The following is a 54877-nucleotide window of genomic DNA, read 5'->3' as shown; positions in this document are numbered from 1 at the left end:
CCCGGCCGATCTCGCCCACCCCGATGATGCCGATGCGCCTCACTGTGTCTTCCTCCACAGCAGCGCGATCGCCAGGAGGCCTGCCAGGCAGGGGGCCATCCCGGCCCAGCCCAGTGTCGGCGGCAGACCTGTAGCGCCGGAGGTGTCCTTGGTGAGCAGCACGGTCAGCCCCGAGCTTGTGCCCAGCGCGAACATCACGGTCGTGGCGGGGCGGGCCCACCGCTTGCCTGCCGTGACGGCCCAGATCGTCCCGAGCCAGGCGAGGACGCCCAGCGCTCCGATGGCGGACAGCAGGACCAGGTAGGTGCTGACGGCCGAGTCGACCTGCGTCCGGGCGTAGGCGGGATAGCCAGCCTGGATGTGGTCGGCCAGCAGGTGGGAGGTGGCTCGGTCGGCGTACGGGACGATCGTCGCGAGGACAGCGAGCGCAAGGCCCGCATACATCGCTCCGAGCGCCCCTCGTGCATAGGGTCGCTTCGTCATCAGGGTGCTTCTCTCTTCCTCGGTCGATCAGGGCGATGCCGTGGTCGCCGCATCGAGCCCCCTGAGCCCAGGTGCCGGGGACGGCGGCGTCGATGCCGCCCAGGTCGGTCACGTCAGGCGCAGGTCGAGGGCGGCCAGGTTGTCGCGCAGGTGCGGGCGGCGGGAACTGCCGGGGAGCAATCGTCATGTGGATCGGATGAGTTCGGCTATTGCTTCTGTTGGTCCGCGTCGAGTAGTTCGGTGAGACGGCGAACCGCGAAGGAGACCAGCGGCTGCACCGGGATCAGTCGACATGGGGCGTCGCCGACCAGGACCTCCTCGATGCCGGCCTGCTCCTCGAATTCGCGGCCGATGGCGGGAAAGTATCTCCCGTTGTCGTTGCCGACGTCGAGCGTCTCGACCCACACCCGCTCGCCGTCGAGGTCCCGTGGGAAGCGACGGACCTTCAAGCGCGGGTTGGGGGTAAGTGTTTCGGCGTAGTGCAGGAAGGTGTTGCGGTCGTGGCCGACCCCCACAAGGAGGATGTGGCCCCCGAGGTCGTTCAGACGGCCGAACGGCGACGTGCGGCCGACCGCGAATCCGAGCGTCTGACGGCGAACGATGTCGGCTGCCTGAGCGCCGATGGCGGCGACGGACGCCTGCGGATGCGAGCTACGCACGCTCTCGGGCAAGGAACGCAGGAGTTCGGGGACGGCGCCCATGCCGGTGGATGGCAGGTCGGGATGGAAGGTGGGTACGGCCGCGCGCCGTTCGATCACCGCGGCGTCGGGGATACCGACGTGATCGTGGTCGGGATCGGTGACCTGCCAGGTGAAGGTGGGAGTAACGAGCGTTCCGGCCGGGCCGAGTACGGTGCGCAGACTGCCGATCACGGTGGCGGCTCCGCCGTCGACGCGGCCGATGCTGGACAGAGACGAGTGCACGATCACGGACATGCCCTCCTGGACCCCGGCCTTGCGCCATCCCTCCACCAGGTCGGTGCTGGTCAGCCCGTCGGCTCGCAACTCGGTCATTCGCATGCTTGAGGATCTCCGCCTTCAGGGTGCATCGTTCCGCCGTCACTTCGCCAGGGCCGCACGGAGGAACGCGAGGATCTCCGCCCGGGCGGCCTCGGCCTGTGGTTCCACCCCTGGCAAGGTGAGGAACGCGTGCCGCGCTCCCGGGTACTCGGTGATTCGCACGGAGGTCCCGGCCGCCCGTAGTCGCTCGGCGTAGCGGCGGCCGTGATCGGCGACCGCGTCCTGGGTCGGAACCACGAGCAGCGCGGGGGCGAGTCCGCTCAGGTCGTCCGCGTACAGCGGCGAGAATGCGCGGGCGTCGGTTCCCGGCGGGACGGCGAGCCGTTGCAGGAGCCGCAGTTGCGGCATGGCACGGGTCGGGCTGTATGCGTACTCGGCGATGGAGGGGTAGTCGTACATCGTCCCGGTCACGTCGACTGCCGGGTTCACCAGCACCTGCGCCTTGAGCCGCAGGCCGGTCTCCCGGGCCCGGATGGCCGTCAGGGCGCTGATCAGCGCGCCGAAGCTCTCGCCGAAGACGGCCGTGCGCGTCGGCTCGATGCCCCATTGCGCGGCGTGCCGCATCACATGCTGGAGCACGTCCCAGCCGTCGTCGGCGGCGTTCGCGAGCGGGCTGTCCGGGGCGACGAGGCGGTGTTCGACCGAGACGACGAGCGCGGGCAGCCGCGCGGCGAGGTGGCTGTTGGTCCAGTCGCACTGCACCGCCGTGCCCACGAAACTGCCTCCGTGAACATGAACCACGAGTGGCAGGTCGGTCCGGGCGGCGGCCTCGCCGTCGCCCGTCGCCACCGGCCGGTAGACCCGGACCGGGAGGTCGCGGCCCGGCAGCGCGACGTTCTGCCACTCGATCGCGGCCCCGGGGTCCGGCTCCCCGAGGATCGCCCGCGCCGCGCTGGACGCCCGCCAGCCGTTCTCGGCAGCGCGGTAGGCGATCAGTTGCTCGGTCGTTATCGCCGAGAAGTCCGGCTCCGGCGGCCGCTTCACCGCAGTGGTCTCGCTCATGTCTCCTTCTCTCTTCCTTTCCCGGCCGGGCCTCTCGGCCAGCATGCGCCCTATTATGCACGCACCGCGTGCAACATCAAGTGCATAGGATAGGCTCAGCCCTGACGAGAGGGGCGAGATGGCAGGTCGAAGGCGTTGGTCGACGGAGGAGATCCTGGATGCGGCGGCGGAGCTGCTGCGCACGAGCGACTCCGAGTCGTTCAGCGTGCGCAAGCTCGCCGCGACGCTCGGGACCGACTCCTCCAGCCTCTACCGGCACTTCCGCAACAAGACGGAGCTGCTGCGCGCAGTCACCGACCGGATCCTCGTGGCCGCGATGGACGGCTACCGCCCCGAGGGCAACTGGAAGCAGCGCATCACCGCCACAGCCCTGCGCCTGCGAGATGCCTTCGGCCGGCACCCCCAACTCGCCGCGATCTGGGGACGCTACGCGTCGGGCGGCACCGGTTCCCGGCTGTTCATGGAGGAGGTGCTACAAGCCCTGCGGGCCTCGGGCCTGCCCGATGAGGAGATTCCGCCCCGCTACCACCGGATCGCGATCCTCCTCGCCGCGCTGATCGCCTCCGAGGCCGGCATCGGCACCCTCACCCCCGGCGAGTACGAACAGGGCATGGAGCAGTTCCGCGTCGCGGTCCTCGGCGCCGATCCCGACCGCTTCCCCGCCCTGGCCCACTTCGCCCGCGAGATCCGCCCCCTCGGGGCCGACCGCCACGCCGCATTCGAAGAGATCCTCGCCGCCCAGCTCGCCCGGATCGAGGCTGCAATTCTCTGACGCGCCCTCTCCGCCTCCTGGTCGGCTTGGGACATGTTCAGGAGCAGAGGGCCGACGAGTTGCGGTTACGCCTGACACGATTGTCGCGATACCGGGATCGGAAGGTTGCACCGAGGGGGCAGATCATGCTGCGGGTTCACCTCACCAGCGAGGACGTCAAGCGCACCCAGCTGGTCGTCCTGGGTCCCCTCACCGAGGCGCAGCTCAGCTTGAGAGTGCTGCAGCGACGGGATCGGCCCGGGCTGTTCGGGCAGTGGCGAGCTCACGCGTCGAGGACGTTCGCACCGCAGTGGGCGGCGCTCGCCACGTTCCTGGCCACTCCCGAGGCCGGCATGGTCGACCTCTTCACCGTCGTCGGCGCGAGCCAGAGCTCAGAGGAAGGCCTCAACCGGATCCGCGAGTCCGCGACGGCGTTGCGAGCGGAAATCGGGTTGGTCCGCACGCTGCGCCCGCGACGGCCCGTTGTGCCCGCCATGGTGGACCGGCTGCTCAGCGGGGACCGCGAGGCGGTCGATGAACTCATCGTCGCCCTGCGGGAGATCTATCGCTCGAACGTCGCCCCGTACTGGGACGCCATCAACACCCACCTGCAGGTGCGGCGGACCGTCGACACCGCCCGGGCGGCTGAAGCCGGACTGGAAGGCCTGCTGCAGCATTTGCACCCTTCTCTCCGCTGGTGTCCTCCCGTGCTGGAGGTCGCCGGCTATCACCCGTTCATCGACGACGGAGACTTCCACCTGCGGGGCCGGGGGCTGCTGCTGGCGCCCTCCGTGTTCTGCACGACACCGCTCATCTTCACCGCGATCGACTCGTCACAACCCTCGCTGCTGATCTATCCGGCGGCACTCGATCCTGTCACCCTCGCGCGCATCTGGACCTCGGGCACCATCCAGCGGTCGCTCAACGCGCTGCTGGGCAACACCCGCAGCGCGGTCTTGGAGACCATCGCCGATCGCCCCATGTCCACGACCGACCTCGCCGGCCACCTGGGATTGTCCGTCTCCGGGGCCAGCCATCACGCCAAGGTGCTGCGGGAGGCGGGACTGATCGCCACTCTGCGGGACGGCAACAGAGTTCTGCATGTCATCACCCCTCTTGGCACCACGCTGGGAAACAAGCCCCTCTGATCGCAGCGCCTTGCCCTGGCGATGGGGCGCGTTCACGCCCCCGAAGCGCCCTGGCACCCGTTGCGGAACAACCTCCAGAACGCCAGCGCCGCCTCCCGCGTCGGGACCTGCTCCTGTGCGGCCACCCAGTGGGCGACGACGCCGACGAGCGCGCCGGCCAGGTAGGCGGCGTGCATCGGCACCGGTACGTCGTCCCACCCCGCGGGCCGCCGCCCGCCGGCGAAGCGGCCGGCCAGTTCGGCGGTCAGGCGTTCGCGCATGCGGGCGCCGAAGCGGGCGCTGCCGTGCGGTCCGAGCATGCGCGCGTACATGGTGGCGTTGGCGGCCACGTGCTCGAACAACTCCTCCAGCGGATCAGGCGCCCGGTCGCGGGGAGCGTCGAGGGGGCACAGGGCGGCCGCCCTGGCGACCGCGGCGACGGCGTCCTCCATGGCATCGGTGACCAGCGAGTCCACGTCGGGATAGTGCAGGTAGACGGTCGCCCGGTTCACCTCGGCGCGCTTGGCCAGCGCCGACATGGTGATGGTGGCGAGCTCCTGCTGCGCGGCCAGCTCGAGCACGGCCGCCTTGAGCCGGGCGCGGGTCCGTTGCGCGCGTGGATCATCCGAATGCACAGCACCAACTATACGACATCCATCGCCTATGCGACACATGTTGACTATTCAACACATGTCGCATACTTTGTGCGCTATGCGAATCGAGATCTGGGCTGATGTCGTCTGCGGTTGGGCCCACATCGGCAAGCGGCGGCTGGAGAAGGCGCTGACCTCCTGGGAGGGAGAGCCGGTGGAGGTGGTCTGGCGGCCGTACCAGATCGACCCGTCCGCGCCCGCGCAGGCGGTGCCCATGGCCGAGATGTTGCGCGACCCGATCGCCGACGAGGCGCTGCGCGCCTGCTCGCCCGGCCTGTCGCCGGCGGAGAACCGGGCGCGGGTGGCCGACGTGGCCGCCGCCGAGGGGCTGGGGGCGCAGTGGGGCTCCGGCTGGCGGGCCCCCACGCTGGAGGCGCACCGGCTGATCGCGCTGGCGTACGAGAAGGGCGGCGCGGAGCTGCAGGAGCGGGTGGTGGAGCGGGTGCTGCGCGCGCACTTCGTCGAGGTCCTGGACGTCAGCGACGTCGCCGTCCTGACCGCGATCGCGACGGACGCGGGCCTCACCGGAGAGGCGGGCTACGCCGATCCCGACCCCGCGCGCCAGACGCTGCCCGGCGCGGAGCTGACCCGGGAGCTGCTGCTCATCGGGAAGGCCAAGGGTGTACGCACCTCGCCGACGATCGTCGTGGGCGACCTCGCGCTGGAGGGCGCGCAGTCGCCGGAGGCGATCAGGGAGTTCCTGCGGGACGCGAGCCTGCGCACGCCTCGCCACCTGCCCGACGAGGTGCGGCGGTTGCGCTGGGCCGAGTCCCTGCTCGACCAGCGCGACCCCCTCGGCGCGCTGACGCTGCTGCGGCCCCTGCTGGCGGAGCACGGCGGCGACCGGGGGGTGCGGACGCTGGCGGCGCGGGCCTATTTCGCGTCGGCCCAGCTCAACCGGGCCCGTACGGCGCTGGAGTCCCTGGTGGCCCAGTCCCCGGACGACTCCTACGCCCGCCACCTCCTGGGCCGCACGCTCCAGCGCCAGGGCAGGCAGCAGGAGGCCGCCTCCCACCTCACCCTGGCCGCCACCATGACCCCGGACTACGCGGGTTAGGTGTACGTGGCGCGTCCTCGATGAACCAGCGGAGGCCGCGATCGTCCCGGCGAACACCGTGTACCGGGGTGAGGAGTGAGCGTTCGCACTTCGTCAGGAGGTCAGGAGCCATGCCCATGGTCTCGGCCAGCGGCTGGGTCGGGCGGCCGATGACCCGGGCCGGATCGCCTGGTAGCGCACGGGTGTCGCCGGCCTGAGCGCCGGTGGCACCGAAGACGTCAGGAGCAGGTGACGGTGAGCTTGCCGAGCGTTCCGGCGCCGAAGGCGGCGAACGCCTCCGGGGCCTGCTCCAGCGGGTAGGTGGCGGTGACCGGGACGCGCAGCGCGCCCGAGGCGGCCTGCTCGGCCAGGACGGTCAGGGTCTGCGGGTTCGGGTCGGCCATGATCGTGTGAACGGTGCCGTCGAGACCCTCGACGGCATCCGGGGTCAGACCCAGGGTGGAGGCGAGGCGGCCGCCCTCGCGCAGCAGCCCTGCCAGCTCAACGCCGTCGCCCGCCAGGTGCAGCACCGCGTCCACGCCTTCCGGGGCGAGCGTGCGGACCTGGGCCGGCCGGTCGCCGCTGAAGTCCACGGAGTTCAGCGTTACAGCACGCATGAGCTGCACCCTTCGAAGTGGAACGGGCTACCCGATTTGTCGTGCCCAGCGTAACGACAGAAACGGGAAGGTTGTTCCACTTCGACGGCGGAAGACGGTGCGGGCGACCGGGTGGGGCCCACAGGGCGATGGCATGTGCGGGTGCGGCGTCAGGGCGGGGAAAGGTCAGCGTCGCCCACGCCGGCGGCCAGGTGGCCGCCTTCTTCGGTCGCGGTCAGACCAGGGCGATATGCCGCTCGGTGGCCGGGGTGAGGAAGGGGTGAAGGCGTTCGGCTTCTTCCAGCACCGCGGTGGTGTCCGCCGTGGACAAGGGCCGGAACGGGGACACGAGCAGCGTGGTGCCTTTCAGGCTCCAGGTGCCGTGGACGAAGCCGTCGATGAGAAAGGTGGGGTGCACCATGGCCCGGCCCAGCATGACGCGCCTGCGGTCCTGGTCGTCGATGACCCGGGTCCGGTCGGCCAGCAGGTCCCGGCCGGTGCCGGCGATCTCGGACAGCTCCAGCCCGGCGGTCGCCTGGGCGAAGTAGGGCGCCCGTACGGTGCGGTCCAGGACGGGCTGAACCACCGGTCGCAACCAGCGGAAGTCGTCGGCACTGACCAGGTGCTGGGTGCTGCGCAGCACGGTGGAGCGCACCACGCTCCGGTCGCTCAGCAGCGACGCCAGGTGCTCATGGGAGAAGCCGGCGATCCGAGCCCAGAGCCCGACGTAGGGCCAGTTGGGCTCCTGCCCTTGCATCGCGACCAGATGTTCCACCACCTCGAGCGCCGGCCGGGACGTGCGGCTGATCAGCATCTGACGCTCCAGCAGCGTCCGGTTGAGGGCACGCAGGGATACGACGGGCACAGGGGCTCCTTGGGGGACGTCGCAGGGGCAGGGACCCCTGCCCCTGCTGGTTCAGCGGTTGGAGTGGGCCGCGATCCGCACGGACACGTTGCCCTTGTAGTCGCCCTTCAGCAACGACACGAGTGCCTGCGGCGCTCCTGCCAAGCCGCTGTCCACGACCGTGTGGGGGAAGACGAACCGGCCCTGTGCCAGCCAGGCGCTGAAGTGCTCGGTCCACGCCGAGATCTGCTCCGGCGTGTGATAGGTGGAGAACGGCAGCACCTGGACGCCCTTGGCGGCGGCCGCCGCCGAGTCGGCTCCGGGGAATCTGTCCGCGCCACCGCGGATCTGGGCCGACAGCGCGCCGCACAGGGCGAACCGGGCACCCGGTGCGGCCGCCTCGATCGCGGCCTCCAACTGCTCGCCGCCGACGTTGTCGAAGAACACGGTGATGCCTTCGGGGGCGAGCTCGTTCAGCTGATCGGCGATGGGGCCGTCGTGGTAGTCGAAAGCGGCGTCGAAGCCGAGCTCGTCGACCAGATAGGCGACCTTCTCCTTGCTCCCCGCGCTGCCGATCACCTTCGCGGCGCCGCGGCACCTGGCGATCTGGCCGGCCAGCGACCCGACCCCGCCTGCCGCGCCGGACACGAACACCACGTCGCCCTCGCCGGCCTTGGCGATCTCGGCCATGCCGTAGTAGGCGGTGGGGCCCTGGCTCAGGTGGTGCACCGGGCTCGGGAACTGGTCACGCCCGACTCTCTGGTAGGAGCCGGCGGGACCGGCCGAGTAGTCACACCAGCCCGCCATCGTCTTGACCAGATCCCCGACGGCCAGGTCGCCGCTGCGGGAACGGACGACCGTGCCGACCGCACCGCCCCCGATCCGCCGGCCGACGCTCCACGGCGGGATCGGCAGCTGCGAATCCGCTCGCATCATCTCCAGGTACGCCACCGACAGCCCCAGGTAGTCGGTGCGGACCAGCACCTCGCCCGCGCCGAGCTCGGGCAGCGCCACGTCGGCGACCTCGAAGTTGTCCAGGCCGAGCTCGCCCGTCAGATGCTGGGCCAGACGGACTTCACGGGCGGTGTCCGCCGTCATCGTTTCGCTCATGAGAAGAACCTAGAATCAATAGCGGCCACTTTCTGACCTCAATTGGAGGGAGTTTGGCGTCATGGCGAACACCAGCGCGCGCATGCTGAGACTGCTGTCCCTGCTGCAGCACCACCGCTACTGGCCCGGCGGGGAGCTCGCCGACCGGCTGGAGGTCAGCGCGCGCACGCTCCGGCGCGACGTCGATCGGCTGCGCGAGATGGGGCTACCCGGTGGAGGCCAGCCGTGGCGTGGCAGGCGGCTACCAACTGCGCCCCGGCGCCTCCATGCCGCCCTTGCTGATCGACGACGATGAGGCGGTGGCGATCGCGGTCGGCCTGCGCAGCGCCGCGGCGGGTGTCGTGTCCGGTATCGAGGAGACCTCGCTGCGAGCCCTGACCAAGCTGGTCCAGGTGATGCCGCCCAGGCTGCGCCGGCGCGTCGACGCGCTGCAGAAGTACACGGTCGCGGCGATGCTGGAAGCCCCGACCGTGCGCGCCGACGCCCTGGCCCTCATCGCTCAGGCCTGCCGCGACGACGAGCGTCTCCGATTCGGCTACACCCGCCATGACGGCGCCGACGCCATCCGGCTGGTCGAGCCACACCGGCTGGTGGCACTCGGCTACCGCTGGTACCTCATCGCCTGGGACACCGACCGCCACGACTGGCGCGTCTTCAGGGTCGACCGGCTCACCGATCCGACCGTCACCGGAGCCCGCTTCCGGCCACGTGAGCTCCCGGGCGGCGACCCGGCCCGGTACGTCCGCGACCAGATCAGCACGGTGCCGACCCGCTACGAGGTGGAGGTCATCGTCCATGCCGGCGCCGCCGTCGTCGAGCGGGCCGCCGGGCGCTGGGCAACGGTGGAACCCCTCACCGAGACGAGTTGCCGGCTGCTGATGAACGTCCACACCCTCGCCGACCCGGCCATGATCCTCGCGAGCGTCGGAACGGACTTCGAGGTGATCGGACCACCCGAACTACGCGACTACCTGCAGGCGGTCGGCCGGCTCTTCCTCACCGCGAGCACCACGCAGAGCTCCGCGCTCTTGAGTGGAGTGACGCGTGTCACGTCGCGTGATGTCACGTCCCAGCGATCGGCGGTGTCCTGAGGGCATGACCGAACAGAACACACCCCACAAGATCGTCGTCATCGGCGGCGGCTACGCCGGAACGCTCGCGGCCAACCGTCTGCGGATGCGCGCCGACGCCGACATCACGCTGGTCAATCCGCGCCCGGAGTTCGTCGAACGCATCCGGCTGCACCAGTTCGCGGCCCGTACCGGCGACGCCACGATCGACTACGGCACGCTGCTCGGCGAGGGCATCCATCTGGTCGTCGACAGCGCCACGAGCATCGAGACCGCCACCCGCACCGTGCGGCTGGCGTCGGGCCGCGCGCTGGACTACGACTACGTCATCTACGCGGTCGGCAGCATCGCGGCGACGCCGCCGCACCGTCGGGCCGGCCGCTGCGGATGAGCGGTTACGCCGCCGGGCCGCTCGGGGCGCAGGCGGCCGACACCGTGCTGAGCCGCATCGCGGGCACCGAGCCGGCGGTGATCGACCTGGCCTTCACGGGAGCGTGCGTCAGTCTCGGCCGGCGCGCCGGCATACGACAGATCGCCCGCAAGGACGACACCCCGGTGAACGTCTACGTCGGCGGCCGCATGGGCGCGGCGATCAAGGAGGTGACCTGCAAGTTCGTGGTGTCGAAGCGGATCCGCCGGGAGGCCCGCGAGCCGGGTTCGATGGGCTGGCCGAAGGGCGGCCCGCGTCCCGGGCAGCCGGAATCCGCCGCGCGGGTGGTCACCTCCCCGTGAGCACCGACGAGCATGCCGAGCGCTTCACCCTGTTACGGCCGCTGCTGTTCACGATCGTCTACGAGATACTCGGCTCGGTGACCGAGTCCGACGACGTGCTGCAGAACAGCTATCTGCGGTGGTCCGAAGTGGACCTCGCGACGGTGCGGGACACCAAGTCGTATCTGGCCCAGCTGGTGACCCGTCAGGCGCTCAACACCTTGCGGGCGAGCGCGCGCCGTCGCGAGGACTACGTCGGCTCGTGGCTGCCCGAGCCGCTGCTGCTCGCCGAGCACGACGCCTCGGCCGATGTGCTGCTCGCCGAGTCCGTGTCGATGGCGATGCTCGTGCTGCTCGAAACACTCACCCCCGATGAGCGTGCGGTGTTCGTGCTGCGCGAGGTGTTCGGCTTCGATTACCACGACATCGCCACAGCGGTGGGCAAGTCCGCGGCGACGGTGCGCCAGGTGGCGCACCGTGCCCGCGAGCACGTGCGGGCGCGGCGCAAGCGCTTCGAGCCCGTCGACGCCGCGACGACCGCGCGGATCACCGAGCGGTTCATGACCGCCACGGCCGGCGGTGACCTGGAGGGGCTGCTCGCGCTGCTCGCGCCGGACGTCACCTGGACCGCCGACAGCGGCGGCAAGGCCACCGCGGCACGCCGGCCGGTGGTGGGGGCGGAGAAGGTGGCGGCGGTCCTCATGAGCCTGTTCCGCGTGGGGCGGCTGGCTGACCTGCGGATCGAGATGGTCAACTGCAACAACACGCCCGCGCTGGTCCTCGGCGGCGAACGCCTGGAAGGCGTCTTCCTGATCGAGATCGCCGATGGCAAGATCACCAACTTCTACGCCATTCGCAACCCGGACAAACTGCTCGCGGTGGCGGCTCCGCGTCAGATCAGCCGGTAGGAGAAGCCGACCGGCCGCAACGAAGCAGGTCGCGATCGCGCATGAACCATGACCATGACCGACACGCAGGTGGTGATCGCCGGGGCGGGGCCGACGGGGCTGATGCTCGCGTGCGAGCTGCGCCTCGCCGGGGTCGATGTGCTCCTGCTCGAACGCCTCCCGGCCCCTCGAACGGTGGAATCGCGGGCCGGTGGGCTGCACATCCGCACGATGGAGACGCTCGATCAGCGGGGCCTCATCGACCGGATCCTCGATCGCGGACGGCGGAGGCAGGGCGTGCACTTCGCCGCCTTCCGGCTCGACGTGTCCGATGTGGCGACGCGGCATCCGTACGTTCTCGTCATCGTGCAGTCCGAGGTGGAACGGCTGCTGGCGGAGCGCGCGGGCTCGCCGGCATCGCCTTCCCCGGCACGCCGGCCACGATGACCGCGCTGCTCGGCGACGTCGAGCTCGCCGAGCCGCCCGCGGACGACATCTTCCAGGAGCGGCGCGAGCACGGCAGCTTCTCGGTGTCGTCGTTCGGCCCGGACTGGTACCGGGTGCTGACCAACGAGTTCGATCACGTCACCGACCGGACCGAACCGGTGTCCCTGGAGACCCTCCGCAAGGCCCTGCTCAAGATCGCTGGGACGCGTCGTCCGCGGCCAGGCCCCGGACCTGTTGCTCGACACCTACCAGGCCGAACGCCACCCGGTCGCCGCCCGCGTCCTGCAGAACACCCGCGCCCAGACCGCACTCTGGCGGGTGGACGATCACACCTCCGCCCTGCGCGAGATGCTGGGCGATCTCATCGGCATCGATGAGGTACGGCTGCGCCTGGCCGGTGCGATCACGGCGACCGACATCAGGTATCCGATGGAGGGGACGGACGACCTCCTCGGCCGGATCTGGACGCTCTCCGGACCGCCCTCACGACATGGCTCGGCCCAGCCGCTCCGCACGCCGCCGCCGAGCGGGTCAGGACGGTGTCGTGACCGGGGGGCGACTCGCCAGAACGCGTGGGCTGAGCCTGCGCCTCGGTGCGGCCGAGTCGTCGAGCGGCGGCCCGCTGTGAAGGGCTACTTCGCAGGGAGGCCGACCGCGTTGGCCGCGTCCGCCTCGAAGTACTCCGTCGTGGCGAAGGCGCCGATGTGCTCCTCGAAGAGGCTCCGGACGCCGTCGATCGAGTCATGGATGATGACGTTCACCGCCTTGGTCCCGTCGGTGCTCGCCACCGCCAGCGTCCACTTGGCACCCTTGGGAAGCCGGCCGTACGCCTTCTTGAGGGAATCCCAGAAACCGTCGTTGTCGGAAATCGTGGAAACAGCCATGACGTGCATCGTGGCATCCTCCTCATTGGCTCTCGGATGTACTCGGCAATTGCTGTGGAGATACTGTGCGGCGCCATTCTTGAAGTCGTAGATCGCGACCGTCTGAGGGTCTTCGAGCGGATCGTCCGAAGGCATCAAGAAGTGGGTCTCGCTGATCGGGAGCAGTTCGTAGTCGAGCTGTTCCGGTTTGTTGAGGAGGTGCGCCTCCATGGGATTCAGGGTGAATCTGAGGTGGAGCTTCCCGCGTTCGGCCGCCACTTCGTAGCGGGTGCCCGGGCGCTCGTAGGAACCTTCGTACCTGGACAGATCGAGGACCAGGGCCGGGTCGGGCTTCGGCAGGGCGGGGATCGTGACCGCGCCGAGGTCGGCCAGGATCTCGTTGAACACCTTCCGGTAGAAGCTGTCGCGCGGCCCGGCGTTCGCCAGCAGGGAGACGGCGATGTTCGATTCCGGCAGGATCCGCAGGCGGGCGCTCTGGCTGACCGCGCTGCCGTCGTGGGCGTAGACGGTTTGGCCGTGCCAATCGCACACGATGAGGCCGAGCGCCCATTCCGGCCCGAACATGTACGGGTCGGGTAAGGGGACCCGCGACTCCGTCATCTCGCGAATGATGCCGGGTGAGGCGATTCTGGTCCCGTTCGGCGCCTTTCCTTCGTTGAGGAAGACGGACGCCATCGTGAGCAGTTCCCGGGCTGTCGTGCTGACGTTGCCTCCGGGACCGAAGGAGCGTGGCAGGTGACTCAGCGGTGAGAGGAAGGGTCCCTCTTCGAGGGATCGGATCAGGTATCCGGTCGCGGCCCGATCCTGGTCCACGTGCTCGCGCCGGCTGCTCGTCGAAGTCAGTCCCAAGGGGTCGAACAGGCGATCCTTCATGATGTCGTCCCACCGCCTGCCGTCGATCACCTCCATGACGCGGGCGAGGATCGCGTAGCCCAGGGCGGCGCTGTAGCCGTGAGTGTGGCCCAAGGGGTGGACCTGGCGTGCGCCGGCGATGTTCGCCACCATGCGCTCGTACACGTCGTCGTCCTCCCCCGGGTCTCCGAAGCTCTCCTCGATGCCGTTGGTGTGGTTGAGGAGATGGCGGGGTGTGACCTTGGCGCTGACGTCGGGGTCGGCGACCCGGAAAGCAGGAAGGTAGGTCCGCACCGGCTCGTCCAGGGCGACTTTCCCCTCGTCGACGAGCCGCATGAAGGCGAGGGCGGTCCATGTCTTGGACACGGAGCCGCACTGGTAGATGGTGTCGGTCGTCGCGGGCTCCCGCGTGGAGACGTTCTTGACGCCGACCGCGAAGTCGGTGATCTCCCCGTCGCTGAGGACGCCGATCGCGGCACTCGGAATCCGGTACTCCGCGAGCAGCTCGGAGACGCGGCCTCGTATCCGGGTCACATCCAACGCTCTTGCCATAAGGGGTTTCCTCGTCCTGTTCGATTCTTTCCGAGCAAGAAAAGGCTACGTTGCATTTCAATTATCGTCAACGTTACACCCAGCTCTTAGTGTGCATTCACGCCTATCGTTGCAACAGAATTGTCGGTAAATGCAATTCACGCTGACCATTCGTTGCAATGTACTGTGGGTGAACGCACCCGCGGACCCGCGCCGACAGGAGGGCGAGCCGATGCCCGGAGACAGGCTGACCCACGAGGATCGCCGGCAGATCGCGATCTGGCTGGCCGAAGGGCTGGGATACGCCGAGATCGCCCGGCGGCTGGGCCGGCCCACGTCCACGATCAGCCGCGAGGTGGCACGCAACAGCGCGCCCGGCGGCTACCTGGCCGACCGCGCCCAGCAGGCCGCCGGGCAGCGCGCCCGCCGCCGCAGACCGGTTCAGGCCACGGAGCAACCAGCCGACGAGCGGCCGGCCGAGTCCGTGCGCGGTTTCGTGGAGCAGTTCGCGGCGCTGCTGGTCGGGACCGGCCTCCCCCGGATGCCCGCTCGCGTGTTCGTCTGCCTGCTCACCTCCGACGCCGGGAGCCTGGCATCCGCCGAGCTCGTCCGCCGGCTACAGGTCAGCCCGGCGTCGGTGTCCAAGGCCATCGGCTACCTTGAGTCGATCGAGCTGGTCAGGCGCACCCAGGAGTCCGGCCGCCGCGAGCGCTACGTCATCGACGACGACCTCTGGCTCCGGGCGTTCAAGGCCGACACCGGGGCGCACGCCGACGTCGCGGCGGCCGCGCGGCACGGGATCGAGATCTTCGGCGCGGGCACGCCCGCCGGCACCCGGCTGGGCCAGATGGCTCAGTTCTTCGCCTGGATCAGCGAGCAGATGAACGACAGCGGCCTCACCGACGCCGTGGTGCGCGACGCGCTGACGGTGCTGGCCGCGCTGGTGTACGCCGCTCGGCCACTCACCGTGGACGAACTCGCCACGGCACTCGGCTGGCCCGTCCGGCGGGCGGACGACGCCCTGGACGCGATCAGCCGTCGGCAGATCCTCTCCGATCCGCTCACCGTGGAGCAGGCCGGGCGCGGGGCGTACACGATCACCCCGCGACCTGACCGCCTGAGCTCCGCGCAACGCGCCGCGTTGACCGTCAGCGACCCGGGCGACTCGAAATGACCGAGCCGGGTAGACCCCGCAACCGCGCGCCCGCCGGACGGCGTCGCACGTCCGCGATCTGGCCCGGCTGCGGTCAGGAGGCTTCCGGACGCGGGTCCAGGGTGGGCGGTTCGCCGGGCAGGGCGCCGGGGTCGGGGTTGCGCAGGCCGTCCAGGACGACCTGGAGGTTGCGCTCCCACTGGCGGACGCCCGCCTGGAGGCCCAGGGTGTGGGGTCCGGTGGAGGACGCGGCGACCATGAGGAACGCCACGTCCTCCCAGGTCACGTCCGTACGCATCGCGCCGGCCTGCTGGGCTCGCTCCACCAGGAGCTGGATGCGGTCGCGCAGCTCGGCTCGGGAGTGGTCCAGGAGGTCGCCGAGACGCTTGTTGACGTCGCACAACTCGTTGCGAAGGTGCATGTAGGACAGGGCGAACCTCTCGAAACCCGCCCAGGGGTCCGGATCGGCCATCCCCTCGTCGCCCTCGGCGACGATCTCCCCCAGCACCTCGCCGAGGACCGCCTCGAGCAGGGCCTCCAGGGAGCCGGCCCGGCGGTAGAACGTGCCGATGCCCACACCGGCGCGGCGCGCGATCTCGTGGGCGGTGATCTCGCCCCCATCGGCGGCGGCCTGACGGGCGGCGACGACGAGGCGTTCCACGTTGCGCCGGGCGTCGGCGCGCGGAAGCCGGCCCGACCCGTCGTCCAGGAGCCGGTCCACCGCGGGTACTGCCGTCGTCATTCGGCCAGCCTAGCAATAAGTGGACTGACCTGGTCCGATTTAAGTGGACAGATCACGTCCGGTTGCGCTAGCGTCCCGATCCGGACGCACCTCGTCCACTTATTTCGGATTGACGGAGGTCGATCATGTCCAAGGTTCCGTCCGGCCCCATGAAGATCACGGCGCTGGCCGCCGGGTTCGTCATGGCGAGCCTGGACACCACGGTGATGCAGGTCGCCGGGGCCACGATCCAGCAACGCCTGCACGCCTCCCTGTCGCAGCTCACCTGGGCCGTGGACGGCTACGTCCTCACCTTCGCCGCCCTGCTGATGCTGGCCGGCGGCCTGGCGAACCGGGTGGGCGCGCGACGGATCTACATGTGGGGCATGGCGATCTTCGGTGTCGCGTCGCTGGCCGCCGCGCTGGCACCGGGCATCGAGCTGCTGATCGCGGCGCGGCTCCTCCAGGGAGTCGGTGCGGCGATGTTCATGCCGAGTTCGCTCGCGCTGCTGATGCGGGCCTTCCCGGACGCGCGCGAACGCACCAAGGTGCTGGGCGTCTGGTCGGCGATCGTCTCCTCGTCCATGGCGCTGGGCCCGACGATCGGCGGCATCATGGTCGGCGCGTTCGGCTGGCCGAGCATCTTCCTGATCAACCTGCCGGTCGGCATCGCGGGCATGCTCCTCACCCGCCGGTACATCGCCAGGGCAGAGGGGGACGCCCAGCCGCTGGCGGCCCCCGGGTACGCCGCCGTCATCGTCCTGCTGGCGGGCATCAGCTTCGCGCTGATCGAGGGACCGCAGCTCGGCTGGACCGCGGCCCCGGTGATCGGCGCCATCGCCGCCGCAACACTGGCCACCGTCCTGCTCATCGGCCGCGAGCGCCGGACGGACAACCAGGTGATCCCCTGGACGCTGTTCCGCGCCGCCCGCTTCGCCGGCGCCAACGCCGTGGGCTTCCTGTTCAACGCCGCGTTCTACGGCACGCTCTTCACGATCGGCCTGTACGTTCAGCACGCCCGCGGCGCGAGCCCGCTCCAAGCCGGGCTGCAGATCCTTCCCCTCACCGTCTTCATCCCGTTCAGCAACATCGCCTTCGCCCGCATCTCCGGGCGCGTCGCGACCGGCCCGCTCCTCGCCGTCTCCTTCCTGGTCGCGGGGGCCGCCTCACTGGCCCTGGTCACCCTCTCGCCCTCGACCCCGTACTGGATGCTGGCCGTCGCCCTCAGCCTGACCGGCGTCGCGGGCGGCCTCATCGCCCCCGCCTTGACGGCGGCCATGATGAACGCGGCGGACACCCGGCACGCCAACACCGCCGCTTCGGTCCTCAACGCCAACAGGCAGATCGGCTCCCTCATCGGCATCGCCATCGTCGGCGCCGTCCTGGCCGTCACCCCTGACCGGACCGCCGGAGTGGCACTCTCCTTCCTCCTCATCGGTGCCGCCTACATCGCCGGGGCCCTGATCACCTGGCGCCTCATCCACCTGCCCGAACGCCGCGAGTCGCCGCCCCGGCCCGGCCGGCGCCGGCGCCTCACCGCACACGTGGCGCGCTCGAAATCGGGGTGCGGCGAGCCCGCGGTTCGGGTGAAGATGGCTGCGCCTGGCTCTGGGAGCCGGCACCCCCGGAAGAGGAGAGTGCCATGAGCGCCATCGGATCCGCAGACCCGGAGGTCCGGGTGACCACGGGAAGGCTGCGCGGGCGGGTGGAGGATGGCGTGACCGTCTTCCGCGGTGTGCCGTTCGCGCGCCCGCCGGTAGGCGCGCTGCGGCTGGCCGCACCGGTGCCGCCCGAGCCGTGGGACGGGGTGCGCGAGGCCGGCGCGTTCGGTCCGCCGCCGCCGCAGTCCACGTTGCTGGGCGCGTCCAGCGCGTCCAGCGCGTCCGGCGCGGACGGCGACTGGCTGACCGTCAATGTCTGGTCCCCCGACCTGGGCGCCGCCCGGCTACCGGTGATGGTGTGGATCCATGGCGGGGGTTACATGTACGGATGGTCCGGCGACCCGGTCTTCGACGGCCGGGTGCTCGCCCGGGACGGCGTCATCGTGGTCACCTTCAACTACCGGGTCTCCGCCGAGGGCTTCGGGCACTTTCCGGGGGCACCGGCCAACCGCGGTTTACTGGACCAGGTGGCCGCTCTGCGCTGGGTGCGCGACAACATCGCGGCCTTCGGCGGGGATCCGGACCGGGTCACCGTCTTCGGGGAGTCCGCCGGAGCCGGGAGCATCGCGGCGCTGATGGTGATGCCCCAAGCCGCCGGTCTGTTCCGCAGGGCGATCGCGCAGAGCGTGCCCAGCCTGTTCTTCTCCGCTGAGCTCGCCGCCGACATCGCCGCCGCCGTGGCCGGCGAGCTGGGCCTGCCCCCGCTCGCGGGTGAAGTCGCCCGCCTGTCGCCGGAGCGGCTGATCGACGCCGGGGACGCGGTGGCGGAAAAGTCGGGTGGCTGCCCGCAGTGGGGCCTGGCCGCGTACGTCCGGTCGCCGTTCGCGCCGGTCGTGGACGGCGAGGTGCTGCCCGCGGTGCCGTGGCGGTCGCCGGCGGACGGGGCCGCGTGCGAGGTGGAGCTGATCGCAGGGCACACCCGCGACGAATATCGGCTGTTCATGGCCATCAGCGGCGACACCGGCCAGATCACCGCCGAGCGGGCGGCCACCGCGCTGCGGGAGCTGGCCCCGGACCCGGACGCCTACCGGGCCGCCTACCCGGAGGCCGGCGAGGAGCGGCTGTACGAACTGGTGCACTCCGACTGGATGTTCCGGATGCCTTCGGTCCGGCTGGCCGAGGCCCACCAGAGGCGCGGCCGGTCCTACCTGTACGAGCTGACCTGGCCGGCCCCCGGCTTCGGCGGCGACGCTCTCGGCGCCTGCCACGGGCTCGGCCTGCCACTGACGTTCGGCAACCTGACCGCTGGGGCGGCGGCAGGACTGCTGCTCGGGCAGGAGCCGCCACCAGCCGCGGCCGAGCTGTCGGCCCGGGTCCGCGCGGCCTGGATCGCCTTCGCCACGACCGGGGATCCGGGCTGGCCGGCGTACGAGCCGAACAACAGGTATACCTGGGTCATCGACACCGAGCCGGGCATAACGGCGTATCCGGAAGAGATCTCCCGTGAGTTGTGGACCGGGCACGCCTTCGGCCCCCTCACGTTGCGGGCTGGGCGTCGAAGTCCGGATCCTCGGGCCGCGTCGGGTAGGTGACCGGTCAGGTCTTCTTGGGCTCCGGCTTGCCGGCCGGCGCCTCCTGCACCTGATCGGCGGGCGGGGCCTCGACCGTCACGGTCGCACCGAAGTCGATGATGTCCATGACGAGGCGCCTGCCGTCATGGAAGGTGACCTCCAGGCGCCGGACCCGGCCCTGGTCGTCCACGTCGACGTCGCCGGTGATCGCCTCCAGCGTGAACGCGAACCGCCGGCCGGTCCAGCCCGGCCCCGTGGCGGAGCCGCTCTCCCTGACATCAGTGGCCGAGCGGAGCCGTTCCAGGGCCGCCTGTGGGTCCAGTGGAGCGAGCTTGACCAGGGCGACGGCCGGCGGCGCGGCCGCTATCTCCGCGTCGTTGCGCGGAGACACCACCCACTTCTCGTCGCCCGGGTCCTTGCCGTACATCAGGTCGCCGATGAAGCGGGTCTCGGCGCCGTCCCCGATCCTGGTGATGACGCCCACCCGCTGGGCCGGGTCGAAGGCGCCCTCGAAGGTCTTCGGGCCGGACACGGTGTGGATGCGGTAACTCTCCTGGCCGGTGTTCTCCACTGCGGCGACCACCTGGGCCTGGGCCGAGGACTGGGCGCTGGGCAGCACCACCGCCGCGGCCACGGCCATCGCGACCGCGGCGACAACGCCCAGAGACGCCATCGGCCGGGGCATCCTGAAGCGTCCCGGCGACACGATCGGCAGCGGGATCCTGCGGCGACGCGGCGGCGCCGGCAGGAGGTCGATCCCCGCCGGCCGGCCCTCGGTCGCCTTGACGAGCAATGCGCGGAGTTCGTCTTCGGTCATGTACGGCTCCACGTCCCGGTGTTCCACCTCGGTCATGTTCGGCTCCTCGTCTCGGTGTCTCACCGGATCCCACTCCCTTCCTCCTCGATTCGGTTGACCAGCGCGGCCGGCGGGATCAGCCGCCGCATCGCCCGCAGGCCGCGATGCGTGTGGGTCTTGACCGAGCCCACCGAGCAGCCCATCAGGCCGGCGACCTCCGACTCCGGCAGGTCCGCGAAGAACCGCAGCACCAGGGCCGTACGCTGCCTGACCGGCAGTTTCGCCAGCGCCTTGCGTACGTCTTCGGCCACGGCACCCGCCTCGCCCACGTCACCCGGATCGAGCTGATCGGGTAGTTCGGCGCGCGGGATCTCCCGCCGCCACCGCGCCCGCCACCATGATCGATAGGTGTTCACGAGGATGCGCCGCAGGTAGGCGTCCGGCTCGCTGCTGGTGTCCAGCCGCGGCCACACGCGATATAACCGGCCCAGGCAGGACTGCACCAGGTCCTCGGCGGTGTGCCAGTTCCCGGTGAGCAGGACCGCCGTTCTCAGGTGATGGTCGCCCCGCCGGCGTACGAAATCCACGAACTCCGCGTCCATCCGGCCTCCTCTCGTCGGTGACAGCCACCCCTGTCACTCCCCGAGACCGGCGCCCGGTTGACCGGGACGCGCGATCGCCTCACCTCGGACCGCGGCTCGGCGTACATCGCGGCCCGCTCCATGGAACCCTCTTATGCCCGACGGGCGCTTGCGGTTACTCACCGCTGCTTGCGGCTGGCGGTTGCTGTGCCGTTCGGCACCTTCGGCCGCCGGTGAGTGGGCCGGACGGCACCTGTGGCCGGTTTGCGGGGGCACGTGTGGTCGGTCCGGTGAGCTTGATGTGGATCGTCGTGTCGCTGTCGCTGCTGGTTTGCGTGACGGTGGTGGCGGCGGCGTTGCGCGCTCGGCGGCGCGGGTCGCGTGTGCCCGACCGGCGTGCGCAGGCGCGGCCGGTTCACTGGCCGTCACGCTGGCTCACGTCATCGGCGCCGTACGGCCAGAGCCGGTGCCGCCGCGCTGGGGTTGATCGAGAGCCTGGCACTCATGACACTGACCGGCGTCGCGTACGTCGCGGGCTGAGGTGTGCACGGCGTTGATCGCTGCCAGGATCTGGTAGCGACCCGGGGTCACCCCGGAGGCCAGGCGCCCGCGTACCAGCCGGTGACCCTCGGCGATCAGCGTCGCGTCCCAGGCTCCACGGTCCTGCTCGTCTTCGGGGCACCCCTCGCGGGCGGCCGCTCACCCCTGCTACGAACACCTCCGCCCGAATTTCTTCAGAGGTACGCGGGTAACGCCCGTCCCGGGATGTCACCAGCGATCAGACCGGGTTTTAGTCGGTCAGGGCGGGCATCGCGCTCGGACGCAGGACCATGAGCGAGCCTTCCAAGGTCGCCACCATGGCGAAGGGAAACCGGTCGACCTCAAGACAGAGCGCGACGTCATCAGGATGGACTCCTTGACGCACCCCCTCCGCCAGCTCGGTGGCGGCGCGCGACTCGGCAGCGCGGCGGACGAACTCGGCGGCATCCGTCCCAGCCTCGGTGACCCTCCGAGCGATGTATTGAGCACACGCCAGATCTTCATCGGCCTGCCCATCCTCGCCGGTGACCACGAACGTGACGCTGTCACTCTTGTGCGTCCGCAAGAGCCGGGCCGTTGCCTCCGCCACCACGAAGCCGGCGCACAACACCAGCGGCGCGTCCTTGACCGCGAGGGCGCCGACCGTCCCTGCCGTGGTCTTCTGCACAACGGTCCGTCCGCCAAGGTCAAGAGAGCGCAGCAGGCCCGGCGAGTTGACGGCGTCGAACCCGGGCGCGGCCGGACCGTCTTTGATCGCCACCCAATCCGGGTGACGTGCCTTGAGCGCCAGGGCTTCGTCCAGCGACTCAGCGAGAACGATCTTTTCCGCCCCCTGGGCGAAAGCCCAGGCGGCCACGGTGAAAGCACGCATGACGTCGACTACGACCGCCACGGACGGGGCTTCGCCCAGATCAGTGATGCCAAGAAAACGGGTTTCCATTCCGGTCATAATGGCGCATACATGCCTGAGACGCCCAGACAGTGATAGGCATCACATCATTCGACCCCTCGGGGCAGGGCAGGGCGGTCAAGGACTGGGGGGTCGTGCCGCACTCCTCGGCCGAGAAATGGACGGATCTGGCCGAGGCCGCCCGTTCCAACGCCGCGAACTCTCCGAACCCAACGTGGCCCAGTACGTGATGACCAGCCACGACAGAGGAGACACCCCAGCCCCATGGCCATGCCTCGGGAACGTCCTGATGGAGCTGCCTCCCGACGTCGTCGCCCGATGGGCACCCGGCGGCTCCGTCATCGAGTACGTCACCCCCACGCAGACCCGCATCACCCTCGGCGCATGGTCCTGGGCCGGGATCGCCGGCCTGCTCGCCACCTTCGACGCCGACATCACCATCGTCGAGCCGGGCGAACTGAAAGACGCCTGCCGCACCCTCAGGCGGACCGGGGAACTGCGTACTGGTGGGCCGGGTAGGTCAGGTAGCCCGCATCACCGCCCTGGTAGTACGTGACCTCGTCGACGGGGGCGATCGGGAGTCCGCCGCGCAGCCGCTCGACCAGGTCGGGGTTGGCGATGAAGGCACGGCCGAAGCTGATGAGGTCGGCACCCAGCGAGAGCCAGTGGTCGGCGTCGTCCCGTCCGGTCTGCTTGGGCCCCATCGGAACCACGGGGTTGATGACGAGGGCGCCCGGCCACGCCCGGCGCAGGGTGAGGAGCACCTCTTCGTCGGCGGTGGCTTCGAGGTGCACGTATGCCACGTCGAGGCGGGCCAGTTCGGTCAGCAGCGCGGTGTACAGCTCGCGGACGTCGTTCTCCTCGACTCCCCAGAACGTTCCGCCCGGTGAGAGCCGGATGCCGGTCCTGGCCCCGCCGACGGCCTCGACGGTGGCGGTGACGGCCTCGACGGCGAACCTGATCCGGTTCGCGATCGGGCCTCCGTAGCGGTCCGTGCGCAGGTTAGCGTTGGACGAGAGGAACTGCGAGATCAGGTAGCCGTTGGCGCCGTGCAGTTCCACTCCGTCGAAGCCCGCGTCGATGGCGCGGCGGGCGGCCTGGGCGTACGCCTGGGTGTGCTCGGGCACTTCGGCGGTGTCCAGGGCGCGTGGCATCGGGGCGGCCTGAGGCCCGGTCGGGGTGAACACCTCGCCGACGGCGGGGACAGCCGAGGGCCCGACCGGCTGCATGCCGGTGGTGTCGGGATGCGAGACCCGGCCACCGTGCATGAGCTGGGCGAAGATCCGTCCGCCGTTGGCGTGGACGGCCGCGGTGGCGGTCCGCCATGCCGCGACCTGCTCGTCGGTGTGCAGTCCCGGCGTACCCGGGTTGGACTGCCCGATCGCGCTCGGCTGCACGCCCTCGCTGACGATCAGTCCGGCCGTGGCCCGCTGGGCGTAGTAGGTCGCCATCGACGGCGTCGCCAGACCGCCGGCGGCGGCCCGGACCCGGGTCATCGGGGCCATGACCACCCGGTTGGGCAAGGTCAGGCCGCCGAGCCGATAGCTGGTGAAAAGGGCCGTCATGTCAGATCTCCTTCGCGGTCCGCAACGCCCGGACGTCGGGCATGGCAGCCACGCTAAGACCTGACACTGACGTCAGAGGCAAGCTATTGTGACGGGGAACATAGTGGAGGGACAAGTCGTGCGGATCGGGGAGCTCGCGTCACGGGCCGGAGTCAGCGTCCGGTCCGTGCGCTACTACGAGGAGCAGGGGCTGCTCACCAGCACCCGCAGTGCCAGCGGGCAGCGGCATTACACCGACGATGAGGTCGAGCGGGTCGCGTTCATCCAGCGGCTGTACGCCGCGGGCCTGTCCAGCCGCACCATCGCCGATCTGCTGCCCTGCGTCGACGCGCCCAGCGAGGCGAACTCCGACTCCGCGATGGAGCGGATGGCGCTGGAACGCGACCGGCTCTCCACGCACATCGCCGACCTCGTACGGACCAGGGACGCACTCGACGGGCTGATGGCCACGGCCCGGAAGCACCGGGAACATCTGGGGACGGCCGCGGCCGGCTGACCAGGGGCCGGGCCGCGTACTGCTAGTGACCGATCTTGTCCAACTCGGCGAGTTCCTCGTCGGAGAGCGAGAGTCCGGCGCCGGCGACGTTCTCGCGCAGGTGCGCCACCGACGAGGTGCCGGGAATGAGCAGGATGTTCGGCGACCGCCGCAGCAGCCAGGCCAGGGCGACCGACATCGGGGTCGTATCCAGCCGGGTGGCCACGGCGGAAAGCGCCGTGGACTGCAGCGGGGTGAAGCCGCCGAGCGGGAAGAAGGGCACGTAGGCGATGCCCTGGTCGGCGAGATCGTCGATCAGCTCGTCGTCCTGGCGGTAGGCGAGGTTGTACATGTTCTGCACGCATACGATCGGCGCGATCGCCTGCGCCTCGGCGACCTGTTCCGCCGTCGCGTTGCTCACGCCGAGGTGCCGGATCAGGCCCTGCTGCTGGAGTTCGACGAGGGTCTCGAAGGGCTCGGCGAGCGAGCCGGGCCGGGGGCCCTGGGCGTCGCCGAGCCGGAGGTTGACCACGTCGAGCGCATCGAGGCCGAGGTCCTCAAGGTTCTCGCGGACGGCGCGGCGCAGGTCCTCGGGCTGCCGGGCAGAGGGCCAGCCGCCCTGCTGATCGCGGACCGCGCCGACCTTGGTCACGATGTGCAGCGATGCGGGATAGGGGTGCAGCGCTTCACGGATCAGCTGGTTGGTGACGCGTGGTCCGTACGCGCCGGCGGTGTCGATGTGGGTCATCCCGAGGGCGGCGGCCTCGCGCAGGACGGCGAGCGCGCCGTCGTGATCGGCGGGCGGGCCCATGACCCCGGGGCCGGCGAGCTGCATGGCGCCGTAGCCGAAGCGGGTGACGGTCAGATCGCCCAGGGCCAAGGTGCCGCCGGGGAGTGACGCGGAAGGTGTGTTCATGCCTGTGTCTTTCCTGAGCCGGATACTGCGGAGGGCTGCTTGTCACGTGGTGCGCCGTTCCTCAACGGCACCCCTTGTCCGTGCCGGCCACCGGCGCGGACTTCGCTTCGCCCATGCCGTCGATGTTCGCTCACGGACGAGCGGCGCAGCCAATACCGACACGGTGCCCTGTCATACCCGGCAGGTATCACCGGGGTATGCTGCGGCCGTGGACACCTTGGAGACCCGCGAGCTGAGATACTTCGTCGCCGTCGCCGAGGAGCTGCACTTCGGCCGCGCCGCCGAGCGTCTCGCCATGGCCCAGCCACCGCTGTCCCGGGCGATCCAGCAGCTCGAGCGGCGCCTCGGCGTGCGCCTGCTGGAACGTAACCGCCGCGGCGTCGCCCTGACCGGTGCCGGAGAGATGCTGCTGCACGAGGGCCGCGCAGCCCTCGACGCGACCACCGCCGCCGCTCGCCGCACCCGCCGCGCCGGTGGCGCCGACCGCCCGAGCGGTCCCCGCAACCGCCTGGTGCTGGCGGTGAAGGCCGCCGCGTCCCACGAACTGCTGCACAAGCTCCTCGACGCCTACGCGGCCGAGCCCGACGCCGCGGAGATCGAGGTGCTGCCGAGCGGCCTGTGCGAGCAGGGCGAGATGCTGCGCGATGGCCGCGCCGATGTGGCGATCATGCACGCGCCGTTCAACTCCCTCACCGGGTTCGACAGCGAGGAACTGATGACCGAGGGGCAGATCGCCATCCTGCCCGCCGGGCACCCCCTCGCCGCGCACAGGACTCTGTCCCTGGCCGACGTCAGCGACATCCCCGACCTTCCACTTGCCCGCTGGTCCAGCGACGGCACGTACCCACCCGGCCCGGGTCCCGAGATCCACGACCAGACACAGCTGGCCCAGCTGATCGCCCTCGGACGCACCGTGGCCGTCTTCCCCGACTCCGCCCGCGCCTGGCTATGGGCCGAGCACACCGCCGTCCCCCTGACCGACGCACCCCCCGTCGTCACCCATATCGCCTGGCCCGCGCACAGCCGCTCCCTCGCCCTCGCGGGGCTGATCCGCACGGCCACACGGCTCTGACCCTCGTGCCTTCCATCGCCGCCGCCACCCTGATGACACCGCCCGTTCCGCTCCCCACTCCAGGAAGGCCGTCCGCCCGACCCGCTCACACACGAAGCAGTCCAGGCTCAGTTCCAGCCTGCGCTCCCACTGAAGATGAGTGAAGTGACTATTGTCGGCCGGCCCGAGCTGATCTCGACGCCTCGCTGGTCATGGTGAACGTCCTGATGCTTCAAGACGTCCTTGCCGAGCCCGGGTGGGCGGCTCTACTGCGCGTCCTGGCGCTACTGGGGAGCCGCGCCCGGCGCGCGGTCCACGCGTTCGAGCTTGGTCCAGCCCGTCCAGCCTCGCTGCTGCAGCAGTTCGATCAGCCGACGCGCCGGTGGCACCGTGGCGAACGCCAGCGTGTCCATCAGCTTGACGAGCGGCAGCTCGATATCGGTGTCGTCGACATAGTCCTCGCCCCGCTCGTCGGCCATCCACGTGATGTAGGCGGCCAGCTTGTCGGCCAGCTCCACCAGGCGAGGGTCGTCGTCGGCTCGATTGAGAGCCTGGCTCAGGGTGAGGTAGAAGTCGACGAATTGCGGGTCGTCGATCTGCTCCCGCTTGCGTGCCATCCACTCCGAGACCCGCTCGGGTGCGTGCGCGGCCAGGGGGATCCAGCCGTCGCGCTCGGCCTGGACGATCCGCTCGTCGACCCCGAGCATCCGCAGCCGGTCGAGATACCCGACCACCTCCGGCGGCAGGACCAGGTGGTCACCAGCGGCGAGGCGGGCGATCCGCTCGCGATGCCGCTGCCGCTCACGGATCTCCGCCCGCAGCCTCCTGTCGATGTCCGCGATCGCCGCGGCGAACTCCTCCTCGCCGGCCCGCAGCAGATCTCGCACCCGCGCCAGCGGGACCCCGGCCTCGGCGAGGGTCCGGATCTTGATCAGCTCGACCACGGCGGCGGCGTCGTATCTGCGGTAGCCGGAGTGGTCCCGCTCCGGCTCCGGCAGCAACCCCTTGGCGTGGTAGTGCCGCACCGCACGGACCGTCACTCCGGCGTACGACGCCAGCTCGCCGATGGTCAGCATCAGAGCAGTCTCCAGGAGACTCTCAAGAGGCCGCCTCTGCCTTGCGGATGATCTGGGCGATTTGTAGGGCGTGGGTGAAGACCAGTTGGTGGTCGGCGTCGAGCCAGGTGGTGGCGATGTGCGGGTGCTCGCGGACAAGCCGCTCGACGCCGGCACGCCAGTTCTGGTTGAAATGAGGCGCGGGTCCTTCGCCACTGTCGCCGGCCATCGAGGTCGACATGATCATGGTGATGGGCCGGTCGATCTTCTTGTACCGGTCGAGGATCCCGGACCGGATCACATCGATCTCGAGGTTGAGATCGAGAATCTCCTGGGCGGTGAGCAGCACCTGACGCGCGGTGCCCCGCTTGGCCTCCTGTTGTGTCGCCATGTCCTCCCACATGGCGCGGAACTGCGGCAGGACGGCCTCGGTGATGAACGGTTCGGGCACCGGGTTCGCCCCGTCGATGAGAACGAGCCCGGCGATGGTGTCAGGATGCTCCGAGGCGTAGTGCACGGCCAGGTCAGCGCCCAGCGAGTAGCCCACCAGCACAGGCGCCGCAGGCAGGCCGCGCTTTCCCAGCTCCGCCATCACCGCGTCCAGATCGCTGAGGAACGCCTCGAAGGAGTACCGGTCGGCGGCCGAGGCGAGGCCATGGCCCCGCAGGTCGAAGGTCACCACGTCGTGATCGCGCCGCAGCAGCTCGGTCAGCTCGCGCAGGTCGGCCTGGGTCGCGTTCAGGCCAGGGCACAGGACCAGCGGTCGTCCCCGGCCCTCGCGAGACACCGGAATCGTGACGCCGTCGTGGTGGATGGTGAAGTGCCGCATCGTCCTGTCGCCTCTCTCCGCCCGCTCTCCATCATTGTTGTGCTCGTCGTACGGTTCGGCGACCTCGATCGCACTGGTTTCCGTGGTCATGCCACCATGCTGAAAGCTTGACCCTGCGTCAGGGTCAAGCGGCGCGGCCGGCCGCCGCCGACCTTCTTGGCGCCGACCCACCGTCCTCACCGCCGCGAAGGCTCGTGGCGTCCGACTCGGCCGCCCGCCGCGATGTCTCCCGAGCAGGTCCGGCATGCCCGCGCTTTGCTCACTCAGCCCCACGCCGGCGTGTCCTCGATTACCCGCCCACACTCGCCTGGTCAGTCCTGATCACCTGCCTGGACAAGCCGCGTCCGTAAATCTTGTTACCAGGGTGTTCGACTGGTGAGAAGATCGGGGGTGCTCCGAATAGCGAACGCAGTACTCGCAAAACTGCCTGAACCGCTGCGCGCACTTGCGCTGAAGCACCGTGAACTGCTGAAGTTCACGGTGGTGGGTGGAACCGCGTTCTTAGTGGACAACACGGTGTTCTATGGGCTGAAGCTGACCATTTTGGAACCGAAGCCGGTCACCGCGAAGATCATCGCGGTGCTCGTGGCGACGATCGTGTCCTACGTGTTGAATCGCGAATGGTCGTTCCGGACCAGGGGCGGCCGCGAGCGCCGTCACGAGGCGGCGCTGTTCTTCCTGGTCAGTGGCGTCGGCCTGGTGCTCAGCTCCGCGCCGCTATGGATCTCCCGGTACGCATTTCACCTGGAGACCCCGGATGTGAGCCTGGTGACCCAGGAGATCGCCGACTTCATGAGCGCGCAGATCATCGGCACGCTGATCGCCATGGTCTTCCGCTTCTGGGCGCTTCGGAAATGGGTCTTCCCCGATGAGAAGGCTCAGTCCGGCGGTGTGCGACTGGCTCCCACTCCCGATTCCGCGGACGAGGCGGCTTGATGGCAGCGAATCCGGAAGCCGTTTCGGCGGCGGTTGGACTGCTTCAGGCCGCTGCTGCGCCCCACGAGCCCGGCCCCGCGGTCGACCGCCGAGCCGATGGCGAACCAAGGTCCCGTAAGCCCGACATCACGGAGCGTCATCAACGCTTCTGATCGCGCGGATCGCTGATGGATTCCTGATAGATGTCCGCGTAGGTGCGTGAGTCTTTCACCAGGTCGTCGCAGAAAGCCGCGACGTCGTTGCCGATGAGCTCCAGGACCCCCTTGCCGGCCGCCACGCCCTCCTCGAAGAAATCGAGGATCCCCGAGAGCAGGGACCCGTCAGCCAGCCCGACCGGCCCGACCTTGAAGAAATACCTCTGAATCTCCTTGTAGACGATCTGGTAGTCCCGTGGGAGCGCCTTGACCCGGGCCATGTGCGCCCGCCACTGCTTCTTGCCCTCGATGATGTCCTGGATACCCACGTCAACCTCCTAGCTGGCCCAATTTCCTTGCGACGTTCCTGTTCAACTGCTCGCGCCACCGGTCGCGAAAATTCCGGGCTCCTTCTCCGCCGGCCAGTGCCGCGCAGAAGCCCTCGATGTCGTCACCCAGCACCTCGTGAATGCTCTGCCCCTCGGACGCCGTCTCTTCGAGCAGCCCCAGAGCGCCGTCGAGAATCGGCACCAGGTTGCGGCCAGTGAAATCCGCGTAGGGAGAAAGATGAGCCTGGACCTTCCCCCACGCCGCCTGGTAGTCGGCCGGCAATGCCTGGGCCCGGACTTCGAACGTCTTCCATTCCCTGGTGAGATCGCTGCCTGTGATGGTCTCCCAGAAGTTCATTCCCCGCCCCCCTTGAGCTTGTCGATCCGTGATGAGACGTACTCCCATTTCGCCCAGAACGTCGCGCGTACTTCGCGCCCCGCGTCATTGAGCGCATAGAACTTGCGCGGCGGGCCTAGCCCGGACGGTCGTTTCGTGACCTGGACGAGCCCGTTCTTCTCCAGTCGCAGCAGGATGGTGTAAACCGTCCCCTCGACGACGTCGGCGAAGCCGAGTTCGTTCAGCCGACGCGTGATGGCGTACCCGTAGGTCTCCTCGTTGCCGATGATCTCTAGCACACAGCCCTCGAGGGTGCCCTTCAGCATCTCCGTCAGGTCGTCCATCCCGGTCCTCCTGGCTGCACTAGTACTCCGTAGCACCGAGTACCACTATACGGTATCACGTAGTAGTGGAGCTGCCCAGCACGTGGCGAGCAACCGGAGCGGTCAATCCCCCGCCCGGCGAGCCGTGCCGACGCGGCGGTCGCCGATCAAGACGGTCCGACCGCATGCCCTACCTACAGCACCAGGTGCTGGCGACCCGATCGCTGTGACAGCACGGTCACGTGATGTGTGCGCCACACAAGTGGCTCCACCGGTGAGATCCGACGCACATCTGCGTACGGGCGCTGCCCCAGTGTCACGTCATTGGGCAGCGGACAACAATCGGCGTACTGTGCCCGCGAGATCGCCTGCCACACGGCGGCGGCGGCGGCGGAAAACCGTAGGGCACTCGACGGCCACATCAGTGATGATCACGAGTGTGGGATATGACGAATTGGTCGCCGAGGCGCTCGCGTTCTCGCTCCAAGGCTGGGACTTCGCCTCTCTTCACGGCCGCGTGGTCGAGGATCCGCTGCCGTGGAGCTACGAGCGTCTCCTGGGCGCGCGTCTGCCTGATGCGGCGTCGCTGCTGGATCTAGGCACGGGAGGCGGCGAGTTCCTGTCCGGGCTGGCGCCGCTGCCGCCCCGTACCGCCGCCACCGAGGGGTACCCGCCCAACCTGCCGCTCGCCCGTCGGCGCCTGGAGCCGCTCGGCATCGAGGTCAAGGCGGTCGGTGCGGACGACGTGCTGCCGTTCCCCGACGACTCGTTCGCTCTGGTGGTCAGCCGGCATGAGTCCTACGACCCGTACGAGGTCCGCCGCGTCTTGACGGGTGCCGGCGTCTTCGTCACCCAGCAGGTAGGTGGCCGCAACCTCGAAGAGCTCAATGAGGCACTGGGTGCGCCTCCGCTCGCCTATCGCGACTGGGATCTCGCCGGCGTGACCGCCGCCCTGACCGAGGCGGGGCTCACCGTGACATGGAGCCAGGAGGCGAGGGTGCGAACGGCATTCCACGACGTCGGCGCGCTCGTGCTGTTCCTGCGGATCGTCTCCTGGCAGGTGCCGGACTTCGATGTGGTCCGCTATGCCCACCGCCTGCGTGTTTTGCACGAGGAGATGGAACGCGGTCACGCGCTGATGGCTTACGCCCACCGCTTCGTCCTGCTGGCCACATTCGACGGGTCGACGGGCGGCGGTCAGCCGCGGCTACTCCCCCGCCAGTCCGCCGGGTGGCCCGGAGGAGTCTCACCTCCGGGCCACCCGGCCCGTTAGTCCTGGGCTGTCACGGTGAAGGTGAACCCGGCGCTCGTCGGACGGCGCAGCGGAATGCCGGACTTGATCCGGCGCAGCACCTCGTTCCTGCTGAGGCCGAGCCCCTGCGCGATGAGCCGTTCCGGGCGCACCGGCACCGGATCGTCGAAGACGACGTCCACCTGGACCGGCCACGCCTCGCCGAGCCCTACCGGCGGGGTGTCCAGACGCCAGGCCCCCTTCCAGTCCAGGGTGAAGCGGTTGCGCCGGGCGAGCAGCGGATCCAGCAGCCTGGACGCCACCAGCTCCGGATCGTTGGCGTGGTAGCCGTCGAGCTCGGCAGGGTCGAATGATCTGACCGGCGCTCGCTCGTACACGGTGAGCTTGCGCGTCCGATCGCAGAACACGCAGCGGACCAGCAGCCACACATCCAGCAGCTTGCGATTGGCGTTGACGCGGAACCTGCCCTCGCCGGTGGTGGCCGACTCCGAGTGACAGTCCGCGCACCGCAACGACAGCAGGGGCAACCTGGTCCGGCGAACGACCCAGGGCAGCACAATATGAGGTTGTGAAGACATGATCTCTCTAGACCTGACACGAGGCCGATTACGCGCGGCCGCGAACGCTTTATGACCGGGCGCGCACGGGCAGCCCGGCAGAGCCGACGGGAGGGTCGGCTTGAGAGTGAGCGGAAGAAGGTGTCAGGTCTACAGAGCAGGCGGGGTCACGCGGTGTTGTCCTCTGTTCTCACAGCGACGGGCCGCAGGCAACTTACGGGAACGCGAAAGGAAAGGGCAAACGGTTTATCAGTGGTGACGTCCAGGGCGTTTCCGGGATCGGAGAGGCCAGATACGGGATGCGCGCTGGGCGGCGGCTACGCGCGTTATTCATTCCGATTCTCCGTTGGGCATAGGGTAGGCGGCATGGGGCTGCGACTTGTTCAGGTGAACTACAAAGCTCGAGATGACTCGGCGCTGGGCCGGTTCTGGGCGGAGGCGCTCGGCTGGGGTGTTTCCAGCGAGGGACCCGGTGTGACCAACGTTGAGCCCGTGGGCTTCGTCTGGCCGGACCCCACCGCCGTCTGCATCGATGTCGTCACCGTTCCGGACCCCGAAACGGTGAAATACCGCGTGCACCTCGATCTCGCCACCACCTCTGCGGCCCATCACGCGGAGTGGGTCGCGCGCCTGAAGGAGCTCGGGGCGACGCCCGCCGATGTGGGCCAGGGCGACGTCCCGTGGACGGTTCTGGCCGACCCGGAGGGCAACGTGTTCTGCGTCCTGGAGCCCCGGGAGATCTACCGGGACACGGGGCCGATCGCCGCGGTGGTGGTCGACTGCGCGGACCCCCGGGCCATGGCCCGGTTCTGGGGCGAGGCGGTGGACTGGACGCTGCACGAGGTGACCGACGATCACGCGAGGCTGCGCTCCGCCAAGGGTGTCGGGCCGTATCTTGAGTTCATCCGCACCCCCGACGTGAAGACCGTGCGGAACCGCGTCCATCTCGACCTGCTGCCGTACCGCGGTGAAGATCAAGCGGCGGAGGTGGCCCGGCTGCAGACCCTCGGCGCGACGCTCGCCGACGTCGGCCAGGGCGACGTCTCGTGGATCGTCCTCGCCGACCCGGAGGGCAACGAGTTCTGCGTTCTCGGTCCGGCCTGACGCGGAGCCTCCCGCACACGTCGCGGCGCCCGAGCCGCCGTCATCCGGTGTGGCGGGTGGCTAGAGCCGCTGCCCGGTCTTGGGGTCGTACCGGACCTGAACGGCCACGACCTGGTCGGTCGGAAGAACTTCGATCCACTGGTCGAACACCTGATAGGGCGCGGCGGGGCGGAAGCCGCCCTCCAGCGGGTCGAAGCCGGTTCTTCGCTGGCGCGGACGTTGCGCATGTTCTGATTGGCGCCTGCTGGAGGCTGTTCGCGAGCAGGCGCAGGACCTTTCGTCTTCGTCGAATACGGGTTCAAGGGGGCACCGCGCGGGCCGCGGTTCCTCATCGCGGTCTGAGCGCCGCGGGTGGCCCTCGGCACGCCGCCGCAGGTCGTCGTGTTCTACTCGCCGCCGACCAGAGCGGCCGGCGAAGCCGTACAAGGGCGTCTTCATCTCGGAAGGCAGCAGGGCCGACAGCCGGGCGACCTGGGTGCACTTCTCCGATGCGGCGCTGCGGCCGAGCCCTTACGATCCGCACCACACGGTGCCCGCCATCGCCTTCGGGCACGCCGCGCGGTTCCCGCTGCCCTGAGATGACATCCTGCGCGAGCAGGACGACCCGGCGCCGTCGAGTCAGGCGTTCGTGCGTGACAGGTGGCCGGGGAGATCGGTGAGCCGTTCGATGCGGAGCACCGTCGCGTCTGCCGTCGACGACGGTCCCCCGGTGATGAAGTCGACGCCGCGGTCCAGCCAGATGCCGGTGAGCCCGGCGAGGGTGGCCGCGTGCACGTCGCTTTCCAGCATGTCGCCCACGTTGACCGCCTGCGCGGGGTCCGTCCGCATCCACCGGCAGGCGGTGGCGTAGGCGACGGGCTTGGCCACACCGAGCTCGGTCGGGGTCAGGACGGCTTCGAAGTATTCCAGGAGGCCGAAGCGGGCGAGCTTGGCGCGCTGCTGCTCGGGGTCCCCGTTGGTGAGAACGGCCAGACGCGGTCCTCGGGGCAGCCGTTTCAGGCTCTCCAGGCAGGGCTGGACATCGGGATAGCACTGCCAGGACTTCTCGAACACGGTGAGGTAGCGCTCGGCGATCCAGGCGTCCAGCAGGCCGGAGCTTTCCGGAACCGGCTCGCCGAGCATCGGCAGGAAGGAACGGAGCCTGCGTCGGTGGTGCTCGGCGAAGGAGCACTGACCGGCCAGGTATTCCCGCATGTGGCGCGCCTCAAGCGTCCACCACAACGTCATCAGCTCCTCCGGTGGAGCCGTCGCGTTCGGCGCGGCCTGGACGATCTGGCCGATTGTTTCCCAGACCGCGCTTCGATGATCGACCAGGGTGCCGTCCAGATCGAAGAAGATCACATCCGTCACAGCATCATCATCTCGTGGTGCTCGTCCGTGACGCCGGTGGGGGGTCGCCGCACCTTGACGCCCGGCCGGACCGCCGCAAGCCTGATCGACCAGACGTCGCGGGCGGACCTTGACGGGCAGTGGCTCCGTGAACGTTTCAGGCCGAGGCCCGGACGGCGCCTGCGCGGAACCTCCTCCGGTGCCGACGTCACCGGAGGAGGTCATCCCGTTCGCGACGGCCGACACCTGGACGAGCGGCCTCCGGACGGTGAGCCGGGCAGCGGCCCGGCCCCCTCGTAGAAAGCGCTCTCTCAGACGTAAGGTGTCGGGATGGAGCTAGCTGAGATCCGGAAATATCCGGTCAAGTCGGTTTCGGGGTGGGTGGTGGATTCGACGGTCGTGGAGCCCTGGGGGCTGGCGAGGGACCGTCGCTGGGCCGTCGTCGACGAGCAGGGGGATGTTCACTGGCTCGGGGAGAATCCCCGGCTGCTGTCCGTCGTCGCCAGTGTCACGGCCGAAGACGGGCTGCTGCTCGACGCGCCGGGAATGCCCCAGCTCAAGGTCCCCCCAGCCACCGGAGAGCGCGTTCCCGTGGGTTTCGCCGAAGTGGACGCCGTTGTGCTCGCGGACCCCGACGCGCACGCCTGGTTCACCCGGCTGCTCGGCAAACCGGCCCGCCTGGTCTGGCTCGACGACCCCAACCGCTGCGCCGTCCCGGCGTCCCACGGCGGCCTGCCCGGCGATGTCGTCAGTCTCGCCGGGGACGCCCCCATCCTGCTCACCTCCCGCTCCTCACTGCGCCGCCTGGACGACTGGATCCTCGGAGGCGCCATCGAACGCCAGGACGACCCGCCCGCTCCCCTGGACATGGCCAGGTTCCGCCCCAACCTCGTGATCGACGGCGCTCCCCCGTACGCCGAGGACGGCTGGCGCGAGATCCGCATCGGCCCGCTCGCCTTCCGTGTCACGGAACGTTGCGACCGCTGCGCCGCCACCACCTACGACCCGGTCACCTTCCAGCAGGGCAAGGAACCCCTGCGCACTCTCGCCCGCCACCGCCGCTGGGACGGCAAGACCTGGTTCGGCATCCGCCTGGTCCCCCGGGGCCGAGGCGAACTGCGACTCGGCGACCCGGTCACCGTCCTGGCCTGAACCGGCTGGACGTCGCAGGCCCCCCGGCTGCCGCAGGGCTTCCGGGCGGTCAGCGGCAGGTGTCGCGGTAGGGAAGGCCCGGGATGTGGGCCCGCCATTCAGCGTCGGTGAGGGAGCCACCCGCCCGCCGGCAGATCGCCCGGATGACACCGGCAGGCTCGACGACGTGGGTGCGCACCACCCCGTTCAGGTCAAGGGTGACGACGCCGGCCCCATCGGCCGTGAAGGCGATCGACTGGAGTTGCCCCGTCTCCGCATCCTGCCCTCCACCGGAGTCCCGCAGGGTGCCGAGGCTCGTTCCGGTGACCGGGTCGAACAGCCGTACCCTGCCGTCTGTCGCGCCGACCGCGATCATGTCCTCACGCGGGGAGTAGGCGGCGATCGACAGTTTGCCGGACTCGGCGCGGACGACCGGCCCGCGCCGCCTGCCGGCGGTGTCCCACAACGTCAGGCGGCTGCGGGAGTCCAGGACCACCACGCCACCGCCCGCACGCAGGAAGAAGATCCGGAGGCCGGTGGTGTTCTTTCCGCCGGCGCTGAAGGGCCCGGCCACCGGCCGGCCGGTGGCCGCGTCGAGCAGGCGCTGGTCGGCGCCGGCGAAAGCCAGCAGCTTGCCGTCGGAGGAGAAGGCCACGTCGTTCGTCTCCGGGAGTGCCGCGCTCCACAGTTTCCGCCGGGCCTTCCAGTCCCATACCTGGGCGGTGTGCGGCACGCCGCGCAGGACGAGCGCGAGGCGGGTGCCGTCCGGGCTGAAACGCACCACGCCGGCCTCTTGGGCTCGCACGTCAGGGACGATTTTGCCCAGGACGGCCCGCGAGGTGACATCCACGATCTGCACCGTGCCCTGACGTACCGCGGCCAGCAGCCTGCCGTCCTCGCTGAAGTACGCCTCCTCCATGGCGGGCAGCGCGCCCACCGTCTTGCCGCCGCGCACGTCGCGGAGCCGGGTCCGGTCGCCGGCCTGGATCACCGAGACCCGCCCGTCCGGGCTCAGCCTGCCGAAGTCGCCCGGGAAGCCCGCCGGAGCGACCGAGAGGTCGGAGACGTCGACGGCGAAGACCCGGTCCTCGACCAGGTAGCGGAACGTCCGGCCGTCGAAGGCGCCCTGGGGCTGCTCGCCGTCGGCGTCCGCGCTGCCCAGCAGCGGCACCGTGGTGAGAAGCTGCGCGTCGGCCATCCGCCAGAACTGGACCTCGCCATCGGCGACCGAGGCGAGCAGCTTTCCGTCCCCGCTGACCGTCACCGAGCCGCCGTTCCAGGTCCCTTGTGAGCCGGCGCCGTCTTGGACGCCGATGTCCACGACGGACCCGTCCCTGCGGTTGGTCAACCGCACCGCCTTCGCCCGCGGCGTCGCCAGCCACGCGCTGTCCGCACTCGCCACCGTGCCGGCGGCGGAGAGCCGCGTGCGCTCGCCGGTCCGCTGATTCCACCGCAGGACGCCGTCGGGATCACGGATCGTCACCGTCCGGTCGTCCGCGTGCACGATCTCCGCCCAATTGTCTTCGAGATCGCGGGGCCGGTCGAAGGTCCAGGTCCCGATGGCCGTCCCGCCGGGCAGGTTCCAGGCCCGGAGCCGCTTGTGCGTCAGGACGACGAGCGTACGGCCCGAGGGCGCCGGGGCCACGGCGAACACCTGGTCACCGGCCAGCCCCAGCCGCGCGATCCGGCCGATCCGCTTCCCGGTGCGCACATCCCACACCTGGGCGGTGTCCTGGCTGACGCCGGCCAGGGTACGCCCGTCGGCGCCGAGGGCCAGGACCGTGTCGCCGGCGCCCGCCCGGTCCGTGAACGTCGCCGCCTCGCGCTGGGCGTATGCCGTCATCAGCCCCGCCCTCGTGAGCGGCGTGCGGTCCAGGCTCCACGCCGCCACGCTCAGCCGCGTCGCCAGCATCGGATCCGTGACGCGTACCTGTTGCGCGAGCCCGGCCAGCCGAGCCGCCTCCGACCTGCCGAGCGACGCGGTGATCTCCTCCGCGCGCCGATCGGCGACCAGGCCCTGCTGTACGGCCAGCCCTCCGGCCACCAGCGAGATCACCAGCAGCCCGCCGAGGCTGAGCGACACCAGCCGGGCACGCTTGGCGCCACGACGGGCCAGGTCCGCGCTCGCCTGCAGGAAAGCCCGCTCCACCGGGGCCAGCGTGATGTTGCGCCGCGCGTTCGCCGCCCATCGCAGGGCGTCGTCCAGGCTGCTGCCGCGGAACAGATCGCCGTCCCGCCGGCCGGCCCCGTCCCAGCGGCGCGCCGCCGTGAGGATCTCCCGGTGCGCCGCCAGCCCGTCGCGGTTGTTGTCGATCCAGTGCCGGTACCTGGGCCAGGCGTGCGGCAGCGCCGGCCGGGCCAGCCAGAGCTCCTCGCCGCCCCTGCCCAGGAGGTACGTGAACACCTCCAGGATCCGGCGGATCGCCGCCGTCTCGTGCTCGGCTCTTCCCTGGAGCAGTTCGGCGCGGGCCGCCCGCCGTACGCTCAGCTCCCCGTGCTCGTCCACGGTGACCAGCCGCAGGAACACCTCGGCCACCAGCTCGCGCTCGACAGGCCCGAGCATCGTGTACGCCTGCTCCGCCAGCGCGCCCAGCGCGGGGTCGTCGGCCGGCACCGCGATCCCGGTGGCCTCGCGACCGCCCTCGGCGAGCAGCCCGGAGGTGTCCAGCCGCCCGCCGCCGCTGACCAGGGCGAGCAGCAGCTCGCGGGAGGTCGGACGGCCGAGCGGATCCTTGGCCAGAGCGGCGGCCACCAGCGGCTGCAGCGACCGCGGCAGCACGCTGAGGTCGGGGCTGGCCGACAACACACGATGCATGACCCCGCCCAGGCTCTCGGCCTGGAACGGGTCGGCGCCGGTGGCGGCGAACATCACGATGCCGCCCCAGGCGAACACGTCCGCCGACGCGCCCGCCCGCTGCCCGGTGAACACCTCCGGGGCCATGTACGTGGGCGTGCCCGTGACCAGGCCGGTCTCGGTGAGTGACATCTCCGCCGTCCGGGAGACGCCGAAGTCGATCACCCGCGGTCCGTCCGGGCCGAGCAGCACGTTGTCCGGCTTGAGATCGCGGTGGATCACGCCGGCGTCGTGGACCGCGGTCAGGGCGGTGGCGATGGCGGTGGCCAGGCGGTGCAGGTCACCGCCCGCGAACAGGCGGCCCCCGGTGACGACCTGACGCAGGCTGTGCCCTTCGACGTACTCGCTGACGATGTACGGCCGGGGCCCCGCCAACTGGGCGTCGAGCACGCGCGCGGTGCAGAACGAGGCCACCCGCTGCGCGGCCGCCGCCTCCCTGCCCAGCTGGGCGGCCTGGTCGCTGTGCAGGACCTTGATCGCGACGCGCCGGGCGTCCTCCGTGTAGGCCTCGTAGACCACACCCTGGCCGCCCGCGCCCAACCGCCCCGCCAGCCAGTACGGCCCCAGCCGCTGCGGATCGCCGTCGAGCAGCGCCGTCGCCATCCCTCATCCCTTCAACCGGTGCATGGACGTCAGATCGAGCTCATCGTGCGGCCGGCTTGGCGTCCGGCCCCGGGGAACGAGCTCAGAGCTCGATGCCCTTGATGATCTTCGTCAGGTCCGGCACGAGGGGACTGCTGGCCATCACGGTGACGACGACGCCCTCGCGCTCGACCCAGCCCGCGTACCGGCCATGACCCAGCGCGCCGTCACCCGCCTGGGTGAGCACCCGGCGGCCGCCGATCTTCACGGTCTTCGTGTCACCCGAGAACGTCCCAAGGAGGACCGGCACCTTCTTGAGGTGCGCCGGCTTGCTCGCCTTCGGCCAGCACACCACCCTGATCCACAACGACCGATGCTTGCGGTCCACGTCGTCGCGGTCATCACTCCACAGGTAGCCGTACTCGGTGATGCCCTCGTTCTTCTTGACTTCGACCTTGCCGTAGGCGAAGCCCTTGGGAAGGTGGTTGACGCGGACCCCCTTGATGGCGGTGGCGCCTCTGGCCGGCTTGTCGATCTTGGCGCTGGACGACCGCTTCGCCTCCGCCTTCGTCGGAACGGGGCAGGCCGGGCGCTCCGCCGCCTGAGCGGGGATCGCGATCAGAAGGGTCGCAGCGAGCGGCAGTGCGGACAGGAGAGCAAGTTTCTGTGTCGTGATCATGCGTCCTTTGATGCGGCATATGTGCGGAAAGTTCAGTAAGTGCTGGCTGCTTTCAGCGCAGGTCGAGCAGCATCACGTCATGGAGGTCCACGCCTGTCCCCCATGGCCGCGCCTCGCCGACCTTGCGGTATCCCCACGCCCGGTAGGCAGCCGACGCTGCCTTGCCGCCCGGGTGGACGTTCAGCAACACCCGTCCGGCCTCGATGTTGTCGAGCAGCGTCTCGTGCAGACGCCGCGCGATGCCCTGCCCGCGCCACGGTCCGCGCACGGCAAGTTCCATCAGCCCGAAGGTGCGCTGTCCGTCCTCCCGTCGCATGTCGTCGGGCACGGGCTCGGTCAGTTCGTCCCACCAGCCCGTGTCGGGGTCGAGCGGGTAGCCGTACGCCATGCCGACCGGCTCGCCGTCTTCGGTACGGGCCAAGGCAGCGCGGAAGGTGTGCTTGCGGGCCTGGGAGGGGAAACGGCGGAAGGCGGCGGCGACGTCGCGTTCGGTCTCGTTGTAGGGAGGCTCGGCGAACGCTTCGGCATAGATCAGCCTGAACGCGTCCTCGGCCTGCGCTGCCGCTGATCCGTCCATGCGCTCTATCGCGATGGTCCCCTGCCGCGTCATGTGCTGCCCCCTCGGCGGTCGCGCGGATGCGCTCGCGGGCCTCGGCACTCTCGTCCCGGGACCACGGCTCGCGCAAACTCCCGGATCTTACCCGGCAACCGCGGAGAAGAGGTGCCACCGCATGCGCTGAGAACGGCGCTCACGTGGAGGGCTGGGACTTCACGACCACAGCCGCTCAGCCCGGACGGACATGGGTCGCCTATTCCGGCGGATCAGCCTCTTTATCGCGTGGCGGTGCGGTGGACATCAGTGTCACCATTCGGACGCTCGTCGCCTCGTCTCGTCTCGCCCCGCCGGATCGAGTTCGGTGTGGGAGCTGTTACAGCCTTCTCCGATCTGGACGAGACATTCGAGGGGCCCGCGATGCCGGCGACAGCGTTGTTGTCGCTCGTGCGCCGGGAGTCCCCCGAGAGCGGCCATGAGCGAAGCACCCGCGATCGACCAGGAGGAAAGATGTCAAGCGCCCAGGTGGGGGGCACGATCGCCCGTGACCTCGACGACGAGGAGCAGGCGTGACCGCGGAGACGAGTCGGCTGCCGCCCCGGCGACGCGGTGGGGTGATGCCCGCCCTGGCCGGATATTCCTTCTCCGTGGCACCGGCCTTGACCACCCTGACCGCGGTCTTGGCCGTCCTCGCCGGTGCGGTCCCGGTCGGCACGATCGGACCCCGCGTCGACCGGGTCCGGTCCCTGCTGGTGGTGGCGGTGGCGATTCTCGAACAGGCCACCGGGATCGGCCTCGCCGTGCTGCTCGGACTGTTCAGCGAGCTGGCGAGCCGGCATTCGACCAGTGGCGTGGTGGCACTCGCGCTGGGTGTGGCGATCTTCGTGATGCTCACCCAAGGCACCTTCATCGCCGGCTACTTCACCCGCCTTCGCCTGCAGGAGGAGATCCAGAACGAAGTCGAGCGCCAGTTCATCGACGTGGTCGGTACGACGCCGACGCTGGAGATCCACGAGCGTTCGAGCCGCTCCGGCAAGGCGGCGGCGGTCCGTGGCGCGCGGGGCGAGATCGGACCGGCCTTCGACCGGCTGCTGTGGCTGGCCGGAGCCGCGCTGGCCCTGATCGCCTCGGCCGTCCTGATGGCCTCGGTCGTTCCCATCCTCGCCGTACTGCCGCTCTTCGCCGTCCCCTCGGTGCTGGCCACCCAGGCGGCAGAGAAGAAACGCGGTCAGGCCGTTCAGCGCGCCACGCCCCGGACCCGGCTGGCCGGCCATCTGTTCGCGCTCGCCACCACGGCCGCGTCCGGTCGCGAGACCCGCCTCTTCGGACTGGCGAGCGAGCTGCGCCGGAGGCACCGCGAGGAGTGGGACTCCGGAGGCCAGGACATCGCCCGGACTGACCGGCGGGCCCGGGTACCGGTCGCGCTGACTTGGCTGTTCTTCGTGCTGGCGTACGCGACCGCCGTCGTCCTGATGGTGCGGGCCGGCCTGGCCGGCGACGCCTCGCTGGGCCTCATCGTCGCGGCCATCGCCGTCACCAGTCAGATCACCGGGCAGGTGCAGAGCGTGTTGACCTTGACCTTCTGGACGCTGGAGTCGCTGCGGGCAGTCCGGGCGTTCCTCGACGTAGTGGAGGACGGCGCCGTGGAGCGGGCGGCCGTCGTGCCGGCCACGCCGGTGATGGTGCCGGCCCGGCTGGACGGCACCATCAAGGTGGAGGGTCTCAGCTTCCAGTACTGGAACCGCGATCAGCCTGCACTGAACGACAGCAACCTCGAGCTCCCGACCGGCGCCGTGGTGGCCCTGGTCGGGGAGAACGGCGCGGGGAAGTCGACGTTCGTCAAGATGCTCAGCGGTCTCTACCGGCCGAGCGCGGGGCGCATCCTGGTGGACGGGACCGACCTCGCGCTGTTCGCGCCGGAGGACTGGCGTGCCCGGATCACGGCGGCCTTCCAGGACCCGGCACACATCGAGATGTCCCTGAAGGACACGATCGGGCTGGGCCGGCTCGATCATCGCGACGACCCGGAGCGGATCCTTGAGGCGCAGCGGACGGCCGGCGGCGACAAGCTCCTCGCTTCGCTGCCCGAGGGCCTGGAGACCCGGCTCGGGCGGAGATCATGGGACGGCAAGGGGCTGTCGGGGGGCCCGTGGCAGACGGTGGCCAACGCCCGGGCGGCGATGCGGCAGGCGCCGCTGCTGATCTCATCGTGGTTCTGGACGGCGGCCGGGTCGTCGAGGTCGGCACGCACGACACGCTGATTGCGGCCGACGGACTTTACGCCGAACTGTTCCGCCTGCAGGCCCGGTACTTCGTCTGAGCGCATGGTCGAAGCGGGTTCCTTGTTCTGTTCAGTTATACGATCGGGCTGGAGAAATATAGTGCCGCCGATCCGGGAACGTACAATCCGCTGACTCTAGAGAATATTATAGGCGCCACCGTGTTAGCCCTGCTGGCCATCATTTTTGCACTGCTAGCTGCCATTGCAGCCTGGCAGCGCTGGTCTTCCTCCTGTCGGCAGGAATCGCGTTTCTGGCCCTTTCGTCGTCGAAAGCACCACAGCAGCCGGATTTCCCGAGCCTCCACCGGCACCGTGACAGCTACTTCGCGATCGCCTCGCGGACGGACGGGACGATCTCCTGGGCCCAGCGGGCCAGCGTGGTGAGGTCGGGGGCGCCGTGGCCGGCGGAGAAGAGTATGAAGCCCGATGCGCCGTGCTCCAGCACGGCTTCGGTCAGCGCCTCGATCCATTGCCCGACCGAGCCGCCGGCCCAGCGGCCGTCGTGGTCCCGGGTGGCAGGCAGCGGCCGGTCGGTGACGCGGCCGGGGAAGTTGTAGATCGTACGGATCTCGCGTGGGTCGCGGCCCACGGCGGCGGCCGCTTCGTCGATGATCGGCCGCGAGGTCCGGTAGCGGTCGCTGCGCCAGTCGGCCGCGTGGCCGGGGATCCAGCCGTCGGCCACGCGGCCGGTGGCGGCCAGGGATTTGGGGCCGTTCGACCCGGTCCACACGGGGGGTGCGGACACGGGAGCCGGCTCGATCTGGCGCACCTGGTAGTGGCGCCCCTCATGGTCGACCGGCGGGCCGCCGCCCGACAACTTCCGGATCAGGACGATGGCCTCCTCGAAGGCGTCCACGGCGTCACCGGGCGTCCGCCGGGGCACGCCCATGTCGGCGATGCGGTCCCACAGCCCGCCCGCGCCCATGCCGAGGACGATGCGGCCCTGCGACAGCGCCGACAACGAGGTCACCATCTTGGCCAGCATGGGGGCGGGCCTGGTCGGCAGATTGGTGACATTGGCCAGGCCGGCGATGTGCCGCGTACCGCCCAAGAGGAAGCCGAGCGCGGCATAGGCGTCCAGCCGCTCACCGAGGTAGGGATGGTCCGACAGCGAGAAAAGGTCGAGCCCGTCCCGGTCGGCCTGCTGGACCGTGCGCAACAGCTCGGGCATGTCCTCGAAGCCGGTATGCGCTCCGAAACCGAACACGACGTCAGGTGTGGACAAGGTAGTGCCTTTCATGTCAGGCGGCGCCGAACTGCTCGGTGAAGCGGCCGGTGAACAGGTCGGCTCCCTTGTAGGCCGAGACGGTTTCGGCCGGTACGACAGCCGGCCCATCGGGCGTGGGCAACAGACCGACGCCGCCACGAGGTCCGAGCGGAAGCAGGATCATGGGGTGGGACAGCGGCTGGTAGGTGGCCGCCGGCTGTTCGCCGCGCAGCTGGGCGAGGATGTTCTGGGCCACCACCTCGCCGTGCTGCATCGCGTACCCGGCCATCTTGGCCTCCTCGACGTCGGTGAGGTCGCCGATCGCATAGACGTGTTCGTGAACGGCGCCGTGCCCGCGGACCTGGAGCGTCTCGGCGACGGGGACCTGCAGCTGCGGCGTACGCGTCGTCAGCCGCCCGTCGGCGAGATAGTCGCTGTGGACACGGACGCCGTGCGCGCGGAACCAGATGTCGGCGGTGATCTCCTGTCCGCCGGTCGTGGTGACGGTGAACGTTCCCGCCTGCCCGGACTCGGTCGCCGGAGGTTCGCTCAGACCGGCCCCCAGCCGCAGGTGGACATCCAGCTCGTTCAGCTGACGGCGCAGGTCGTCGCGCAGCTCGGCGGGGAAGGCGGGCAGCAGTTCTTCGGCCGGGTCGACGATGGTCACGTGCTTGTGCGGCCACACCTCCTTGATCTCCCCGGCCAGTTCCAGGCCGACCGGCCCGGCACCGAGGATCAGCACTCGCTCGGAGCCCACCAGCTCCTTGTGGGTCCGCAGCAGATCGTCCAGCACCTCGGACGTGGAGTCGGAGGCGGGTTTGGCCGGGTAGGCGTAGCTGGAGCCGGTGGCCAGGACCAGGTAATCGGCCTCGACCCGCCGGCCGGAGGCCAGGGTGACGCCACCGGGGTCCACCGAGACCGCGCGCTCGCGCACCACCGTGCCACGCCTGAGCCACTGGTCGTAGGGGAAGAACATGTTGTGCGCCCAGCCAGGCTGGGTCAGCGCCCGCAGCGAGCCGGCCGAATTGATGAACGCGTCACGCGGCTCGATCAGCACGACATCGGCCTCGGCGTCCAGCGCCTTGGCGACCGCGGAGCCACCGTAACCTCCGCCGACGATCACGACTGTACGACTCATCGTTAACACTCCCGCAAAGAAGGATTGCAGTTCGCCCTACGAACCATATTGATTCGTAGCACGAACTGCAACTCTTTCTCCGTCAGCGATCATCTGGTTCCATGAACACGCTGGGCACTCCCCCTACTCTCCGGAACGCACGCCGTGGGCTGAGGGGAGGCTCACTACGTTCCCAGCGATTGACACTCACGCCCTCGCCGACACCGGCAATAAACCGAATGCGCGGAACCGACCGGGTGGTGTTGCATACAGACGTGACCGGCGGACCCCTCGCACTCCTCCAGGAAGCAGTCGACCGCACGCGGGCGCTGACGCAACGCCGGCCGCCCACCGGACGAACCCGCGACCGCGTCGCCGACGACCTCGGCAGCATCGCCACCGACGACGCCCGCCGCTTCGACCCCTTCCCGCTGCTGCGCGCCCTCCTGAGCAGGCCGACGCGCTCGCGTCCGCCCTCGCCGCGGCCGGCCGCCGGCTCAGCGGCGCCGGCTGCAGCACGGCGCTGCCTCGGGTGATCCTGACGTGAGCGCTCTCCTTGACCGGCCCCTGACGGCGCGGGACGACGACGACCTCGGGGTCCGCTATGTCCGGCCGCGCCGACCTGGTCACGACGCGTCAGACGCTCGGTTGGCCCAAGGGCCTGCGCCGCACACATCAACTCCGGCAGGGAGAGGCACCGAACACTTGAAGGAAACCGAGATCCCGCGGGCGGTGGCCGCGGCCGTCGACACGGCCGCCGAGTACGGTCTGGGCGCCGACGACGCCGCTGTGCTGCACAACTCGAACCGGATCGCCGTCCGGCTGCGGCCCAGCGGCGTGCTCGCCCGGGTCGCGCCCCTAGCGCACCGCCTCGACTTCGAGGTCGAGATCGCCCGGCGCCTCGCCGGGACCGGCAGCCCGGTGGCGGGTCTCGATCCGAGGACCGAGCCCCGCGTCCATGTCCGCGACGGATTCGCCGTCACCCTCTGGACCTACTACGAGCCCACCGCCGCACCCGAGAACCACCCGCCCGCCGCCTACGCCGACGCCCTGGCCCGGCTGCACGCCGGCCTGCGCCGCATCAACCTCGCCGCACCGCACTTCACCGATCGCGTCGCCGACGCCCTCCGGGTGGTCGAGGACCCCGCCGTCAGCCCGGATCTCGGCGCCGCGGAACGCGCCCTGCTGACCGACACCCTCCACGGAATCAGCCGCGCGATCCTGGACCGCGGCACGCGGCAACAGCTCCTGCACGGCGAACCGCACCCCGGCAACCTGCTCGCCACCGCGGACGGACCGCTCTTCATCGACCTGGAGACCGTCTGCCGCGGACCCGTCGAGTTCGACCTCGCGCATGCTCCGGAGGACGTCGCCGCGCACTACCCGGGCGCCGACTCCGGGTTGCTCGCCGACTGCCGGATCCTCAGCCTCGCCCTCGTGGTCTCCTGGCGTTGGGACCGCGACGACCAACTCCCCGACGGGCGCGGAAGGGGCCGGGAGTGGCTCGCCCAACTGCAGGCCGCCCTCGACCGCCGGGAGCACGCCGCCGGTGGCGGCCGCTGAGCGGCCTGTCCGTAGTTTCCAGACCAAGAACAACGCCAAGAACCGAGGGTTGATCAAGCTCTATTCCGGGCCGTAGCGTGCCGTCCCGTTCGGTGACGGTCGATGCTCGGGTGGTGGATTCGTGGCGACTCAGGACGTGTTCTCGGCGGAGGAACTCGCGCGGCTTCGGGGCTTCCCCGAGAACCGGCAGGCGCTGCTGGACGAGATCCTGACCATCGTGCTCGACCCGGCGATCGGCGACGAGCAGATCGGCAGCATGCTGCGTACCAGCATCGGCATGGTTCGGATGCGGGCGGCGTGGGCCGTACGTCGATGGTGTCGATAAAACGCGTTGCCGTAGATGCTCGCAAAACGTATGGTTTTGCGCTCGTGATCACAATGCTGGAGCGAGTCCTGCCTGCCCGGCTGGGGACAGGATTCCGGTGGTTGCTGGCCTCGAGCTGGCTGACGAATCTCGGTGATGGGATCGCGGGTGCGGCGGGCCCGCTGCTGATCGCGACGTTGACTCGCGACCCGCTGCTGATTTCGCTGTCGGCCCTGGTGGGCTGGGCGCCGCCGCTGCTGTTCAGCCTGTATGCGGGCGTGCTGTCGGATCGGTACGACCGGCGCAGGATCGTGCTCGTCGCGAACGCGGTGCGGGCCGTGGTGCTGGCGGCGCTCGTCGCGCTCATGGTGACCGGCACGGTGAGCGTGGCGACGGCGCTGGTGGCGCTCACGCTCCGGTCCATCGCCGAGGTGTTCGCCGACAACGCGACGGCCACGCTGACGCCCATGATGGTCGGCAAGGACGATCTCGTCATCGCCAACGCCCGCCTGGGCACGGGGTTCATCACGCTCAATCAGCTCGCCGGGCCGCCGATCGGCGCGGCACTGTTCGGCCTGGGCGTGACCTGGCCGTTCGCGGGCCAGCTACTCCTGATGGTGGCAGGGATCGTCCTGGTCTCCCGGATCACGTTGCCGCCGCACGGCCGGCAGGCCGGCGATCTCATGCCTGACACCGTACGAGAGCTGATCGCCGGGTTCAGCTGGACCCTCCAGCACGCGGCGATCCGCACGCTGGCGCTCACCATCCTGATCTTCAATTTCACGTTCGGCGCGGCCTGGTCGGTTCTCGTCCTCTACACCCAGGAGCAACTCGGCCTCGGCGCTCTGGGCTTCGGCCTGATGACCACCATCGGCGGGATCGGCGGTTTGATCGGTATCGGCCTGTACGGGGCCATCACCCGCAAGGTGAGCCTCGGCGCCCTGATGAGGATCGGGCTCATCATCGAAACGCTCACTCACCTGGGCCTGGCCCTGACCCACTCACCATGGGTCGCCGGGGCCATCTTCCTGGCCTTCGGCGCGCACGCCTTCATCTGGGGCACGACCTCGGGCACCGTCCGCCAGCGCGCGGTCCCAAGCGAACTGCAGGGCCGGGTGGGCAGCGTCAACACCGTCTGCGTCTACGCCGGTCTGGTGGTCGGCTCGTTGATCGGCGGTGTCCTGGCCACCCACCTCGGTGTCGCAGCGCCCTTCTGGTTCGCCTTCGCTGGCTCCGCGGTGTTCGTGGTGCTGCTGTGGCGGCAACTCATGCTCATCGCCCACGACGACTGAGATGTTCGGTGCCGGCATATCCCCCCGACCTCGCGTCGCAAGAATCATCCAGCCCTCCGTCCGCCCGTTGCTCTTGCGGGCAGCGGCGTCAGCAGTGCAGGACGCCTGCGCGGGCGGCGGCGAGGGCGGCGTCGGCCGCGCGTTCGGCGTCGTGTTCGGTGACCGGCTCGTGGGTGATGAACAGCCGGTAATAGATCGGCGCGACGGCCGTTCTGATCACATCGGCCGCGTCAATGCCCGCCGGGAGCTCACCTCGCGCGACCGCCCGACGTACTACTTCGGCGGCCTGCTCGTGGCGGGCGGAGAAGAAGGCGTGCAGCGCCTTGGCGGGCCCTGTGCCCTGTACGGCGGCCGACACGAACGCCGCAGAGATCGGCCCGGCGATGGGATCGGCGAAGCCGCTCCGCACCAGCTCGGCGATCTCCCGTAGGTCGTCGCGGAGCGAGCCGGTGTCGGGCACCGGCCACGGCTCCTCCCTGGCCAACTCGAGCGCGTCGGCGACCAGGCCCTCCGCGCTGCCCCATCGCCGGTACACGGTGGTCTTGTGCACCCCCGAGCGGATCGCCACGTTGTCCACCGTCAGTCCGCCGAAGCCGTGCTCGGCCAGCTCGGCGAGGGTCGCCTGCCGTACGGCGTCGCGCACGCGGGCGCTGCGACCGCCAGGACGTCTGTCCAAAGTCTACTCCAGTTGCGTTAGAACTCTTCCCGATGCTAGCTTAAAGCTATAGACGTTGCGATTGGAGTTTTTCTGACCCCACAACTTTCCCTCCGGGGAGCAAGCCGTCGACGCCGCGTTCGAGCGCTCACGCCGGCTGCCGACCTTGTCAGGCGGCGAGCAAGCCCGGCCTCGTGCCGGCCGCCTCGCCGGAGATCCTGCTGCTCGACGAGCCCACCGACCACCTCTCGCTCGCCCTGGTCGAGGAGTTCGAGCAGGCGCTGCGGGATGACCGAGGCACTCTCGTGCTGGTCGCACACGACCAGGCGATGCGGCGCCCGCTTCACCGGTAAGGAGATCTCTCTTCCATGCTGATCAACGGTTCTCCGTACGGCATCACCCACGGCCCCGACGGCGCGCTGTGGTTCACCCTGCATGACCAGGGCCGGATCGGGCGGGTCGTGCCGGGTGAGGAGCCCACGCTCCATCAACTCGATCCGGCCGACGGCCAGCCCACGGTCATCACCGCGGGGCCGGACGGCACGCTGTGGTTCACCGAGTTCACCGGCGGCCGAATCGGGCGGATCACCGTGGACGGCGCGATCACCACCTTCGCGGCGGACTCGCCGTACGGCATCGCCGCGGGTCCCGACGGCGCCATGTGGTTCACCCAACTGCAGGACGACCGGATCGGGCGGATCACTCTGGACGGGAAGGTGTCCACGCACCCGCTGCCCGGCACGGGCGCGATGCCCTCGGCGATCGCGGCGGGGCCGGACGGCGCGCTGTGGTTCACGCTCAACCAGGGCCATGCGATCGGCCGCATCACAACCGGCGGCGAGGTGTCGTCATACCCGCTGCCCACCCCGGGGGCGGCCCCGGTAGGCATCTGCGCGGGGCCGGACCAGGCGCTGTGGTTCGTGGAGATCGGCGCGGGTCAGGTCGGCCGGATCGACACCTCGGGCGCGATCACCGAATTCCCGCTGCCCGACCGTGCCGCCCGGCCCCACGCCATCGTGGCAGGGCCGGACGGCGCGCTATGGCTCACCGAGTGGGGTGCCGGCAGGCTGGCCCGCGTCACGACCGACGGGGAGATCCAGGAGTTCCCGCTGGCGGGCGCGGAACCCCACGGGCTCACCGTCGGCCCGGACGGAGCGATCTGGGTCGCGATGGAGTCCGGCGCCCTGACACGTCACCGCGTGTAGACGGCCTTTTCGGTTGCTCAGGCGCAATCAGCCGGCGGGCTTGCCGAACCAGCGGGAGCGGTGGTCGTGCAGGTCCTGCTGACCGTCGCCGATCCAGGCGACATGGCCGTCGGGGCGCAGCAGGACGCACGGAACATCCAGTACCGCAGGCCAGGGTGCGTCACCTTTTATCCTGCGGGCTATGCTGTGCGGCGATGATTACCGGGACGGCATTGCGCCACACACGGATTGGTGACCCGGTGCTCTCCTGAGCGCCGCACGGGCCGGTGCGGGCCCGCTGTTCGATCGAGGATCTTGCGCCGCAGCGCGGGCTCCGCCTCCGTCGTGTTGATCACAGGCTCGACCCATCAACCACGACAGGAGCAGTCATGTCCACCAAGACTCTGCAGATTCCCACCACCGACGGCCAGGCCGATGCTTTCGCCGCCTTCCCCGACGGTGGCGGCCGGCACCCAGGGGTGCTGATGTACGCGGACGGCTTCGGCATCCGGCCCGTGCTGCGGGAGATGGCCAGCGAACTGGCCGGGCACGGGTACTACGTGCTCGTCCCCAACTTCTTCTACCGGCACGGTCCGGCACCGGTGATCGAACTTCCCGAGCACATCGGAGAAGATGCCCGGCCCGCGGTCATGGCCCGGCTGATGCCCTTGATCGAGGCGCACACCACCGAACGTGTCTTGCGCGACGCCGACGCCTACCTCAGGTTCCTCACCACCCAGCCCGAGGTCAGCGCCGGACCGGTCGCGGTGACCGGCTACTGCATCGGCGGCCTCCTGGCGATGCGCACCGCCGCGGCCCACCCCGGCCAGGTGGCGGCCGTTGCCGGATTCCACGGCCCGGTGGGCGCCGTCGGGCCCGACAACCTCTCCAAGCTCACCGCCCAGGTCCACCTCGGCCACGCCGAAACCGACATCACGCCCGAGGCTCTCGGCGAGCTCAATCAGGTCCTGGACGCCGCGGGTGTCGACCACACCTCCGAGATCTACCCTGGTACCGTCCACGGCTTCACCATGTCCGACACCGACGCCTTCAACCCTGCCGGGCTGCAGCGTCACTGGGACCGCCTGCTCCCCCTCCTTGACCGCACCCTGGCCAGCATCTGAGGCTGGGCCAGATCAAGCGGCGCATAGGCCCCATCATGTGACCGGGGGCCGCAGGCCGAGCCACTGCTCGGCGTCCCATGCCTGGAACCGCTCGACCTCGGTGAACCCCAGCTTCGCCGCGAGGCGCATCGAGCCGACGTTGGCGCTCTGGGTGGTGAGCACCACCGGCTCGCCGGGCAGGACGCCGTCGAACCAGTCGAGTGCTGCCGCGCACGCCTCGGCGGCGTACCCGTGCCCCCATGCCTTCGGCAGGAACAGGTAACCGAGATCGGCCTTCCCCGCAGCAGCCGGGCGACGGTGCCCGGCTGCTGTCCTGAGCAGGATCTGGCCGATCATCGCCCCGTCGAGCGCGACGACGAAACTCCCGGGCCAGCGCTCGGGCACCTCGGGCATCTCACGCTCAAGCTCGTCACGCGGGCGGGGACCGCCGAGGTAGGTGTGCACCTCTGGCGAGGCGAGCAGCTCGATGAACGTTGTACGGTCCCGCGCCTCGGGCTCACGGAGCACGAGCCGCTCGGTCCGGATCAGCTCAGGCGGCCAAGCCACATGTCCTAGATCTAACATGTGCGCAGGCTAGCAACCCTGTAGGACGACGTTCACCTTGGGCAGGAACGCATTTACCGCCTTTAGCAATCTTCGTGGCGACCCCCTGCATGGATTAATGCACATGGTCGCCGACCTGATTTTGGATTAATTGAGTTGATCTATTTGTAACGCGCCGTGCGATCTACGCTCGCGAATAACCGTCGGAAGCCGCCGCTTCCGATGTGATTCGTCGCCAGAGCAGCCCGGCTGCGGCCCTCTGTGGAGCACCGGGCCCATGTGAGAGGAGAACACATGCACAAGAGGATCGCGAAGGTCGGTGCGGGTGCTGCCGTGGCCCTGCTGATGGCCTTGGGCCTCGCAGCCGGCACAGCTGGGCCCGCTAGCGCGATGATGGACCCGGCCGTCTGCGACATGTTCATCCGGATCATGATCGGCTACGACGAGCGCGGTGACCGTGCCACGGCGGACGCCATGTGGACGAACCTGTACGACGAGGGTTGCGTCCCGTAGAAACCCGCGGCCGCTGGTCGTGACACGGTCGCTGTGTCCGGCCAGCGGTCATCCCTGCGGCGGCAGTCACGTTCATGAAGTTCCCCGCCGCCGTGTGGTGCCGGATGAGTGCCACGCCACAGACAACGGCGTTGCGCACCGTGACGACGATCGGGAGAGGCTTCATGGCCGACCTGCCGTGCTCTTCACGGATGAGCACGGCTCCATCCGAAGGGAGGATGCGCGTGCCGCCGGGGCGCTGCCAGAGTCGAAAGCAGGCGGCCGCTGGGCCGTCCCGATCCGGAAGGACTCCAGCAGTGTCATCGAGACACACCAGGGTGGTGCGGGGGTCGGCGCTGATCTCGGGCCTCGCGCTCGCGGGCGGGCTCACCGCGACCGTTCCCGCCGCGGCGGCGGAGCAGGCCAAGCTCACCGCGCCGGCCCTCACCGGCCAGTACGACGTCGGCACCACCGACCTCCACCTCGTCGACCCGTCCCGCCCCGATCCGTGGAAACCGGAACGGCGCCGGGAACTCATGGTCACCGTCACCTACCCGGCGGACCGGTTCACCGGGGGGCCGCGGGCACCGTGGCTCACGCCCGGCATGAGCACCGTCATCGACCAGGCGCTGGCGGGCGAGGACTACCTCGATCTCCCGGCCGGTTCCATCGACTGGGCATCGGCGAAGCGAAGGGCCGAGACCGGCGTCCCCGTGGCGCGCGGCGCGCCGAAGCCGGTCACGCTCTTCTCCCCCGGCTTCGGCGGCCCGCGGGAGACGTACACGGCGATCGTCGACGATCTGGCGAGCCGCGGCTACGTGGTCGTCTCGCTCTCGCACACCTACGAGAGCGCGGCGGTCGAGTTTCCTGGCGGGCGGCTCGAACTCGCCGTGTCCGGGGGTGACGACCCCGAATTCGAGAAGAAGGCGCTCGACGCCCGGGTCGCCGACAGCCGGTTCGTCCTCGACCAGCTCACGAAGATCACCCTGGGCGAGAACCCCGACGCGGAGAAGCGGCCGCTCCCCCGCGGGCTCGGCCGGTCGCTCGACCTGTCCCGGGTCGGCGCTTATGGGCACTCCTACGGCGGGTTCACCGCGGGCGAGACGATGGTCTACGACCGCCGTGTCGACGCCGGGATCAACCTGGACGGCGCGATGGCGACCGCGTTCGGCTATCCCCCGGGAAGTCCTTACGTGCCGGGCGAAGTCACGAAACGCGGCCTGGACAGGCCGTTCCTCCTGATGGGCGCCGAGGGCGTCGACGAGAACGGGAAACCGCTCGAGCACACGCACCGGCATCCCGAATTCGACCGCAGCTGGGCGGACTTCTGGGCCAGCCAGCGAGGCTGGAAGCGGGATCTGCTCCTGCGCGGCGGCAGCACGCACATGGCCTACAGCGATCTGCAGATCGTCGTGCCGCAACTCGGCGCGCGCGTGGCGCCGGAGAAGCGTGAGGCGGTCATCGGCACCATCGATCCCCGTCGTTCGCTGGCCGCGCAACGGGACTACATCGGCGCGTTCTTCGATCTGCACCTTCGCGGACGGGACCGGCACCTGTTCGACGGCGAATCCCCGCGGCACCCGAACATCGACTTCATCGACTAGGGCTGTCAGGCACGTTGGTCACCGACGGGAACCCTTCTTAAGGGTCACGCTCAGGGCCCGGCCGTCAGCGTCGCCGCTGTCCCCCTGCCGCAGCACCATCGGGCTCGATGCCGTGGGCGGACGTAGGAGGCCGGGTCCGCGATCGCTCCAGCCCGGCCACCAGCCGGCGCGCCGGTCCGCCCTCGCTATCTGGGTTCTGGACCTTTTCTCGCAGGTCAGAGCGAGGTGATCTTTTCCGGCACGTAAGGCAGTTGACTGCTCTCCAAGGCATGTTCATCATCGACACCGGTTGGCGGTCGGCATTGAGTGACCTGGCCCGCGAACTTCGGGAAGCTCGCAAAGCACTTGGAGGTGCAGCGATGGACACATCCGCGTATGTGAAGGCCGTTGTCGAGCAGACGAGCACGTTTGCCGATTGGGTGCACGGCAGGGATGCGGCGGCCCCGGTGCCGACATGTCCGAAGTGGACGCTGGCCGATCTTGTCGACCATGTCGGCGGGACACAGCGTATGGTGGCGATGCTCGTGGGTGCGCAGATGACCGAGCCGAGCAGGGCGTTCGCCGGCTACGTTCCGGGTCCGACCGATTCGGGCCAGTGGCGCGCCTGGCTTAGCGACGGCGCGGCCGAGGCGAGACGGGCGTTCGCATCGGCCGCCGACGACACGCCGGTGTGGGATCCGTCGGGCGGCGCCGCAGGCGTGCCGTTCTGGTCACGTCGGCTGTTCGGCGAGGTTTGCGTGCATCGCGCGGACGCGGCTGCGGCGCTCGGCATGCGGTACGAGTTGGCGCCGGAGCTTGCCGTTGCGGCCATCGAGGACTGGCTGGACACGATGACCTCCCGCGGCTATTGGGAGAACAAGCCGGGCTTCGCCGATGCGATGCGCGGGGACGGTCAGACTCTGCATTTCCACGCGACCGACGCGCCTGGGGAGTGGGTGGCACGCCGGGAGCCGGACATGGTCGTGCTGGAGCGCACGCACACCGAGGCGGACGTCGTGGTACGCGGCCCAGCCGTCGAGCTCCTGCTCGTGATCAGCAGGCGTCGCCCACTGGATGCGGCTTCCACGCTGGAATTACAGGGGGATCGGGCGCTGCTCGACCACTGGATCGAACACATGGACTGGGTCACCAACGGCTGACCCACGCTCGGATGCAACCTCGCGCCCCAGAGATCCATGGTGGTGTGGCCGTCTGACGAGGAGTTCATCCACTGGGAGCTGGGGCGGCGAATACCGGCTGTTCGGTACGCCGCTTCGATCTGGGGGTATCCATACAAAGATCACTCAACTGGCCCCGCCTCGCCGCCATGGTGCTGGCATTGGGCCTGCTGCTGGCCGCCGCACTGATGCTGACGGGCGGGACCACCGTGTCGCAGGCCGGCCGGTCCGAGCTCGTGCGAGGTTCCTCCGCCAACCCGATCGTCCTGGCAGAGGGCGTCGCGGGCCCGAGGAGGCCGATGGATCCGTGAGAAGCGGTCGTGCCCTTTGCGCAGCTGCGCAGCACCTTAGAGATGAGGTCGCCCGCTCCGGCCAGCGCGAGGAAGCGTGCTGGATCCACGCGGCTACTGCATGGCGGCCAGGGTGAAGGATCCGATGGCCAGTGCCAGGTAGCCTCCCGGAAAGGCGATGTTATGAAAGACGCGGG

At 69.8% G+C, this 54877-nt stretch carries 59 protein-coding genes and 2 pseudogenes (1 of these 61 cut by a window edge); 31 read left to right on the top strand and 30 right to left on the bottom strand.

Going from position 1 to position 54877, the window contains the following annotated elements; genetic code table 11:
* The 4 genes from ACWD0F_RS45110 to ACWD0F_RS45095 all read right to left on the bottom strand — a co-directional run.
* Positions 1–43: the beginning of an NAD(P)-binding domain-containing protein gene (locus tag ACWD0F_RS45110; RefSeq protein ID WP_449888252.1), read on the bottom strand. 722 nt of this gene lie to the left of the window's left edge; the window shows 43 of its 765 coding nt (coding positions 1–43); the start codon lies at positions 41–43; the stop codon falls past the left edge of the window.
* Positions 40–483, bottom strand: coding sequence for a hypothetical protein (locus tag ACWD0F_RS45105; RefSeq protein WP_449888250.1), 444 nt, complete (start codon positions 481–483; stop codon positions 40–42). The genes ACWD0F_RS45110 and ACWD0F_RS45105 overlap by 4 nt, the downstream gene beginning before the upstream one ends.
* A gap of 206 nt (positions 484–689) precedes the next feature.
* Positions 690–1496, bottom strand: coding sequence for an aminoglycoside N(3)-acetyltransferase (locus ACWD0F_RS45100; protein ID WP_449888248.1), 807 nt, complete (start codon positions 1494–1496; stop codon positions 690–692).
* 45 nt (positions 1497–1541) lie between these two features.
* The gene (locus ACWD0F_RS45095) at positions 1542–2504 is read right to left on the bottom strand and encodes an alpha/beta hydrolase (protein ID WP_449888246.1); all 963 of its coding nucleotides are present in this window, start codon (positions 2502–2504) and stop codon (positions 1542–1544) included.
* A gap of 118 nt (positions 2505–2622) precedes the next feature.
* Between ACWD0F_RS45095 and ACWD0F_RS45090 the strand changes: the two genes are divergently transcribed.
* Both ACWD0F_RS45090 and ACWD0F_RS45085 read left to right on the top strand, forming a co-directional pair.
* Positions 2623–3276 carry a TetR/AcrR family transcriptional regulator gene (locus tag ACWD0F_RS45090; protein ID WP_449888244.1) on the top strand — a complete coding sequence of 218 codons (654 nt, stop codon included), beginning with the start codon at positions 2623–2625 and terminating at the stop codon, positions 3274–3276.
* Positions 3277–3401: 125 nt separating this feature from the next.
* Positions 3402–4403 (top strand): ArsR/SmtB family transcription factor, encoded by a 1002-nt coding sequence (locus tag ACWD0F_RS45085; protein ID WP_449888243.1) that lies wholly within the window; start codon positions 3402–3404, stop codon positions 4401–4403.
* A 32-nt stretch (positions 4404–4435) separates the two neighbouring features.
* Here ACWD0F_RS45085 and ACWD0F_RS45080 read toward each other — a convergent pair whose 3' ends face one another.
* Positions 4436–5017 carry a TetR/AcrR family transcriptional regulator gene (locus tag ACWD0F_RS45080; protein WP_449888241.1) on the bottom strand — a complete coding sequence of 194 codons (582 nt, stop codon included), beginning with the start codon at positions 5015–5017 and terminating at the stop codon, positions 4436–4438.
* Positions 5018–5093: 76 nt separating this feature from the next.
* Between ACWD0F_RS45080 and ACWD0F_RS45075 the strand changes: the two genes are divergently transcribed.
* Positions 5094–6092, top strand: a complete 999-nt coding sequence (locus ACWD0F_RS45075) for a DsbA family protein (RefSeq protein WP_449888239.1) — start codon at positions 5094–5096, stop codon at positions 6090–6092.
* Between the two features lie 218 nt (positions 6093–6310).
* Here ACWD0F_RS45075 and ACWD0F_RS45070 read toward each other — a convergent pair whose 3' ends face one another.
* From ACWD0F_RS45070 to ACWD0F_RS45060, 3 genes are all read right to left on the bottom strand, one after another.
* On the bottom strand, positions 6311–6688 hold the full coding sequence (locus ACWD0F_RS45070) for a zinc-binding dehydrogenase (RefSeq protein ID WP_449888237.1): 378 nt from the start codon (positions 6686–6688) through the stop codon (positions 6311–6313).
* Positions 6689–6902: 214 nt separating this feature from the next.
* A complete protein-coding gene (locus ACWD0F_RS45065) occupies positions 6903–7532 on the bottom strand; it encodes a DNA glycosylase AlkZ-like family protein (protein WP_449888235.1) in 630 nt (209 codons plus the stop codon).
* 51 nt (positions 7533–7583) lie between these two features.
* Positions 7584–8621 (bottom strand): zinc-binding dehydrogenase, encoded by a 1038-nt coding sequence (locus ACWD0F_RS45060; RefSeq protein WP_449888233.1) that lies wholly within the window; start codon positions 8619–8621, stop codon positions 7584–7586.
* A 61-nt stretch (positions 8622–8682) separates the two neighbouring features.
* Here ACWD0F_RS45060 and ACWD0F_RS45055 point away from each other — a divergent pair.
* From ACWD0F_RS45055 to ACWD0F_RS45030, 6 genes and pseudogenes are all read left to right on the top strand, one after another.
* Positions 8683–9712: pseudogene (locus ACWD0F_RS45055) on the top strand (helix-turn-helix transcriptional regulator).
* 4 nt (positions 9713–9716) lie between these two features.
* Positions 9717–10082 (top strand): FAD-dependent oxidoreductase, encoded by a 366-nt coding sequence (locus ACWD0F_RS45050; RefSeq protein ID WP_449888231.1) that lies wholly within the window; start codon positions 9717–9719, stop codon positions 10080–10082.
* The gene (locus ACWD0F_RS45045; RefSeq protein WP_449888229.1) at positions 10079–10423 is read left to right on the top strand and encodes a hypothetical protein; all 345 of its coding nucleotides are present in this window, start codon (positions 10079–10081) and stop codon (positions 10421–10423) included. The genes ACWD0F_RS45050 and ACWD0F_RS45045 overlap by 4 nt, the downstream gene beginning before the upstream one ends.
* The gene (gene sigJ, locus ACWD0F_RS45040; protein WP_449888227.1) at positions 10420–11310 is read left to right on the top strand and encodes an RNA polymerase sigma factor SigJ; all 891 of its coding nucleotides are present in this window, start codon (positions 10420–10422) and stop codon (positions 11308–11310) included. Before ACWD0F_RS45045 ends, sigJ begins: the two co-directional genes overlap by 4 nt.
* Before the next feature lie 54 nt (positions 11311–11364).
* Entirely contained in the window at positions 11365–11736 is a 372-nt protein-coding gene (locus tag ACWD0F_RS45035; protein ID WP_449888225.1) for an FAD-dependent monooxygenase, read from the top strand.
* Between the two features lie 132 nt (positions 11737–11868).
* Positions 11869–12018, top strand: a pseudogene (locus ACWD0F_RS45030) (FAD-dependent monooxygenase); the annotation flags it as partial.
* 350 nt (positions 12019–12368) lie between these two features.
* Here ACWD0F_RS45030 and ACWD0F_RS45025 read toward each other — a convergent pair.
* Positions 12369–14006, bottom strand: coding sequence for a serine hydrolase (locus tag ACWD0F_RS45025; protein WP_449888224.1), 1638 nt, complete (start codon positions 14004–14006; stop codon positions 12369–12371).
* A 229-nt stretch (positions 14007–14235) separates the two neighbouring features.
* Between ACWD0F_RS45025 and ACWD0F_RS45020 the strand changes: the two genes are divergently transcribed.
* Complete coding sequence (locus ACWD0F_RS45020; RefSeq protein WP_449888223.1) at positions 14236–15177, top strand: helix-turn-helix domain-containing protein; 942 nt, start codon at positions 14236–14238, stop codon at positions 15175–15177.
* A 73-nt stretch (positions 15178–15250) separates the two neighbouring features.
* Here ACWD0F_RS45020 and ACWD0F_RS45015 read toward each other — a convergent pair whose 3' ends face one another.
* Positions 15251–15898 carry a TetR/AcrR family transcriptional regulator gene (locus tag ACWD0F_RS45015; RefSeq protein ID WP_449888222.1) on the bottom strand — a complete coding sequence of 216 codons (648 nt, stop codon included), beginning with the start codon at positions 15896–15898 and terminating at the stop codon, positions 15251–15253.
* Positions 15899–16023: 125 nt separating this feature from the next.
* On the opposite strand from ACWD0F_RS45015, the gene ACWD0F_RS45010 reads away from it, so the two are divergent.
* Positions 16024–17523: an MFS transporter gene (locus tag ACWD0F_RS45010; RefSeq protein ID WP_449888221.1), complete on the top strand. Its 1500-nt coding sequence runs from the start codon at positions 16024–16026 to the stop codon at positions 17521–17523.
* Positions 17520–19070 carry a carboxylesterase/lipase family protein gene (locus tag ACWD0F_RS45005; RefSeq protein WP_449888219.1) on the top strand — a complete coding sequence of 517 codons (1551 nt, stop codon included), beginning with the start codon at positions 17520–17522 and terminating at the stop codon, positions 19068–19070. Before ACWD0F_RS45010 ends, ACWD0F_RS45005 begins: the two co-directional genes overlap by 4 nt.
* A 4-nt stretch (positions 19071–19074) precedes the next feature.
* Here the strand turns inward: ACWD0F_RS45005 and ACWD0F_RS45000 are convergent, their stop codons facing one another.
* The 4 genes from ACWD0F_RS45000 to ACWD0F_RS44985 form a co-directional block, all read right to left on the bottom strand.
* Entirely contained in the window at positions 19075–19902 is an 828-nt protein-coding gene (locus tag ACWD0F_RS45000; RefSeq protein WP_449888218.1) for a hypothetical protein, read from the bottom strand.
* 23 nt (positions 19903–19925) lie between these two features.
* Positions 19926–20447, bottom strand: a complete 522-nt coding sequence (locus ACWD0F_RS44995; protein WP_449888216.1) for a SigE family RNA polymerase sigma factor — start codon at positions 20445–20447, stop codon at positions 19926–19928.
* 769 nt (positions 20448–21216) lie between these two features.
* The gene (locus tag ACWD0F_RS44990) at positions 21217–21906 is read right to left on the bottom strand and encodes a 2-phosphosulfolactate phosphatase (protein ID WP_449888215.1); all 690 of its coding nucleotides are present in this window, start codon (positions 21904–21906) and stop codon (positions 21217–21219) included.
* Between the two features lie 449 nt (positions 21907–22355).
* Complete coding sequence (locus ACWD0F_RS44985) at positions 22356–23441, bottom strand: alkene reductase (RefSeq protein ID WP_449888213.1); 1086 nt, start codon at positions 23439–23441, stop codon at positions 22356–22358.
* Positions 23442–23559: 118 nt separating this feature from the next.
* On the opposite strand from ACWD0F_RS44985, the gene ACWD0F_RS44980 reads away from it, so the two are divergent.
* Positions 23560–23937 (top strand): MerR family transcriptional regulator, encoded by a 378-nt coding sequence (locus ACWD0F_RS44980; RefSeq protein ID WP_449888211.1) that lies wholly within the window; start codon positions 23560–23562, stop codon positions 23935–23937.
* 22 nt (positions 23938–23959) lie between these two features.
* On the opposite strand, the gene ACWD0F_RS44975 is transcribed toward ACWD0F_RS44980, so the two are convergent.
* Positions 23960–24832 carry an aldo/keto reductase family oxidoreductase gene (locus ACWD0F_RS44975; protein WP_449888210.1) on the bottom strand — a complete coding sequence of 291 codons (873 nt, stop codon included), beginning with the start codon at positions 24830–24832 and terminating at the stop codon, positions 23960–23962.
* Positions 24833–25040: 208 nt separating this feature from the next.
* Here ACWD0F_RS44975 and ACWD0F_RS44970 point away from each other — a divergent pair, with 208 nt between their 5' ends.
* A complete protein-coding gene (locus tag ACWD0F_RS44970) occupies positions 25041–25904 on the top strand; it encodes a LysR family transcriptional regulator (RefSeq protein ID WP_449888209.1) in 864 nt (287 codons plus the stop codon).
* A 263-nt stretch (positions 25905–26167) separates the two neighbouring features.
* Here ACWD0F_RS44970 and ACWD0F_RS44965 read toward each other — a convergent pair whose 3' ends face one another.
* A complete protein-coding gene (locus tag ACWD0F_RS44965) occupies positions 26168–26959 on the bottom strand; it encodes a MerR family transcriptional regulator (RefSeq protein ID WP_449888207.1) in 792 nt (263 codons plus the stop codon).
* A gap of 22 nt (positions 26960–26981) precedes the next feature.
* Complete coding sequence (locus tag ACWD0F_RS44960) at positions 26982–27857, bottom strand: alpha/beta fold hydrolase (protein WP_449888206.1); 876 nt, start codon at positions 27855–27857, stop codon at positions 26982–26984.
* Positions 27858–28157: 300 nt separating this feature from the next.
* Here ACWD0F_RS44960 and ACWD0F_RS44955 point away from each other — a divergent pair, with 300 nt between their 5' ends.
* A complete protein-coding gene (locus ACWD0F_RS44955; protein ID WP_449888205.1) occupies positions 28158–28703 on the top strand; it encodes a GtrA family protein in 546 nt (181 codons plus the stop codon).
* 139 nt (positions 28704–28842) lie between these two features.
* Here ACWD0F_RS44955 and ACWD0F_RS44950 read toward each other — a convergent pair whose 3' ends face one another.
* The 3 genes from ACWD0F_RS44950 to ACWD0F_RS44940 are packed head-to-tail and all read right to left on the bottom strand — an operon-like array spanning position 28843 to position 29847.
* Entirely contained in the window at positions 28843–29166 is a 324-nt protein-coding gene (locus ACWD0F_RS44950) for a DUF1048 domain-containing protein (protein WP_449888203.1), read from the bottom strand.
* Position 29167: 1 nt separating this feature from the next.
* Complete coding sequence (locus ACWD0F_RS44945; protein ID WP_449888201.1) at positions 29168–29524, bottom strand: DUF1048 domain-containing protein; 357 nt, start codon at positions 29522–29524, stop codon at positions 29168–29170.
* Complete coding sequence (locus ACWD0F_RS44940; protein ID WP_449888199.1) at positions 29521–29847, bottom strand: PadR family transcriptional regulator; 327 nt, start codon at positions 29845–29847, stop codon at positions 29521–29523. Before ACWD0F_RS44940 ends, ACWD0F_RS44945 begins: the two co-directional genes overlap by 4 nt.
* Positions 29848–30265: 418 nt before the next feature.
* Here ACWD0F_RS44940 and ACWD0F_RS44935 point away from each other — a divergent pair, with 418 nt between their 5' ends.
* Complete coding sequence (locus tag ACWD0F_RS44935; RefSeq protein ID WP_449888198.1) at positions 30266–31099, top strand: class I SAM-dependent methyltransferase; 834 nt, start codon at positions 30266–30268, stop codon at positions 31097–31099.
* On the opposite strand, the gene ACWD0F_RS44930 is transcribed toward ACWD0F_RS44935, so the two are convergent.
* A complete protein-coding gene (locus tag ACWD0F_RS44930; RefSeq protein WP_449888196.1) occupies positions 31096–31635 on the bottom strand; it encodes a DUF1062 domain-containing protein in 540 nt (179 codons plus the stop codon). The genes ACWD0F_RS44935 and ACWD0F_RS44930 overlap by 4 nt on opposite strands.
* Before the next feature lie 366 nt (positions 31636–32001).
* Here ACWD0F_RS44930 and ACWD0F_RS44925 point away from each other — a divergent pair, with 366 nt between their 5' ends.
* On the top strand, positions 32002–32739 hold the full coding sequence (locus ACWD0F_RS44925; protein WP_449888194.1) for a VOC family protein: 738 nt from the start codon (positions 32002–32004) through the stop codon (positions 32737–32739).
* A gap of 618 nt (positions 32740–33357) precedes the next feature.
* On the opposite strand, the gene ACWD0F_RS44920 is transcribed toward ACWD0F_RS44925, so the two are convergent.
* Positions 33358–34089, bottom strand: a complete 732-nt coding sequence (locus ACWD0F_RS44920) for an HAD family hydrolase (RefSeq protein ID WP_449888192.1) — start codon at positions 34087–34089, stop codon at positions 33358–33360.
* 309 nt (positions 34090–34398) lie between these two features.
* Between ACWD0F_RS44920 and ACWD0F_RS44915 the strand changes: the two genes are divergently transcribed.
* Positions 34399–35220, top strand: a complete 822-nt coding sequence (locus tag ACWD0F_RS44915; RefSeq protein ID WP_449888191.1) for an MOSC domain-containing protein — start codon at positions 34399–34401, stop codon at positions 35218–35220.
* Between the two features lie 49 nt (positions 35221–35269).
* Here ACWD0F_RS44915 and ACWD0F_RS44910 read toward each other — a convergent pair whose 3' ends face one another.
* The 3 genes from ACWD0F_RS44910 to ACWD0F_RS44900 all read right to left on the bottom strand — a co-directional run bounded on the left by ACWD0F_RS44910 (position 35270) and on the right by ACWD0F_RS44900 (position 39924).
* The gene (locus ACWD0F_RS44910) at positions 35270–38656 is read right to left on the bottom strand and encodes a protein kinase domain-containing protein (RefSeq protein WP_449888189.1); all 3387 of its coding nucleotides are present in this window, start codon (positions 38654–38656) and stop codon (positions 35270–35272) included.
* Positions 38657–38738: 82 nt separating this feature from the next.
* Positions 38739–39314, bottom strand: coding sequence for a hypothetical protein (locus ACWD0F_RS44905; protein WP_449888187.1), 576 nt, complete (start codon positions 39312–39314; stop codon positions 38739–38741).
* Between the two features lie 52 nt (positions 39315–39366).
* Positions 39367–39924: an N-acetyltransferase family protein gene (locus ACWD0F_RS44900; protein ID WP_449888185.1), complete on the bottom strand. Its 558-nt coding sequence runs from the start codon at positions 39922–39924 to the stop codon at positions 39367–39369.
* A 363-nt stretch (positions 39925–40287) separates the two neighbouring features.
* Between ACWD0F_RS44900 and ACWD0F_RS44895 the strand changes: the two genes are divergently transcribed.
* Together ACWD0F_RS44895 and ACWD0F_RS44890 are read left to right on the top strand one after the other, a co-directional pair.
* Positions 40288–40440, top strand: coding sequence for a hypothetical protein (locus ACWD0F_RS44895; RefSeq protein ID WP_449888183.1), 153 nt, complete (start codon positions 40288–40290; stop codon positions 40438–40440).
* Complete coding sequence (locus ACWD0F_RS44890) at positions 40437–42128, top strand: ATP-binding cassette domain-containing protein (RefSeq protein WP_449888181.1); 1692 nt, start codon at positions 40437–40439, stop codon at positions 42126–42128. The genes ACWD0F_RS44895 and ACWD0F_RS44890 overlap by 4 nt, the downstream gene beginning before the upstream one ends.
* Positions 42129–42467: 339 nt before the next feature.
* Here the strand turns inward: ACWD0F_RS44890 and ACWD0F_RS44885 are convergent, their stop codons facing one another.
* The gene (locus tag ACWD0F_RS44885; protein ID WP_449888179.1) at positions 42468–43355 is read right to left on the bottom strand and encodes an LLM class flavin-dependent oxidoreductase; all 888 of its coding nucleotides are present in this window, start codon (positions 43353–43355) and stop codon (positions 42468–42470) included.
* A gap of 34 nt (positions 43356–43389) precedes the next feature.
* Positions 43390–44493: an NAD(P)/FAD-dependent oxidoreductase gene (locus tag ACWD0F_RS44880; RefSeq protein ID WP_449888178.1), complete on the bottom strand. Its 1104-nt coding sequence runs from the start codon at positions 44491–44493 to the stop codon at positions 43390–43392.
* Between the two features lie 254 nt (positions 44494–44747).
* Here ACWD0F_RS44880 and ACWD0F_RS44875 point away from each other — a divergent pair, with 254 nt between their 5' ends.
* The 4 genes from ACWD0F_RS44875 to ACWD0F_RS44860 all read left to right on the top strand — a co-directional run bounded on the left by ACWD0F_RS44875 (position 44748) and on the right by ACWD0F_RS44860 (position 47631).
* On the top strand, positions 44748–45008 hold the full coding sequence (locus tag ACWD0F_RS44875; RefSeq protein WP_449888176.1) for a hypothetical protein: 261 nt from the start codon (positions 44748–44750) through the stop codon (positions 45006–45008).
* A gap of 169 nt (positions 45009–45177) precedes the next feature.
* Positions 45178–46035 (top strand): phosphotransferase, encoded by an 858-nt coding sequence (locus ACWD0F_RS44870; RefSeq protein WP_449888174.1) that lies wholly within the window; start codon positions 45178–45180, stop codon positions 46033–46035.
* Between the two features lie 121 nt (positions 46036–46156).
* Positions 46157–46360: a hypothetical protein gene (locus tag ACWD0F_RS44865; RefSeq protein ID WP_449888173.1), complete on the top strand. Its 204-nt coding sequence runs from the start codon at positions 46157–46159 to the stop codon at positions 46358–46360.
* Between the two features lie 53 nt (positions 46361–46413).
* The gene (locus ACWD0F_RS44860) at positions 46414–47631 is read left to right on the top strand and encodes an MFS transporter (RefSeq protein ID WP_449888275.1); all 1218 of its coding nucleotides are present in this window, start codon (positions 46414–46416) and stop codon (positions 47629–47631) included.
* 88 nt (positions 47632–47719) lie between these two features.
* Here the strand turns inward: ACWD0F_RS44860 and ACWD0F_RS44855 are convergent, their stop codons facing one another.
* Positions 47720–48307, bottom strand: coding sequence for a TetR/AcrR family transcriptional regulator (locus ACWD0F_RS44855; RefSeq protein WP_449888172.1), 588 nt, complete (start codon positions 48305–48307; stop codon positions 47720–47722).
* Positions 48308–48480: 173 nt separating this feature from the next.
* Here ACWD0F_RS44855 and ACWD0F_RS44850 point away from each other — a divergent pair, with 173 nt between their 5' ends.
* Both ACWD0F_RS44850 and ACWD0F_RS44845 read left to right on the top strand, forming a co-directional pair.
* The gene (locus tag ACWD0F_RS44850; protein WP_449888170.1) at positions 48481–48639 is read left to right on the top strand and encodes a hypothetical protein; all 159 of its coding nucleotides are present in this window, start codon (positions 48481–48483) and stop codon (positions 48637–48639) included.
* Between the two features lie 15 nt (positions 48640–48654).
* Positions 48655–49491, top strand: a complete 837-nt coding sequence (locus ACWD0F_RS44845; protein ID WP_449888169.1) for a Vgb family protein — start codon at positions 48655–48657, stop codon at positions 49489–49491.
* A 27-nt stretch (positions 49492–49518) separates the two neighbouring features.
* Here ACWD0F_RS44845 and ACWD0F_RS44840 read toward each other — a convergent pair whose 3' ends face one another.
* Positions 49519–49674 (bottom strand): aromatic-ring hydroxylase C-terminal domain-containing protein, encoded by a 156-nt coding sequence (locus ACWD0F_RS44840; protein ID WP_449888274.1) that lies wholly within the window; start codon positions 49672–49674, stop codon positions 49519–49521.
* A gap of 185 nt (positions 49675–49859) precedes the next feature.
* On the opposite strand from ACWD0F_RS44840, the gene ACWD0F_RS44835 reads away from it, so the two are divergent.
* Complete coding sequence (locus tag ACWD0F_RS44835; protein WP_449888167.1) at positions 49860–50594, top strand: dienelactone hydrolase family protein; 735 nt, start codon at positions 49860–49862, stop codon at positions 50592–50594.
* 33 nt (positions 50595–50627) lie between these two features.
* Here ACWD0F_RS44835 and ACWD0F_RS44830 read toward each other — a convergent pair whose 3' ends face one another.
* Positions 50628–51158 (bottom strand): GNAT family N-acetyltransferase, encoded by a 531-nt coding sequence (locus tag ACWD0F_RS44830; RefSeq protein ID WP_449888166.1) that lies wholly within the window; start codon positions 51156–51158, stop codon positions 50628–50630.
* A gap of 273 nt (positions 51159–51431) precedes the next feature.
* Here ACWD0F_RS44830 and ACWD0F_RS44825 point away from each other — a divergent pair, with 273 nt between their 5' ends.
* From ACWD0F_RS44825 to ACWD0F_RS44810, 4 genes are all read left to right on the top strand, one after another.
* Positions 51432–51650: a hypothetical protein gene (locus tag ACWD0F_RS44825; protein ID WP_449888164.1), complete on the top strand. Its 219-nt coding sequence runs from the start codon at positions 51432–51434 to the stop codon at positions 51648–51650.
* A 296-nt stretch (positions 51651–51946) separates the two neighbouring features.
* Positions 51947–53233, top strand: coding sequence for an alpha/beta hydrolase family protein (locus ACWD0F_RS44820; RefSeq protein ID WP_449888163.1), 1287 nt, complete (start codon positions 51947–51949; stop codon positions 53231–53233).
* Positions 53234–53502: 269 nt separating this feature from the next.
* Positions 53503–54372 carry a maleylpyruvate isomerase family mycothiol-dependent enzyme gene (locus ACWD0F_RS44815; RefSeq protein WP_449888161.1) on the top strand — a complete coding sequence of 290 codons (870 nt, stop codon included), beginning with the start codon at positions 53503–53505 and terminating at the stop codon, positions 54370–54372.
* Between the two features lie 167 nt (positions 54373–54539).
* Positions 54540–54701: a hypothetical protein gene (locus tag ACWD0F_RS44810; RefSeq protein ID WP_449888159.1), complete on the top strand. Its 162-nt coding sequence runs from the start codon at positions 54540–54542 to the stop codon at positions 54699–54701.
* The last annotated feature ends 176 nt before the right edge of the window (positions 54702–54877 follow it).

The organism is Nonomuraea sp. NPDC002799 (assembly GCF_053592075.1).
The sequence above is the reverse complement of the archived record's forward strand: the minus strand, read 5'-3'. Positions and strand labels throughout refer to the sequence as shown.

Bases quoted from the DNA above. Each gene is read 5' to 3' on its own strand.
- ACWD0F_RS45105 (WP_449888250.1), bottom strand. From the start codon at position 483: ATGACGAAGCGACCCTATGCACGAGGGGCGCTCGGAGCGATGTATGCG.
- ACWD0F_RS45100 (WP_449888248.1), bottom strand. From the start codon at position 1,496: ATGACCGAGTTGCGAGCCGACGGGCTGACCAGCACCGACCTGGTGGAG.
- ACWD0F_RS45095 (WP_449888246.1), bottom strand. From the start codon at position 2,504: ATGAGCGAGACCACTGCGGTGAAGCGGCCGCCGGAGCCGGACTTCTCG.
- ACWD0F_RS45090 (WP_449888244.1), top strand. From the start codon at position 2,623: ATGGCAGGTCGAAGGCGTTGGTCGACGGAGGAGATCCTGGATGCGGCG.
- ACWD0F_RS45085 (WP_449888243.1), top strand. From the start codon at position 3,402: ATGCTGCGGGTTCACCTCACCAGCGAGGACGTCAAGCGCACCCAGCTG.
- ACWD0F_RS45075 (WP_449888239.1), top strand. From the start codon at position 5,094: ATGCGAATCGAGATCTGGGCTGATGTCGTCTGCGGTTGGGCCCACATC.
- ACWD0F_RS45070 (WP_449888237.1), bottom strand. From the start codon at position 6,688: ATGCGTGCTGTAACGCTGAACTCCGTGGACTTCAGCGGCGACCGGCCG.
- ACWD0F_RS45060 (WP_449888233.1), bottom strand. From the start codon at position 8,621: ATGAGCGAAACGATGACGGCGGACACCGCCCGTGAAGTCCGTCTGGCC.
- ACWD0F_RS45050 (WP_449888231.1), top strand. From the start codon at position 9,717: ATGACCGAACAGAACACACCCCACAAGATCGTCGTCATCGGCGGCGGC.
- ACWD0F_RS45045 (WP_449888229.1), top strand. From the start codon at position 10,079: ATGAGCGGTTACGCCGCCGGGCCGCTCGGGGCGCAGGCGGCCGACACC.
- ACWD0F_RS45035 (WP_449888225.1), top strand. From the start codon at position 11,365: ATGACCGACACGCAGGTGGTGATCGCCGGGGCGGGGCCGACGGGGCTG.
- ACWD0F_RS45020 (WP_449888223.1), top strand. From the start codon at position 14,236: ATGCCCGGAGACAGGCTGACCCACGAGGATCGCCGGCAGATCGCGATC.
- ACWD0F_RS45015 (WP_449888222.1), bottom strand. From the start codon at position 15,898: ATGACGACGGCAGTACCCGCGGTGGACCGGCTCCTGGACGACGGGTCG.
- ACWD0F_RS45010 (WP_449888221.1), top strand. From the start codon at position 16,024: ATGTCCAAGGTTCCGTCCGGCCCCATGAAGATCACGGCGCTGGCCGCC.
- ACWD0F_RS45005 (WP_449888219.1), top strand. From the start codon at position 17,520: ATGAGCGCCATCGGATCCGCAGACCCGGAGGTCCGGGTGACCACGGGA.
- ACWD0F_RS45000 (WP_449888218.1), bottom strand. From the start codon at position 19,902: ATGACCGAGGTGGAACACCGGGACGTGGAGCCGTACATGACCGAAGAC.
- ACWD0F_RS44995 (WP_449888216.1), bottom strand. From the start codon at position 20,447: ATGGACGCGGAGTTCGTGGATTTCGTACGCCGGCGGGGCGACCATCAC.
- ACWD0F_RS44990 (WP_449888215.1), bottom strand. From the start codon at position 21,906: ATGGAAACCCGTTTTCTTGGCATCACTGATCTGGGCGAAGCCCCGTCC.
- ACWD0F_RS44985 (WP_449888213.1), bottom strand. From the start codon at position 23,441: ATGACGGCCCTTTTCACCAGCTATCGGCTCGGCGGCCTGACCTTGCCC.
- ACWD0F_RS44975 (WP_449888210.1), bottom strand. From the start codon at position 24,832: ATGAACACACCTTCCGCGTCACTCCCCGGCGGCACCTTGGCCCTGGGC.
- ACWD0F_RS44965 (WP_449888207.1), bottom strand. From the start codon at position 26,959: ATGCTGACCATCGGCGAGCTGGCGTCGTACGCCGGAGTGACGGTCCGT.
- ACWD0F_RS44960 (WP_449888206.1), bottom strand. From the start codon at position 27,857: ATGACCACGGAAACCAGTGCGATCGAGGTCGCCGAACCGTACGACGAG.
- ACWD0F_RS44945 (WP_449888201.1), bottom strand. From the start codon at position 29,524: ATGAACTTCTGGGAGACCATCACAGGCAGCGATCTCACCAGGGAATGG.
- ACWD0F_RS44940 (WP_449888199.1), bottom strand. From the start codon at position 29,847: ATGGACGACCTGACGGAGATGCTGAAGGGCACCCTCGAGGGCTGTGTG.
- ACWD0F_RS44925 (WP_449888194.1), top strand. From the start codon at position 32,002: ATGGGGCTGCGACTTGTTCAGGTGAACTACAAAGCTCGAGATGACTCG.
- ACWD0F_RS44915 (WP_449888191.1), top strand. From the start codon at position 34,399: ATGGAGCTAGCTGAGATCCGGAAATATCCGGTCAAGTCGGTTTCGGGG.
- ACWD0F_RS44910 (WP_449888189.1), bottom strand. From the start codon at position 38,656: ATGGCGACGGCGCTGCTCGACGGCGATCCGCAGCGGCTGGGGCCGTAC.
- ACWD0F_RS44905 (WP_449888187.1), bottom strand. From the start codon at position 39,314: ATGATCACGACACAGAAACTTGCTCTCCTGTCCGCACTGCCGCTCGCT.
- ACWD0F_RS44900 (WP_449888185.1), bottom strand. From the start codon at position 39,924: ATGACGCGGCAGGGGACCATCGCGATAGAGCGCATGGACGGATCAGCG.
- ACWD0F_RS44895 (WP_449888183.1), top strand. From the start codon at position 40,288: ATGCCGGCGACAGCGTTGTTGTCGCTCGTGCGCCGGGAGTCCCCCGAG.
- ACWD0F_RS44880 (WP_449888178.1), bottom strand. From the start codon at position 44,493: ATGAGTCGTACAGTCGTGATCGTCGGCGGAGGTTACGGTGGCTCCGCG.
- ACWD0F_RS44860 (WP_449888275.1), top strand. From the start codon at position 46,414: ATGCTGGAGCGAGTCCTGCCTGCCCGGCTGGGGACAGGATTCCGGTGG.
- ACWD0F_RS44845 (WP_449888169.1), top strand. From the start codon at position 48,655: ATGCTGATCAACGGTTCTCCGTACGGCATCACCCACGGCCCCGACGGC.
- ACWD0F_RS44835 (WP_449888167.1), top strand. From the start codon at position 49,860: ATGTCCACCAAGACTCTGCAGATTCCCACCACCGACGGCCAGGCCGAT.
- ACWD0F_RS44830 (WP_449888166.1), bottom strand. From the start codon at position 51,158: ATGTTAGATCTAGGACATGTGGCTTGGCCGCCTGAGCTGATCCGGACC.
- ACWD0F_RS44825 (WP_449888164.1), top strand. From the start codon at position 51,432: ATGCACAAGAGGATCGCGAAGGTCGGTGCGGGTGCTGCCGTGGCCCTG.
- ACWD0F_RS44815 (WP_449888161.1), top strand. From the start codon at position 53,503: ATGTTCATCATCGACACCGGTTGGCGGTCGGCATTGAGTGACCTGGCC.
- ACWD0F_RS44810 (WP_449888159.1), top strand. From the start codon at position 54,540: ATGGTGCTGGCATTGGGCCTGCTGCTGGCCGCCGCACTGATGCTGACG.